The sequence below is a fragment of the Pseudomonas sp. St316 genome (assembly GCF_018325905.1).
GTDB lineage: Bacteria > Pseudomonadota > Gammaproteobacteria > Pseudomonadales > Pseudomonadaceae > Aquipseudomonas.
Window position 1 is genome coordinate 3,080,023 of the sequence record NZ_AP021901.1, and the last position, 57,671, is coordinate 3,137,693.

General features: G+C 61.6%; 44 protein-coding genes and 1 pseudogene (2 of these 45 only partly in view). 30 read left to right on the forward strand and 15 right to left on the reverse strand.

Annotated features, from left to right (window positions below; translation table 11 throughout):
- The 3 genes in view from hpaE to KI237_RS13935 are tightly spaced (at most 5 nt apart) and all read right to left on the reverse strand, a layout consistent with a single transcriptional unit that may run on beyond the window.
- Positions 1-1,419: the 5' portion of a 5-carboxymethyl-2-hydroxymuconate semialdehyde dehydrogenase gene (gene hpaE, locus KI237_RS13925; protein ID WP_212800307.1), read on the reverse strand. The gene continues 42 nt to the left of window position 1, outside the view; only the first 1,419 of its 1,461 coding nucleotides appear in the window; its start codon is at positions 1,417-1,419; its stop codon lies beyond the left edge, outside the window.
- 5 nt (positions 1,420-1,424) lie between these two features.
- On the reverse strand, positions 1,425-2,195 hold the full coding sequence (locus tag KI237_RS13930) for a fumarylacetoacetate hydrolase family protein (RefSeq protein WP_212800308.1): 771 nt from the start codon (positions 2,193-2,195) through the stop codon (positions 1,425-1,427).
- Complete coding sequence (locus KI237_RS13935; protein ID WP_212800309.1) at positions 2,192-2,869, reverse strand: fumarylacetoacetate hydrolase family protein; 678 nt, start codon at positions 2,867-2,869, stop codon at positions 2,192-2,194. The genes KI237_RS13930 and KI237_RS13935 overlap by 4 nt, the downstream gene beginning before the upstream one ends.
- A gap of 186 nt (positions 2,870-3,055) precedes the next feature.
- On the opposite strand from KI237_RS13935, the gene hpaA reads away from it, so the two are divergent.
- Together hpaA and hpaR are read left to right on the forward strand one after the other, a co-directional pair.
- Positions 3,056-3,961, forward strand: coding sequence for a 4-hydroxyphenylacetate catabolism regulatory protein HpaA (gene hpaA / locus KI237_RS13940; RefSeq protein ID WP_018613304.1), 906 nt, complete (start codon positions 3,056-3,058; stop codon positions 3,959-3,961).
- An 87-nt stretch (positions 3,962-4,048) separates the two neighbouring features.
- Positions 4,049-4,471: a homoprotocatechuate degradation operon regulator HpaR gene (hpaR, locus tag KI237_RS13945; RefSeq protein WP_212800310.1), complete on the forward strand. Its 423-nt coding sequence runs from the start codon at positions 4,049-4,051 to the stop codon at positions 4,469-4,471.
- 138 nt (positions 4,472-4,609) lie between these two features.
- Here hpaR and KI237_RS13950 read toward each other — a convergent pair whose 3' ends face one another.
- The 6 genes and pseudogenes from KI237_RS13950 to wecB form a co-directional block, all read right to left on the reverse strand.
- Entirely contained in the window at positions 4,610-5,023 is a 414-nt protein-coding gene (locus KI237_RS13950; protein ID WP_212800311.1) for a hypothetical protein, read from the reverse strand.
- A 199-nt stretch (positions 5,024-5,222) separates the two neighbouring features.
- The gene (locus KI237_RS13955) at positions 5,223-6,002 is read right to left on the reverse strand and encodes an alpha-amylase family protein (protein ID WP_249410752.1); all 780 of its coding nucleotides are present in this window, start codon (positions 6,000-6,002) and stop codon (positions 5,223-5,225) included.
- 180 nt (positions 6,003-6,182) lie between these two features.
- Positions 6,183-8,729: an NfrA family protein gene (locus KI237_RS13960; RefSeq protein WP_212800313.1), complete on the reverse strand. Its 2,547-nt coding sequence runs from the start codon at positions 8,727-8,729 to the stop codon at positions 6,183-6,185.
- Positions 8,726-10,840, reverse strand: coding sequence for a glycosyl transferase family protein (locus KI237_RS13965; RefSeq protein ID WP_212800314.1), 2,115 nt, complete (start codon positions 10,838-10,840; stop codon positions 8,726-8,728). Before KI237_RS13965 ends, KI237_RS13960 begins: the two co-directional genes overlap by 4 nt.
- A 12-nt stretch (positions 10,841-10,852) precedes the next feature.
- A pseudogene (locus KI237_RS13970) lies at positions 10,853-13,065 on the reverse strand (hypothetical protein).
- 38 nt (positions 13,066-13,103) lie between these two features.
- Positions 13,104-14,330: a non-hydrolyzing UDP-N-acetylglucosamine 2-epimerase gene (gene wecB, locus KI237_RS13975; RefSeq protein ID WP_212800315.1), complete on the reverse strand. Its 1,227-nt coding sequence runs from the start codon at positions 14,328-14,330 to the stop codon at positions 13,104-13,106.
- A gap of 928 nt (positions 14,331-15,258) precedes the next feature.
- Here wecB and KI237_RS13980 point away from each other — a divergent pair.
- The 3 genes from KI237_RS13980 to KI237_RS13990 are packed head-to-tail and all read left to right on the forward strand — an operon-like array spanning position 15,259 to position 18,171.
- Complete coding sequence (locus KI237_RS13980) at positions 15,259-15,819, forward strand: TRAP transporter small permease (RefSeq protein ID WP_212800316.1); 561 nt, start codon at positions 15,259-15,261, stop codon at positions 15,817-15,819.
- Positions 15,816-17,096 carry a TRAP transporter large permease subunit gene (locus tag KI237_RS13985; RefSeq protein WP_212800317.1) on the forward strand — a complete coding sequence of 427 codons (1,281 nt, stop codon included), beginning with the start codon at positions 15,816-15,818 and terminating at the stop codon, positions 17,094-17,096. Before KI237_RS13980 ends, KI237_RS13985 begins: the two co-directional genes overlap by 4 nt.
- Positions 17,097-17,151: 55 nt before the next feature.
- Entirely contained in the window at positions 17,152-18,171 is a 1,020-nt protein-coding gene (locus KI237_RS13990) for a TRAP transporter substrate-binding protein (protein WP_212800318.1), read from the forward strand.
- Between the two features lie 150 nt (positions 18,172-18,321).
- On the opposite strand, the gene KI237_RS13995 is transcribed toward KI237_RS13990, so the two are convergent.
- Positions 18,322-19,113, reverse strand: a complete 792-nt coding sequence (locus KI237_RS13995; protein WP_212800319.1) for a transporter substrate-binding domain-containing protein — start codon at positions 19,111-19,113, stop codon at positions 18,322-18,324.
- Between the two features lie 92 nt (positions 19,114-19,205).
- The gene (locus tag KI237_RS14000; protein ID WP_212800320.1) at positions 19,206-19,859 is read right to left on the reverse strand and encodes a TetR/AcrR family transcriptional regulator; all 654 of its coding nucleotides are present in this window, start codon (positions 19,857-19,859) and stop codon (positions 19,206-19,208) included.
- 141 nt (positions 19,860-20,000) lie between these two features.
- Between KI237_RS14000 and KI237_RS14005 the strand changes: the two genes are divergently transcribed.
- Together KI237_RS14005 and KI237_RS14010 are read left to right on the forward strand one after the other, a co-directional pair.
- On the forward strand, positions 20,001-21,230 hold the full coding sequence (locus KI237_RS14005; protein ID WP_212800321.1) for an arabinose transporter: 1,230 nt from the start codon (positions 20,001-20,003) through the stop codon (positions 21,228-21,230).
- 57 nt (positions 21,231-21,287) lie between these two features.
- Positions 21,288-22,157 carry an SDR family oxidoreductase gene (locus KI237_RS14010; RefSeq protein ID WP_212800322.1) on the forward strand — a complete coding sequence of 290 codons (870 nt, stop codon included), beginning with the start codon at positions 21,288-21,290 and terminating at the stop codon, positions 22,155-22,157.
- A 116-nt stretch (positions 22,158-22,273) separates the two neighbouring features.
- Here KI237_RS14010 and KI237_RS14015 read toward each other — a convergent pair whose 3' ends face one another.
- Together KI237_RS14015 and KI237_RS14020 are read right to left on the reverse strand one after the other, a co-directional pair.
- Positions 22,274-22,900: a response regulator gene (locus tag KI237_RS14015; RefSeq protein ID WP_212800323.1), complete on the reverse strand. Its 627-nt coding sequence runs from the start codon at positions 22,898-22,900 to the stop codon at positions 22,274-22,276.
- Between the two features lie 31 nt (positions 22,901-22,931).
- Positions 22,932-24,293, reverse strand: coding sequence for a cache domain-containing protein (locus KI237_RS14020; RefSeq protein ID WP_212800324.1), 1,362 nt, complete (start codon positions 24,291-24,293; stop codon positions 22,932-22,934).
- A 314-nt stretch (positions 24,294-24,607) separates the two neighbouring features.
- On the opposite strand from KI237_RS14020, the gene KI237_RS14025 reads away from it, so the two are divergent.
- Both KI237_RS14025 and KI237_RS14030 read left to right on the forward strand, forming a co-directional pair.
- Complete coding sequence (locus KI237_RS14025; RefSeq protein WP_212800325.1) at positions 24,608-26,668, forward strand: carbon starvation CstA family protein; 2,061 nt, start codon at positions 24,608-24,610, stop codon at positions 26,666-26,668.
- A gap of 16 nt (positions 26,669-26,684) precedes the next feature.
- Entirely contained in the window at positions 26,685-26,882 is a 198-nt protein-coding gene (locus KI237_RS14030; protein ID WP_003201656.1) for a YbdD/YjiX family protein, read from the forward strand.
- A 645-nt stretch (positions 26,883-27,527) separates the two neighbouring features.
- Here KI237_RS14030 and KI237_RS14035 read toward each other — a convergent pair.
- The gene (locus tag KI237_RS14035) at positions 27,528-29,324 is read right to left on the reverse strand and encodes a methyl-accepting chemotaxis protein (RefSeq protein WP_212800326.1); all 1,797 of its coding nucleotides are present in this window, start codon (positions 29,322-29,324) and stop codon (positions 27,528-27,530) included.
- A gap of 329 nt (positions 29,325-29,653) precedes the next feature.
- Between KI237_RS14035 and KI237_RS14040 the strand changes: the two genes are divergently transcribed.
- Positions 29,654-31,741: a TonB-dependent siderophore receptor gene (locus KI237_RS14040; protein WP_502937117.1), complete on the forward strand. Its 2,088-nt coding sequence runs from the start codon at positions 29,654-29,656 to the stop codon at positions 31,739-31,741.
- 68 nt (positions 31,742-31,809) lie between these two features.
- Here KI237_RS14040 and KI237_RS14045 read toward each other — a convergent pair whose 3' ends face one another.
- Entirely contained in the window at positions 31,810-32,805 is a 996-nt protein-coding gene (locus KI237_RS14045) for an acyltransferase family protein (protein WP_349305795.1), read from the reverse strand.
- Positions 32,806-33,099: 294 nt separating this feature from the next.
- Between KI237_RS14045 and KI237_RS14050 the strand changes: the two genes are divergently transcribed.
- The 20 genes from KI237_RS14050 to KI237_RS14145 form a co-directional block, all read left to right on the forward strand.
- Complete coding sequence (locus KI237_RS14050) at positions 33,100-34,587, forward strand: hypothetical protein (protein ID WP_212800329.1); 1,488 nt, start codon at positions 33,100-33,102, stop codon at positions 34,585-34,587.
- A 499-nt stretch (positions 34,588-35,086) separates the two neighbouring features.
- Positions 35,087-36,496, forward strand: a complete 1,410-nt coding sequence (locus KI237_RS14055; protein WP_212800330.1) for a circularly permuted type 2 ATP-grasp protein — start codon at positions 35,087-35,089, stop codon at positions 36,494-36,496.
- A 3-nt stretch (positions 36,497-36,499) separates the two neighbouring features.
- Positions 36,500-37,450: an alpha-E domain-containing protein gene (locus tag KI237_RS14060; RefSeq protein ID WP_003201699.1), complete on the forward strand. Its 951-nt coding sequence runs from the start codon at positions 36,500-36,502 to the stop codon at positions 37,448-37,450.
- Positions 37,447-38,244 carry a transglutaminase family protein gene (locus KI237_RS14065; protein ID WP_072405718.1) on the forward strand — a complete coding sequence of 266 codons (798 nt, stop codon included), beginning with the start codon at positions 37,447-37,449 and terminating at the stop codon, positions 38,242-38,244. The genes KI237_RS14060 and KI237_RS14065 overlap by 4 nt, the downstream gene beginning before the upstream one ends.
- A gap of 1,283 nt (positions 38,245-39,527) precedes the next feature.
- Positions 39,528-40,130 (forward strand): transposase, encoded by a 603-nt coding sequence (locus tag KI237_RS30985; RefSeq protein ID WP_212800603.1) that lies wholly within the window; start codon positions 39,528-39,530, stop codon positions 40,128-40,130.
- Between the two features lie 68 nt (positions 40,131-40,198).
- On the forward strand, positions 40,199-41,761 hold the full coding sequence (locus KI237_RS14075) for a ShlB/FhaC/HecB family hemolysin secretion/activation protein (RefSeq protein WP_502937119.1): 1,563 nt from the start codon (positions 40,199-40,201) through the stop codon (positions 41,759-41,761).
- Between the two features lie 17 nt (positions 41,762-41,778).
- Positions 41,779-43,578, forward strand: a complete 1,800-nt coding sequence (locus tag KI237_RS14080; protein WP_212800331.1) for a DUF2341 domain-containing protein — start codon at positions 41,779-41,781, stop codon at positions 43,576-43,578.
- Between the two features lie 10 nt (positions 43,579-43,588).
- The gene (locus KI237_RS14085) at positions 43,589-44,014 is read left to right on the forward strand and encodes an ExbD/TolR family protein (protein ID WP_092348164.1); all 426 of its coding nucleotides are present in this window, start codon (positions 43,589-43,591) and stop codon (positions 44,012-44,014) included.
- 2 nt (positions 44,015-44,016) lie between these two features.
- Entirely contained in the window at positions 44,017-44,721 is a 705-nt protein-coding gene (locus tag KI237_RS14090; RefSeq protein WP_212800332.1) for an energy transducer TonB family protein, read from the forward strand.
- 39 nt (positions 44,722-44,760) lie between these two features.
- Positions 44,761-46,452, forward strand: coding sequence for a putative porin (locus tag KI237_RS14095; protein ID WP_212800333.1), 1,692 nt, complete (start codon positions 44,761-44,763; stop codon positions 46,450-46,452).
- A 15-nt stretch (positions 46,453-46,467) separates the two neighbouring features.
- Positions 46,468-47,115, forward strand: a complete 648-nt coding sequence (locus tag KI237_RS14100) for a DNA repair protein (RefSeq protein ID WP_212800334.1) — start codon at positions 46,468-46,470, stop codon at positions 47,113-47,115.
- Positions 47,116-47,137: 22 nt separating this feature from the next.
- Positions 47,138-47,617 (forward strand): YbjN domain-containing protein, encoded by a 480-nt coding sequence (locus tag KI237_RS14105; RefSeq protein ID WP_212800335.1) that lies wholly within the window; start codon positions 47,138-47,140, stop codon positions 47,615-47,617.
- Positions 47,614-48,558 carry a peptidylprolyl isomerase gene (locus KI237_RS14110; RefSeq protein ID WP_212800336.1) on the forward strand — a complete coding sequence of 315 codons (945 nt, stop codon included), beginning with the start codon at positions 47,614-47,616 and terminating at the stop codon, positions 48,556-48,558. Before KI237_RS14105 ends, KI237_RS14110 begins: the two co-directional genes overlap by 4 nt.
- A gap of 214 nt (positions 48,559-48,772) precedes the next feature.
- Positions 48,773-49,753, forward strand: a complete 981-nt coding sequence (locus KI237_RS14115; RefSeq protein WP_212800337.1) for a LysR substrate-binding domain-containing protein — start codon at positions 48,773-48,775, stop codon at positions 49,751-49,753.
- Positions 49,754-50,039: 286 nt separating this feature from the next.
- The gene (locus KI237_RS14120; RefSeq protein ID WP_212800338.1) at positions 50,040-50,537 is read left to right on the forward strand and encodes a GNAT family N-acetyltransferase; all 498 of its coding nucleotides are present in this window, start codon (positions 50,040-50,042) and stop codon (positions 50,535-50,537) included.
- A 99-nt stretch (positions 50,538-50,636) separates the two neighbouring features.
- The gene (locus KI237_RS14125; protein ID WP_212800339.1) at positions 50,637-51,308 is read left to right on the forward strand and encodes a DUF3313 domain-containing protein; all 672 of its coding nucleotides are present in this window, start codon (positions 50,637-50,639) and stop codon (positions 51,306-51,308) included.
- Positions 51,309-51,423: 115 nt separating this feature from the next.
- Positions 51,424-51,924: a thiol peroxidase gene (tpx, locus tag KI237_RS14130; protein ID WP_212800340.1), complete on the forward strand. Its 501-nt coding sequence runs from the start codon at positions 51,424-51,426 to the stop codon at positions 51,922-51,924.
- A gap of 192 nt (positions 51,925-52,116) precedes the next feature.
- Positions 52,117-53,433, forward strand: a complete 1,317-nt coding sequence (locus KI237_RS14135; RefSeq protein ID WP_212800341.1) for an MdtA/MuxA family multidrug efflux RND transporter periplasmic adaptor subunit — start codon at positions 52,117-52,119, stop codon at positions 53,431-53,433.
- Complete coding sequence (locus KI237_RS14140) at positions 53,430-56,525, forward strand: MdtB/MuxB family multidrug efflux RND transporter permease subunit (RefSeq protein WP_212800342.1); 3,096 nt, start codon at positions 53,430-53,432, stop codon at positions 56,523-56,525. The genes KI237_RS14135 and KI237_RS14140 overlap by 4 nt, the downstream gene beginning before the upstream one ends.
- Before the next feature lie 160 nt (positions 56,526-56,685).
- Positions 56,686-57,671 carry the 5' portion of an efflux RND transporter permease subunit gene (locus KI237_RS14145; RefSeq protein ID WP_212800343.1) on the forward strand. 2,119 nt of this gene lie beyond the right edge of the window, so 986 of the gene's 3,105 nt are visible here — the first part of the coding sequence; the start codon lies at positions 56,686-56,688; the stop codon falls past the right edge of the window.

Here is a 57,671-nt window from a genome sequence, read left to right on the forward strand (position 1 = left end):
GCAAACGTTCTTGATCTCGGCAAACACTTCAAAGCTGTACTGTCCGCCTTCGCGGCCGGTTCCGGAACCCTTCACGCCGCCGAACGGCTGGCGCAGGTCGCGCACGTTCTGGCTGTTGATGAACACCATGCCGGCTTCGATGCCGTGGGCCAGGCGATGGGCCTTGCCGATGTCCTGGGTCCAGATGTACGAGGCCAGGCCGTATTCGGTGTCGTTGGCCAATTGCAGGGCTTGGGCCTCGTCCTTGAACGGGATCAGGCACACCACCGGGCCGAAGATTTCTTCCTGGGCGATGCGCATGCTGTTGTTCACGTCGGCGAACACCGTCGGCTGGATGAACTGGCCGCGGCTCAAGTGCGCCGGCAAATTGGCCGGACGCTCCAGGCCGCCAGCCAGGAGGGTGGCGCCTTCTTCGAGGCCGATCTTGATGTAGCCGGTGACCTTGTCGTAGTGGGCTTGGGTAATCATCGAGCCGACCTGGGTTTTCGGGTCCTGCGGATCACCCACGATCAGGCGCTTGGCGCGGGCGGCGAACTCGGCGACGAACTGCGGGTAGACGCTTTCTTGAATGAAGATCCTGCTGCCGGCGGTGCAGCGTTCACCGTTGAGCGAGAAAATGGTGAACAGCGCCGCATCAAGGGCCCGCTCAAGGTCGGCGTCTTCGAAAATCAGCACGGGCGACTTGCCGCCCAGTTCCATCGAATACTTCTTCAACCCGGCGGTCTGCATGATTTTCTTGCCGGTGGCGGTGCCGCCGGTGAAGGAGATCGCCCGCACATCCGGGTGGCGCACCAGCGCATCGCCGGCGGTTGCGCCGTAACCCTGGATCACGTTCAACACGCCATTGGGCAGGCCAGCCTCGACCGCCAGGCGACCCAGCTCGTTGGCGGTCAGCGGCGACAGCTCGGACATCTTCAGCACGGCCGTGTTGCCCAGCGCCAGGCACGGTGCGGTCTTCCAGGTCGCGGTCATGAACGGCACGTTCCAGGGCGAGACCAGCGCGCAGACACCCACCGGTTGATACAGGGTGTAGTTGAGCATTTGATCGTCGACCGGATAGGTATGGCCATCCATCCGCGTACAAACTTCGGCAAAGAAATCGAAGTTGTGGGAGGCGCGTGGGATCAGCACGTTCTTGGTCTGGTGGATCGGCAAACCGGTGTCGAGGGTTTCCAGTTCGGCCAGCTTCGGCACGTTCTGCTCGATCAGTTCACCGAGCTTGCGCATCAACCGGGCGCGTTCCTTGGCGGGCGTATTGGCCCATTTCGGGAAGGCCTCCTTGGCCGCGGCCACGGCCTGGGCGACTTCCTCGGCACCACCGCTGGCGACTTCACCAATGGCTTCGCCGGTGGCTGGGTTGTAGTTGACGAAGACGTCTTTGCTTTCGACCTCACGGCCGTTGATCCAGTGTTTGATCATGCTGCTCAAGCCTCTTTACGGGATGCGAAGAACTCGGCTTCGCTGACAATTCGATTGACCAGACGGCCGACGCCTTCCACTTCCACCACCACTTTATCACCGGGCACCACGTCCGCCAGGCCTTCCGGCGTGCCGGTGGCGATCATGTCGCCGGGTTGCAAGGTCATGAAGCTGGACAGGTACTCGATCAGGTACGGGATATCGAAAATCATGTCGCGGGTCGAGCCTTCCTGGCGCAGCTCGCCATTGATCCAGGTGCGCAGCGTCAGGTCGCTCGGGTCTGGTACATCGGCCACATCGACGATCCAGGGGCCGACGGGCGTCGTCGCGTCACGGTTCTTCACCCGCAGGTTGGGGCGGTAGTAGTTTTCCAGGAAGTCGCGGATCGCGTAGTCGTTGCACACGGTGTAGCCGGCCAGGTAGCCCAGCGCATCCTCGCGCTTGACGTTGCGCGCGGCCTTGCCGATGACCGCCACCAGCTCGCACTCGTAATGCATGTAGGCGACGTTGTCGGGACGCCAGGTCACCTGGTTATGGCCGGTGTAGGTGCCGGGGGACTTGATGAACGCCAGGGGTTCGGTCGGTGGCTTGAACGCCAGTTCGGCGGCGTGATCGGCGTAGTTCAGCCCCAGGGCGAACATGCTGCCGGTGGCCGGTGGCAGCCACTGGACCTGGTCCTCGGCCAGCAGGCGGCCGTCGGCCAGGCGTACGGCATTGTGAGCTTCAACGGTGACGGCATGATCCTGGCCTTCAAAACGAATGCGCGCGTGTTTCATGAACCTGCTCCTGTTTCCTCGGCCACGACGATATTGACCAGACGGCCCAGGCCGCTGATGTCCACTTCAACACGGTCGCCGGGCAATACGTCGACCCGACCCTCAGGCGTACCGGTGATGAGAACATCGCCGGCATGCAGGGTCATGAACTCGCTGATCTCGGCAATCAGTTGGGCAATGTTGCGAACGAAGTTGGCCGTGCTGTTCTGCTGGCGAACCTCGCCGTTGACGTACAGGGTGATCACCAGGCTGTGAGGGTCGGCCACCTGAGTGATGGGCACCAGTTCCGGGCCGATGGCGCAGAACCCGTCCCGGCACTTGGCCTTGACGGCAGGGCGGTAATAGCTGTCTTCCGGGAGGCTGAATTCATTGACGATGGTGTAGCCGGCCACGTAGTCCAGGGCTTCGGCGGCGCTGACGCGACTGGCTGACTTGCCCATGACCACGCCAAGCGCCGGCCCTGGTTGCAGTCTTTCGCCGTGACCGGGGTGAATCACCTCGGCGCCGTGCCGGTTGCGGGTATTAGGGGTCTTGATGAACAACACCGGCTTGAGCGGCGGTTTCTGGTAGGGCGGCTGCTCGAACTCGGCGAGGCGCTGTTGCAGCACCCCCTGGTAGTTCAGCGCGACCCCAAACAGGGTGCCGGTCGCGACGTCATGCAGGGCACGGCTCATGCTTGTCTCCTGGCGATGCAGAGGGGTGAGGGCTCTGCGGTTATTGTTAATGTGTTAACAGTTATAATTAAGATGTTAACTATCGTCAAGCGTGACAGAATGAGCGTGCACTGGTTGCCTTGCCGGATTCGGTGCAGGATGGGGTGACAGGTGCCTGGACCAGAATAAGAAAACGAGTACTGCGTGATGACTGATCGTCAGCCGATCCCCAACATCAACATTGGTCAGGTGTACGACCAGCGCTACAGCGACGCCGAAGTGCATTACGACCGGCTTGCCAACCTGGCGGATTTTTTCGGTCGCAACATGCCGGTCCATCGTCACGACCGATTCTTCCAGGTGCACTACGTCAAGAGCGGCACCGTGCGTGTGTATCTCGATGACCAGCAGTACGTCGAATCCGGTCCGATGTTCTTCCTCACACCGCCGACCATTCCCCATTCCTTCGTGACCGAGGCCGACAGTGACGGGCATGTGCTGACGGTGCGCCAGCAACTGGTGTGGCAGTTGATCGATGCCGACCCAAGCCTGGCGCCGGCGGGTGTGCAAATGCCGGCAGCCTGCGTTGCGCTGGCGCAACTGGGGCCTGGGCAGGCGGGGGAGGTACGGCGGTTGGAATACCTGTTCGAGGAATTGAGCGAGGAGGTGACGGCCGGGCGCCCGGGGCGCAGCGCAACACTGGACGCTTTGACGCGGCTGATCATGATCAGCCTGCTACGGTTGTGTTCCAACTCCCTGGAGGCCAGGCCGGCGCGGCATGAAGACCTAAAGATCTTTCACCGCTTCAACGAGTTGATCGAGGCCCACTACCTGCAGCATTGGCCGTTGTCGCGCTACGCCGAAGGCATCGGCGTGACCGAGGCGCGCCTCAATGACGTGTGCCGACGCATCGCTGACCTGCCTTCCAAGCGGCTGATCATGGAACGGCTGATGCAGGAGGCCAAGCGCCTGTTGTTGTTCACCGGCAGCTCGGCCAATGAAATCTGCTACCAGCTCGGGTTCAAGGACCCGGCGTATTTCAGTCGGTTTTTCCAGCGTTACGCCCAGCTCACTCCGGGGGAGTATCGCCAGCGGCAATCTGGGTTGCGCTGAGCGCCACTACTGGTGGAGAGCACTTACTCTTGCAGCGCTGTGATAGCGACACTAAGCTGCCGACTCGCTCATCCATACAGTTCGAACATGGCCAACCCCAGACCCTCATTGACCCTGACGCTGTTGCAAGCCCGCGAAGCGGCGATGGCTTTTTTTCGACCGGCGCTGAACCAGCATGACCTCACGGAACAGCAATGGCGGGTGATCCGCATCCTGCATCAGCAAGGGGAACTGGAAAGCCATCAGCTCGCCCACCAGGCGTGCATCCTCAAACCGAGCATGACCGGTGTGCTCAGTCGCCTGGAGCGTGACGGCTTGGTGCGGCGGCAGAAGTCCAGCCAGGATCAGCGGCGGGTCTTTGTCGGGCTGACCGAGCGCGGCGAGCAGTGTTTCGTGTCCATGAGCGAGGGCATGGAAAGCAATTATCGACGGATCGAAGAGCAGTTCGGCGAGGAAAAGATGCAGCAACTGCTCGCGTTGCTCAATGAACTGAAGAACATCAAGCCCTGAACCGCCCTGTCAGGCACTCGCAGCGAGGCTGCGATCTTTCCACCGCTCATTGAGTCGAAAGCTCAAGAGCAAAAGATCGCAGGCTTCGCCAGCGCCTACAGAGTCATGCGAGAGTAAGCCCATCGCCACAAAATCGCTTCACACCGCGCTGCGTTCACGCAACTCCTGCAACCGATCAGCCCCGCCTTCGGCCACGCGATTTTCCAGCAAGCGATCAGACCCGCCTTCGGCTACTCGATTCTCGAGAAGGCGATCGGAACCACCTTCAGCCACGCGATTCTCGAGCAGGCGATCGGAACCACCTTCAGCCACGCGATTCTCGAGCAGGCGATCGGAACCGCCTTCGGCCACGCGATTTTCGAGCAAGCGATCGGAACCGCCTTCGGCCACACGATTTTCCAGCAAGCGATCAGACCCGCCTTCAGCCAGTTGTTGCACCTGGTTGTGAATCGATGCACTGGCTGCGGTGGCCGAGGCGACATTGGCCAGGCCGACACCGCCAACCAATGTCAGGGCGATAGCCAGGGACGATACTTTCGAGAAATTGAACATGGTGATTCTCCTTGCGCTTGATGAGTGTGTCCGTGGCAGCGAGTGTGTTGCTGTCCGGTGATCACAGTTAAACGCGCGGATGTATCGACGATGTGTGCCAGGAGAGGGCGCAATTCATTGTTTCGTATCAGTCCGCCTCTCAGATACAGACCGATACAAACTCAGTCAGCGAGGGTAAGCGGATGGCTCTAAGGCCCGGTCAAGGTTGGGCCAGGGCTTGTTTCAAGTGGTCCACCAAGGTTGGCGTCATGTAGTGCGGCCCGTCGAACAGGTACAGCGGATAGCCTGCATAGGCCGCCAGTTGTGGCTTGAGCTCGTCGACCGTGGCGGAGCGGAAGCCGCCGCCGTATTTGGGACGAAAGGCTTCGACGATGATTCGCACGCGATTCTTGCCAAGCCGGTCACGCAGGGCATCGGCGTAATTGCGGGCAACCGGGGCGGTACGGGCGTAGACGCCGACACCGTCCTGGAAAAACACGCCGATGTCGTTCGGCAACCATTGCTTGAGCCAGTCTGCGGTAGCGGCGGGGCCGATGTTGGCGCCGTCGTAGACGCTGATCCATAGCGGGCGTGGCAGCTTGGCCAGCAAGGCCGGCAGCTCCGTGGCGCCCGACCAACTGGGGTCGACCTCAGCCGGAAAGTACCAACCGGTGACATGCAATGGCGTCGGCAACCCGGCAATGCGCTCCGACAGCGCCGCCAGTTGCCCGATGTTTTCTCGTGAGCGGTTCTCGCTGAAATAGCCAGCCAGCCCGAGGATGACATCCTGGGCCCAGGGCGTCTTGGCGATGCGCGCCCAGTCCGGCAGTACCGGTACGCTGGGCAGGCCCGTCCCGGACACGAAGGCCTGGTCGTCCACCACCGTCCATTGCACCAGTAGCTCGTGTACGCCCAGTTTTTCCCAATTGCCGCTGATGCCGACGGTCTGGTTGTCCGGCTGCCAGACAATGCCGACGATGTTCGGTGTCGTGGTGGTCATTATGTAGTACGTCCCTGTACCTGCGCCGAGGAGCGCGGCCAGAAACAGCGCCGCGACGGTCTTGCGATTGACGAACTTTGCGAACCTATTCAAACAAGTCCCTTCTGGATGCAGTGTAGTCGCGGCTCAGCAAGGCGAGCCGCTTTTCGTACCGACGAATCCAATATCCCACCAGCACGCTCAATAGGAGTAGGTCAGGCGCGCGAACACGCCTTTGGCGCGATCCTCGCCAAACACCCTGGCCCGGTATTGCAGGGACAGGTCCACATAGGAGCGTGGTGCGTTGTAGGCGTCTTCCCTGAACCAGTAACGTACGTTGTTTCCTATCCCGATACCCCCGGCGTCGCCGGAAGAAAAGCCGCCGCCGGCTTCGCTCTTCATCTTGGAATCGTAGTCGATCGCCGCGACGACATGAGGGAAGGTCACCCAGCGCGAGCCGGTTCCGCCGATGGCGTAGCTGCGGCCCACTTGCCATTCGCTGTTGAAGTAGTCTCGCGAGTCGTTGATGTAGTGGCCGACCTCGGCGTACAGCTGCGAGGTCCACCAGCTCGGCACATCGACCCGCAGATCGGTGCCGATGCTCGAGCCATAGCCCAGTCGCACCAACCAGTCGCCGTCGACATTGGAAGAACCAAGCGGGAAGGTCCGTTCAAGGGCGGCCATGATGTTGACCGAACTGAAGGGCTTGACCCGCACGCCGAGGGCGCCTTGCAAGGCGTCCGCGCCCGTATCCGAATCGCTGTTCTTGCTCCACAGGGTGTCGGTGATACGTCCGTAGAGTTCGACAAAGCGGCCATTGCGATAGCCCAGCGGACGCCACGACAGCTCGGTGCTGTTTTGCAGCAGGTCATTGCTCTCACTGCCGCTGCTGCTGGAGCCCGGGGCGGCGCTCAGGCCACTGGAACTGCTGCCGCGATAGCTGGTGGTGCTGGTCAGGCCGAGTCTGCGCGATACATCGCCCACGGTGCGACGGGTATCGAATAGCTGTTGCGGGGAGAGGGGCGACTCAGCGGTTTTTTGCCCATCGATGACGCGTTTGAAGTACGCCACGGCTTCGTCGTCTTTGTGCAGGCGCATGGCGTTGTAGGCTACGTCCTGGGCCGCCGTCGGCGGCAGTGGCGCGCTGGCGTCGGCCTTGCGGAACGCCGCGTGGGCGGCTTCGTCATCGCCGGCCTGCATCGAGAGGTAGGCGACCTGCAGATCGCTCGCCGAGGCCAGCTCGCCCGTGGCCCGTGCCTCTTGCAGACGTTCGCGGGCGGTGCGGCGCTGGCCGATGGCGGCATACAGCCCGGCTTCTTCGTAGGCCGGCAGGCTGCCTAGCGCCAGGGCGCGGGTAAAGTCATCCCGGGCGCCGGCATCGTCCCCGGATTGCTGGCGCAGGCGTCCACGCATGACCAATAGCCGCGCGTCGTCGCCATGGGTTTGCAGGCCTTCACTGGCGGCGGCGATGGCTTGGGGCACGCGCTTTTGATCCGTCAGGGCGCTGACCAGCAGGTGTCGATACGCCGGGTTCTGCGGGGCGCGCGCCACGGCCTGGTTTGCCAGGGCGACGGCGGTCGCGGGGTCTTTGCGGGCGAGGGCGGCATAGGCCTGGGACGCCAGCGCAGTACCGGCATCGTGGGAACTGCCTGGCCAGATCGCGCAGGTCAGGCCGAAGGTGCTTTCCTGGCACTCCAGGGGCGGTGGTGGAAATTGGGCCAGGCGGTTCAGGCCTTTGTTTTTCTGGCGCAGCGCAGCGCGGGCCGCACCGCTGCGACGGGTCACCTCATCGCTGTCGTCGTTGCCCAACGCCTGTAACTGGTCCAGCGCGTGCTGAGGTTCACCACGAGCCAGGGCGGCGTCGACGGCAAAGAGACGGATGTCCCGGCGCTCGCTTGTCGACAAGCCGGGCAGGGACAGGGCATGGTTCAGATCGGCTTGGGCTGGCTGTAACTTGCCCTGGCGATCCCGGGCATAGCTGCGCAGGATCCATGGCGCGGCTTGGCGATCGTCCAGCGCCAGCGAGCCAGAGGCAGCCTGTTCGGCAGCGGGGTAATCCTTCGCCGCGAGCAGCGCACTGATGAGCAGTTGCTGGTTGGCAGCGATCTCTGGCGCCCAGGCCACGGCTTTGCGCGCCTGGTCCACGGCCAGGGCTGTGTTGCCTTGCTCCAGGGCGTGATAGCCCTGGGTCGCCAGCGGTATCGCGAGTTGGCGGCGAATGGCTTTGCGGCGCATCAACAACGTGTTGTCGTTGGCAAAGACACGAAGGGCATCGGTGGTGGCCCGATCGGCTTCTTCCACGTGTTGCTGGCGTTGCAAGGAATCGATCAGCAACAGGCGATATTCACGGCGCCGGGGTGCCTGGGCGACAGCCTTGCGGGCCGATTGCGCGGCCAGGCCGAATTGTTCGCGGTCATAGGCCTTGAACCCCTGGGACGCGGCGACGAAACCCGGTGCTGCGCTGGCGGGGCGAGACGCTGCCAGGGACTGGGGTTGGTCGCGCAGTTTCTTGTCGCGCTCGGCCAATTCAATCAGGGTGTTCAGGCGCGTCACGTCGGCCCGCTGGCGCAGGGCTTCGCGTGCCTTGGCGATGGCCAGGTCGTAGTCCTTGCGTTCGTAGGCGCTGTAGGCTTCGTTGGCGGCGGTATAGGCCGGACCAGACAATGGCAGCGGCAACGTTTCGGCAAGCGCAAACGCTGGTATCAGGCTCAGCCCCGTGGCCAAAAGGGTCAGGAAGGGGCGGTTCATGCCGGGAGCTCCGTTGGGTAGAGATTGTGCTGACGGGCCACCGCCTGTTCGATCGTCGCGCGTGGCAGCACGCCGCTGTCGACCAGGTAATCGCCGATGCGGCCGTGGTGCTGCGGCCGGTACTGGAGCATGACGCGACTGAATTCGTCGCGATCGAGCAGACCCATTTCGATCAGCAGGTCGCCCAGCAGCGGCGCCCGGGCATTGGGTACGGCATGACCGTTGCGCGCAGGCAGCTTGCGCAACAGCACGAGAATTTCGCTTTCCCGGGCGATCAGTTGCACCGGCTCGCTACCCAGTGCGGCGCTGACCTGTTGCAGGCCTTCGTCGGGCAAGGGGTTGGCAACGGCGATCTGTTCGCGGCCCTCACTGTTGGGGCCCAGGGACACGACTCGCCAACGCAAGGCAAACTCGGGACTCAACGGGGACGTCGAGGCAGCGGCTTTCTCGGCGACATCAAAGACCCGTGGCAGGTCATTCTGGAACGCGATGGCTTCGGCCAGGGTTTCATCATCCAGCCAGCCATTATTGAGCAGAATCCGCCCCAAAGGCACATTGCGCGACTGTTGTTCGTTGAGGGCGCTTTGCAGGGCCGTGTCGGTGATGGCCTGCCAGGACAGCAACACGCTGCCCAGGCGGCGCGGCGCAATGGCAACCAGATCGGTGGAAGGAAAATCGTGCATGGTCTTGTCCCAGACCAGCTTGCGATTCATCACCTTGCCCACCAGGAACATGCGCCAGGCCCGGGAGGCGGCCATGAAGTTGACGAAGTTGCCCACCAGCATGCGCGGCATGGACAGCAAGCCATGCTGCCAGCCGTACAACACGGTAGTGAAGTAATAGCGGTGCACGATTCGCCAGACCAGCGCGACGCCGTTGGCCAGCAACAGGTATTTGACCAGGCCGTTGCTTTCGAACGGCGTAGGGAAGGTGACGTCCCACAGGCCGCTATTGCGCAGGATGATCAAGCCCAGCAGCTGTACCAGAATAACGTAGGCAATGATGCTCACGAACGCCGTCACCACCCCCTTGCGATCGCGAAACAGCAGGTATCGGTTGGCCAGCGAGCCGTTCCAACCCATCTGCTCCCAGCCTTGCAAGCCGATGCCCAGGGTCCAGCGGGCCTTTTGCCGGAAGGCGGTGCGGAACGTGTCCGGGAAAAACTCGCGCACGCACAGCGGCATCGTCAGGGTCGATTCGTAGGGTTTGCGGAACCAGGATTTGCGCAGCACCCGGAACTGCACCGGAAAACGCACGAAGATCGCATTCATGCCCACCTTGGCCAAGCGTGCGCCAACGTCGTAGTCCTCGGTGAGGCTGTCGGTGTTGAACGGCTGGTTCTCGGTTTCACCGGCCAGCACCCGCAAGGCACGGTGGGAAAAACAGGTGCCGACGCCGGCCGAGGGCACGGTGTCGGTCATGCTTTCGCGCACCACCAGGTCCTTGCCATGCCATTCGGCGAACTCGTCCATGTAGACGCCCGCGACCCATTCGTACCAGTTGCGCTCCAGCGACACCACGGGCAACTGGATCATGTCCTTGCGCGGCAACAGGTAGTTGAACAGACGCAGTTCCAGCGGATGCAGCACGTCCTCGCTGTCGTGCAGGACGACGCCAGCGAAGGTCATCCCATGGGTTTTCTCATGCAGGAAAATCGCCTGGATCACCCAGTTCAAGCAGTCGGCCTTGCAGGTCGGCCCGGCATGGGGCACTTCCACGCGGTGCAGTTGTTTGTAGCGCCTGCGCATCCGCTCGACTTCGTCGATGGTGCGCTGGTCGTTGATGTACGTACCGACGAAGACCACGTAGTTCTGGTAGTCGAGTGTCGACACCATGTTCTCGATCATCGGCGCGATGACGTCGTATTCCAGCCAGGCCGGCACCATGATCGCCAGGGGCTGTTCGTCCCGGGCCAACAATTGTTCGACGGTCAGCGGCCGGTAGCGGCGGTCCACGGTGAACTTGCGGTACAGGCGACGAGACCAGTACCACACGTCAACAATCAGATCGTCCAGGCTGGAGATCAGGATCAGTACCGCGACCACGATGGTCGCGATTTCCAGGTAGTTGTAGTAATGGGCCAGCCAATAGGGCCAATAAAGCGACGTCATCGAAGGGTACCGTTACTGGCGATTGCGACGGGCGCTACGGCCTGCCAGCAACAAGAGAAGGAACAGGATAATGCTGCCTGGGATCAGCCAGAGCAGCGAAGGTTTGCGCCAGGCATCCAGCCCCTTGGGTTCTTCGCGGCCGATCAGCAGGCTACCGCTTGGGTCTTGGGTATCGAAGATCGCCACGGCCCCGTTGTTGCCCAGAATCGCCACGTCGCCACGGGTCAGCACAATCGGTTTGGCCAGGCTTGGCGGCTGGTTGCCCAGGGCCCGGTAGACCAGGCCATGCTGGCCTGCGGTCTGCACCACTTGCAACGAGGCCAATTGGTTGAGGGGTTGTACGTCCAGCAACACCTGGTCCTTGTGGTTGATGCGCAGACGACCTTGCTCGTCGACCTGGACCGATTCCTGGCTGTCCTTGAGCGGCAACTCGAAGGCCAGGAAGGCTTTGTCCGGGCTGACGACGGCTTTGGGATCAGCGCTGACCTTGAGCTGCGCGCGCAGCGGCGATACACCGCTGGTATCGGCCACCGAAATGACCCGCGCCAGGCTGCTGGCCGGTTGATCGAGGTAGGCCTGGGGGACCAGGATCTGGGTGTCCACGGCGAAGCGTGCGGCCATGCCGGAGAAGTCGTCGTCCAGCGAGGTTTTTTCCAGGACGATATGACTGGTCGGCAGGACCGACACCGGGAAGGCTTGCGGCGTTTCCAGGCAGCGGTCGCTGACTGGTTGGCGCTGGAACGATACGCGCAAGGTGTTTTTCGAGCCCAGGGCGTAGCGCGGGATGTGGGCCTGGATGCGCTGTGGCTCACCATTGGTGGTCAGTTGCTGCGCGCCGATCAGGAAATCATTGAAAAACAGCGAGGCCACTGGAGCTGTAGCGGAAGCCCCCGGAGCTGCGGAGACATCCACCACGGCCGTGACGGGCAGGCGACCGTCATAAGCCACGCTGCCCAGAGGGAACGAAGTGCTCCAGTCGAATCGCGAGGCCACGTCAAAGTTGCCAGGGGCGCCGCCCAGTCGCGACAGGGCCACACGACCATCGTCGCTCAATGGTGTTTGCGCTTGGCTCACGGTCAATTGGCGACTTTTCGCCAGTTTGTTCCACGCCGAACCGAGCAGCGACAAGGCTTTGCCGGTGGATTGCGGGGCGATCATCAGGACCGGGCGCGTGCCCAGCAGCGCCAGGCTTACGTTGTCGGTGCCGGCGCTCGCCAGCGCTGCGTTGACGCGCTGTTCGCGCCATTGGGTCAGGGCGCTGGCTGCCGTTGTGTCGAGGCCCTGGACCTGGCTTTGCAAGGCGTCCAGGGATTGGTTGATGGCCTTGAGCAGTTCCGGGTCGTTGATCGCCAGGTCAGCCTTTACGTTCGGGGTCTGGCCCAACACCAGCAGTGCGCCGATTTCAGCCGGGTTGACCAAAGTGTGCGGGCCTTTGCCGTTGAGGCTGGCGAAGGCTGGAATGCTCAGTAACTCGGCAGGAATGCGCAGGCTGCTCAGGTCCACGCTGTCCTGGACGGCAGGGAAGGGCAGGATGCGACTGTGTTTGCCGATGCGCTCCAGGGCCACGCCCAGACGCCAGGCCGAATCGTAGCTGGCGGCGGACAGCGAGCCGGGGCCACGAGGATGCCGGGCTCGCCGGGCAGGGCCGCCCAGGCCGCACCGACGTCGCGCAACTGGCTGGCGTCATAGCTGTAGTTCAGGCGCGTCTCGGGTTGGATGCGCAGCACATTGCCGATGACCCGATCGTCTTCGCACAACGGTCGGGACACCACCGAGGACCAGGCAATGCCCAGGCGCACGAGGCCGTTGTCACGCGCGGCTTTGTCGACGCCAAGCGTGGCGCTGGCATCGCCTTGTGCCTCGCTGAGCCCTTCGGCGCGCACCGGGTAGCCGTCCAGGGACAGCAGCAGGGTGTTGCGGCCACCTTCACCATTGAGGTAGTTGGCATCCAGTTGCAAGCTGGCATCATCCAGCGCAACGCCAGCGGGTACCGGTAGGTAGAGCTCGCGGCGGGCGTCGCTGGCGCTGAGGAGGATCGGCGCAGTGATGCCCAGGTCGCTCAAGCGCACTTCACGTGTCTGGCGGGTATCGGCGTTGAGTCGATGAATGGCCTGGGTCAGCGGGCTGTCCGCAGCCAGGGCAAAGGTCGGCATGAGCGCGAGCAGGCTCAAGCCGCAGGCAAGGGCGCTGAGCGCACCCGTAGGGGTGGCAACGGAAGGCTTCATTCAGGCAAGTCTCGATCTGATAAGAGGAATAACAGTGGTCAGTTGAAATCGGCGAGCAACTCACGCGGCACCGACGATGATGGAGCGGTCAGCTGCTGTGCGGGCAGCGGGGCCACGACGAAGTCGTCGACCGGGCGTCCCATCAGGGTATCGACGATGCGTTGGCTGGCCTGGCCATCGCCATAGGGGTTGGCGGCCTGTGAGGCGCGGCGCCACAAGGCCTCGTCGTCGAACAGTGCATCCACTCCGGCGATGATCGAGGCCGGGGAAGTGCCCACCAGGCGCACAGTGCCTGCGGCTACGGCTTCGGGGCGTTCGGTGACGTCGCGCATCACCAGCACGGGCTTGCCCAGGGACGGCGCTTCTTCCTGCACGCCGCCAGAGTCGGTGAGGATGACGTGGGCGTGTTGCATCAGGCGCACAAAGGCCAGGTAATCCAGCGGCTTGATCAAGTGCACATTGAGCAGGTCGCCCAGCTGTTCGGTAACCGGCCTGAGCACGTTGGGGTTGAGGTGCACCGGGTAGACGATCTGGATATCCGGCCGCCGGGCCAGGTGACGCAAGGCCTTGCAGATGTCCAGGAAGCCCTCGCCGAAGTTTTCCCGGCGGTGGCCGGTCACCAGCAGCAGTTTGCGTCCGGTTTGCAGGTAAGGGAACTGTTGGTCCAGTTCGTCACGCAACCGGGCATCGTCATTGATGCGTCGGGCCGTCAGTTGCAGCGCGTCGATCACGGTGTTGCCGGTCACCAGGCAGCGGCCTTGCAGGCGTTCGCCCAGCAGGTTGTCGCGTGATTGTCCGGTGGGGGCAAACAGCAGGTCGGCGCTGAGATCGATGCACCGGCGGTTCATTTCTTCCGGCCAAGGGCTGTAGATGTCACCCGTGCGCAGGCCAGCTTCCACATGGCCGACGGGGATGCGTCGATGGAAGGCGGCCATCGACGCGACCATGGCCGAAGTGGTGTCGCCGTGGACCAACACCCGATCTGGCCGGGTCTGTTCCAGCACCGGGTCAATGGCTGCGTACAACGCGGCCGTCAGGGAGTTGAGTGTCTGGTGCGGCGTCATCACGTCGAGGGTGAAATCGGCCTTGAGGTCGAACAGATCCAGCACCTGCTTGAGCATGCTTTGATGCTGGCCGGTGACACAGATCAGCGACTCAATACCTGGTTCGGCGGCGAGGGCCTTGACCAAAGGTGCCATCTTGATGGCTTCCGGACGGGTGCCGAAGATCGAGAGGATCTTGATTCGTGGATGATTAGTTGCCATGACGCCCTTCCTCGCGCAGTTTGCTGCGCCGCACAACAGCTCGCCCGGATGCGACGAGGCATTCGAGCGGGCAAGCGATTTAGTTAAGTAGTGGCCCGTTGTCAGACAGCGGTTTGACGTACACAGGAAGTGACGCAGTGGCATCTTGAAAGTCGGGGCGGCAGATTAATAACATCAAAAATCATGAGCGCAAAGTTTTATATGTGGAGGCGTATTAATAATTTTTTAGAGGGTTGTTTGATGGGCAGGCTGAGGGGACTTGAAGGGGTGCTTTAACTTTTATTAATTGTTGAAATTAAAGGTTTTTTTGTCGTTATATGACGGGTTAATGGCCTCTTTAGGTTTGAGAGAGGTGCGCCGTGGTTTTTTTGGCGCCTAATTCCCTGCGCGGCCAGTGCGCGGTGTGTCATTCGAATGGCGCCTGTAAGTCGACTTAAAAACGGTCTTTATGTGATTAGTTTTAGAGGGCAGTTCGCTGTTTGGCGAAAAGTTCAATTTAATTTGAGCTTTTATACTAATAGTTCAGAGAAATGGTTTCTGCCGCAATGGCACTAGACGGAGCCGTTACTTGCAATAAGTTAGTTGCGTAGAACGACCCCGCTCACAGGCAAGAGCCGCTAAGTCGTGCACTCATTGCGGCCGATAATCGCACGCTTTGTGGGGTACGCCTACCGGGGTTATTGACCAAACTAACCGGGTGGTACATTTTATCGGCAATTGTCTTGCTCGACGTGACCAAGACCATAATAAAAATAGAGGAATACCCATGCCTATCCGTCTGCGAGCCCTCCATCTCCCCTTGATCCGTTGTTCCAGCCCTGGAGCATCTTCCAGCCTTTCAGGTTCGATCCGCTAGCGGCCCACGCTGTTTGTGGTCTTATCGCGCCAATGGGATGTCGGCGCTCGACAAGCCTCGGAGTTCTTCAAGATGACAAAGGTCGTCGATCTGTATTTCAAGCTGCTCAAGCTACTGATTGTGTTGTGCATGGTCGCGATGATCGTGCTGGTGTTCGGCAATGTGGTGCTGCGGTATGCCTTCAACTCTGGCATCAGTGTGTCGGAGGAGCTGTCGCGCTGGTTCTTCGTCTGGATGATTTTTCTCGGCGCCCTGGTGGCGCTCAAGGACCGTGCCCACCTGGGCATGGACAGCCTGGTCAAGCGCTTGCCGCCAGCCGGCAAGCGCGTCTGCCTGGTCATCAGTCACCTTTTGATGTTGTACATCTGCTGGCTGATCTTCAGTGGCAGTTGGCAACAGGCAGCGATCAACCTGAATGTCGTTGCCCCGGCGTCAGGTTTGTCCATGGCGTTGTTTTATGGTGCCGGCCTGGTGTTCGGCGCCAGTGCCACAGCGATCCTGCTCTACGAGCTCTACCTGGCGCTGTTCGGCAAGCTGGGGGATGACGAGCTGGTGATGATCAAGGACAACGACGCCGAGGTGATCACCCCGAACCCCATCACCCCGAACCCCATCAAGAGTACCCGCCCATGACACTGGTTATTTTCCTCGGGTCCTTGATTGGCAGCATGGCTCTGGGCATGCCCATCGCGTTTGCCTTGCTGGTAGTCAGCTTGGCGTTGATGTTCTACCTGGATCTGTTCGACGCGCAAATCATTGCCCAGAACCTGCTCAACGGCGCGGACAGCTTCCCGCTGATGGCCGTGCCGTTCTTCATGTTGGCCGGCGAAATCATGAACGTCGGCGGCCTGTCCAAACGTATCGTCAACATCGCCATGGCGCTGGTGGGGCACAAGCGCGGTGGTCTCGGTTACGTGGCGATCATCGCGTCCTGCCTGCTGGCGTCACTCTCCGGTTCGGCCGTGGCCGATGCGGCGGCACTGGCGGCCTTGTTGGTGCCGATGATGGTGTTGGCCGGGCACAACCGGGCGCGCTCGGCGGGTTTGATTGCTGCCGGCGGCATTATCGCGCCGGTCATTCCGCCGAGCATTGGCTTCATTGTCTTTGGCGTGGCGTCCGGGGTGTCGATTTCCAAGTTGTTCCTGGCCGGTATTGTGCCGGGGATCATGCTCGGAGCAGCGCTTGCCATTGCCTGGTGGTTCGTTTCCCGCAGCGAGAATGTCGAGACGCCACCCAAGCAATCCCGTGCCGAGGTCCTGCGGGCTTTGGTTGAGGGCAGCTGGGCCATGGGCTTGCCGATCATCATTATTTTTGGCCTCAAGTTCGGCATTTTCACCCCGACGGAAGCGGCAGTGGTGGCGGCCGTCTATTCGCTATTCGTCTCCCTGGTGATCTACCGGGAAATGAAAGTCAGCCAGTTGTACGAGGTAATCCTGTCCTCGGCCAAGACCACCTCGGTGGTGATGCTGCTGGTCGCCGCCGCCATGGTTTCTTCCTGGTTGGTGACCATTGCCGACTTGCCTGGCCAATTGGCGGCGGTGCTCGAGCCGTTCATGGATAGCCCGACGCTGCTGTTGGTGGTGATCATGCTGATGATCATCCTGGTCGGTACGGTCATGGACATGACGCCAAGCATCCTCATCCTTACACCGGTGCTGATGCCGGCGATCACCCAGGCGGGCATCGACCCCGTTTACTTTGGCGTGTTGTTCCTGATCAACACCGCCATCGGCCTGATTACCCCGCCGGTGGGCACTGTGCTCAACGTGGTGAGCGGGGTTTCCAAGCTCAATATCGAAGAAATCGTTCGTGGCGTGTGGCCGTTCCTGCTTGCGCAACTGGCGGTGCTGTTCCTGCTGGTCCTGTTCCCGCAATTGGTCTTGGGACCCCTGAAATTCTTCACCGGTTGAGGCCGGTGCAAGCTGTAGTAACTCGACTTAAAAACAATAATGATCGGAGAGTGACATGGGACAACTGATGAAAACCCTGTTGGCCGGGGCGTGCGCAACGGGACTGCTGCTGGGTAGCGTGGTCAGCCACGCAGATGAAATCCGCGAACGCACCCTGCGATTCGCCTTCCAGAACGTCAAGGAGCATCCGCAAGGGCAGGGCGCGCAGAAATTCGCCGACCTGCTCAGCGAAAAGAGCGGTGGCAAGATCAAGGTCCGCCTGTTCCCCGGCGGTACCTTGGGCGGCGACGTGCAAACGGTGTCGGCGTTACAGGGCGGCACGCTGGACATCACCGTGCTCAACTCGGGCATCCTGGCCGCCCAGGCGCCGGATTATGCCATGCTCGATTTCCCGTTCCTGTTCAACAACGTCGAGGAAGCCCATGCGGTCATCGATGGGCCGGTCGGGCAGAAACTGGCGGCGCAACTGGACAGCAAGGGGTTGGTAGGGCTGGGGTACTGGGACCTGGGCTTCCGTAACCTGACCAACAGCAAGCACCCGGTGACCAAGCTTGAGGACATGCAGGGTTTGAAAATTCGCGTCATCCAGTCGCCGATCTACCTGGAGACCTTCTCCGCCCTGGGCGCCAACCCGGTGCCGATGGCGTTCCCCGAGGTCTACACCGGCCTTGAGCAGCACACCATCGACGGCCAGGAAAACCCTTTCACGGTGATTGAGGGCAACAAGTTCTACGAGGTGCAGAAGTATCTCTCCGTCACGGGCCACATCTTCAACCCGCAGTCGTTGATCATCAGCCAGAAAACCTGGAACCGCCTCAACGACGATGAAAAAGCGATGATTCGTGCGGCCGCGGCCGAAGCGCAGACATTCCAGCGTGAAGTCACGGCGGCGGGCATGGACAAAGCCAAGGTGACGTTGGCCGGCGCGATGACCGTGAATGAAATTACCCCGACCGAGAAAGATCGCTTTCGCGAGCGAGTGAAACCGGTGATCGACAAGTTCGCCAAATCCCTGGATGGAGAGCTGGTGAAGATGATGTACGAGGAGATCGCCAAGGTGCGGGCGGCGCAGTGAGGTAAATCGGTCAGTCCTGAACAGACCCAACCCAGTGTGGGAGCGAGCTTGCTCGCGATAGCGGTGCGTCAGCCAACATCAATGCGGCAGACGTGACGTCATCGCGAGCAAGCTCGCTCCCACAGGCATATTGTTTTGTCAGCCAACGGTTTACTGGGCGGCCGGAACAGCCAACCACTGCCCAATCACTTTCTGGTAGCTGCCATTGGCCTTGCTCAGGTGCAGCCACTGATCGACGTACATCTTCCAGGTGTTGTCATCGCGAGGCAGCAGGTAGGCCTTCTCGCCATATTGCAGGTAGCGGGTCGGGTTGACCGCGCACAGGCCTGGCTTGAGTTTTTGCTGGTAGAGCGCTTCCGACGCGTCGGTAATCATCACGTCGGCTTTGTTGTCCAGCAGTTGCTGGAAGATGGTCACGTTGTCGTGGAAGCTGAGCTGGCCGTTGGGCAGGAACGCCCGGACGAAGGCTTCGTTGGTGCCGCCGGCCGGCTCGACAAGACGCACCGAAGGCTGGTTCATCTGTTCGAGGGTCTGGTAGCGCTCCTTGTCTTCGCAACGCACCAGCGGGATCTTGCCATCCACGTCCAGGATGTTACTGAAATAGGCTTTTTTCTGGCGCTCCAGTGTCACAGAGATCCCGCCCATGCCGATGTCGCATTGACCGGCAACCATATCCGGCATCAAGGTTTTCCAGGTGGTCTGCACCCATTGCACCTTGACCCCCAGGCTGGCGGCCAGCGAGCGCGCCATGTCGATGTCGATGCCTTCGTATTCGCCGGTTTCGGTTTTAAAGGTATAGGGCTTGTAGTCGCCGGTGGTGCAGACCTTCAGTTCGCCGCGTTGCAGGACCTGATCCAGCAGCGAGGGTGCCGGTTCGGCGAGGGCGCCGAATGAGAGCGCCAACAGGCCACAGAGCGTCATCGAGCTTGTTATGTTTTTCATAGTGATTGGACGTCTCGCAACGGAAGGGAACAAGACCGGGGAGTGTAGTGAAAGCGCCTGCTCGCTGTCACTGCGGTGTTGTTCGTGAACAGTCAGCCGGGCGTAGTCTCGCAGTTCTGTCGAGGCAGGCTTTCCAGGTAGGCGCAGAACATATCGGCCATGGCGTCGCTATAGAGCGCAACTTCCACAGGAGAGCGGGGCGCGAATGAAAATCGCTTGCCCACGGTACTCAGCGTCGTGAGCACCAGGTCACCTGCCAGGGCACGGGCTTGTGCCGGGACGGTTGGCAGTGCTTGCAGCATGAAGGCGTCCACCGACTGTTGTACCGACATCCGCGCGGCCTGGTGCTCGGGGGCGTCGCGGTAGAGCGGCGCGGCGTCGTTGAGCGCAACGCGTATCTGGGCCTCGTCGCATTCGGACTGGATAAACGCCCGCACGAGGCTGCGCAGCCGCTCGAAGGGTGGCTTGCGGTTGTCCTCAAGAATCTCGCGCAGCATATCGCTGGTTTGTCGCCATTCATCACTTTGCAGGCGGAACAGGATCGCCGCTTTGTTCGGGAAGTACTGATACACCGAGCCGACGCTGACGCCGGCTCGCTCGGCAACCCGGGCAACAGTGAAACGTGTTGCGCCCTGGGTTGCCAGAACCTGAACAGCTGCTTCCAGAACGGCGGCGACGAGCTCGGTGGAACGTGCCTGTTTCGGCTGTTTACGCGAGGAAATCTGCGGGCTTGAGCGTTCGGACATACGGGCATGATCCTGGGAAGGGAATGCGAATAGGAAATGCGACGGATTGTTCGTATCTTGAATGCGACGAATTGATCGCATTCTAGTCGGCTCCACAGACAACGTTCAACGTCACATCGCATCCTTTCTGTGAGTAGGGTTATGACTCAAAAAAACGTTCAACAGGGCGCCTCCTTGGCGCCTCAGGCAACTGCTGACATCAAGCCGGTGCTCAAGCTGTTGCCACTCACGCTGACGGTATTCATCGGTTTTCTCACCCTGGGCATGCAGTTGCCTGTGTTGCCCCTTCATTTGCATGACACGCTGGGCATGGGCACGCTGGTCATTGGCCTGGTGGTCGGCGCACAGTTTGCCGCGGCGCTGTTGTCCCGGGCTTGGGCCGGCAACTTTGCGGACATGCGCGGTGGCAAGCGCGCCGTCATGGTCGGCTTGGTGACAGCGGCGGTCTCGGGGTTGGTTTATCTGGTTTCCCTGGCGTTCGTTGCCGAGCCTGTCACTTCGGTCTGGCTCTTGCTGGGCGGTCGTGTCCTGTTGGCCCTGGGTGAAAGCCTGATCGTCACCGGTGCGTTGGGGTGGGGCATCGGCCTGGTCGGTGCGCAGCATGCCGGCAAGGTCATGGCCTGGAATGGCATCGCCATGTACGGCGCGTATGCCCTGGGCGCTCCGCTCGGCGTGGCGCTCAATAGCGGCTGGGGGTTCACCGGCATTGCCGTCGCGACGATTTTCATCCCGCTGCTGGCGCTGGCGATTGTCGCGGGTGTCCGGGCGGTCGCCCCTACGGCGACCCGGCGGACACCGTTCTACAAGGTGATGGGCGCCGTGTGGGTGCCCGGCATGGGGTTGGCGTTTTGCAGCGTTGGCTTCGGTGTCATCACGGCTTTTATCGCGCTGTTGTTTGCGGCGAGGGATTGGGGCAACGCTTCCTTGGCGTTTACGGCGTTCGGTGTGGCTTTCATCACTGCGCGCCTGCTTTTGGGGCACCTTCCGGACCAGATTGGCGGCGCCCGCGTCGCGCTGGTCTGCGTATTGATCGAAGCCGTTGGGCTGCTGCTGATCTGGAGCGCCGACACCGCGACCATGGCCTATTTGGGCACTGCATTCGCCGGCTTCGGTTACTCCTTGGCGTTTCCCGGTTTCGGCGTGGAGGCGGTGCGGCGTGCGCCACCGCAGGCACGCGGTCTCGCCATGGGCGCCTACGTCGCGTTTCTGGATATTTCCCTGGGCATCACCAGCCCGCTGGCCGGTTTGTTGGCCAGTGGCTGGGGGATCGGTGCGGTTTACCTGGGCGGCGCCATGGCCGTTGCGCTGTCCTTCGTGGTGGCCCTGATGCTGCTGGGAGGACGGGAAGTACACGTTCAATACAAATCCTGAGCCCTTGATGGGTTATAGAAGATTTTCGGTCTCGTTTTTTGAATAGGAGCGTTGCACATGCACGTATTCGTTACCGGTGCCACGGGCTGGGTTGGCGCGGCCGTGGTACAGGATCTGATCGACGCCGGGCATCGGGTCACCGGCCTGGCCCGATGCGAAGAAAAGGGCGCCACACTGGCTGCGACCGGCGCGAAGGTGATCCGAGGCACTCTGGATGATCTCGATATCCTGCACAACGCCGCCTCGGCGGCGGACGCGGTGATTCACACGGCGTTCAATCATGACTTCTCACGGTTTGCCGAGAACGCTGAGCAGGACCGTCACGTAATCGAAGTATTGGGCAGCGCGCTGCAAGGAACCGAACGGCCGTTACTGGTGACGTCCGGCTTGTTGGGTTTGACCCAGGGGGCGAGCGAGCTGGAGGTTCCAAGCCCGGCCTCGCCGCGTAAATCCGAAACGGCGGCCCGGGCGCTGGTCGAGCGCGGGGTGCGGGTCGCGACGGTGCGGCTGGCGCCCTCGGTCCATGGCTTGGGCGATCATGGGTTCGTTCCTGTCCTGATTCGCCTGGCCCGGGAGACGGGCGTCTCGGCCTATCTCGGGGATGGCAGCCACTGCTGGTCGGGCGTGCATCGGCTGGACGCCGCACGGGTCTATCGGCTTGCGCTGGAGCAGGGCGTGACGCAGTCGGTCTACCACGCCGTCGCCGACGAGGCTGTGCCGTTCAAGGACATTGCCCAGGCAATCGGTCGTGGCCTGGGGTTGCCGGTGGAATCCCGGGAGCGTGAGCATTTCGGCTGGTTTGCCCACATGGCGGGCGCGAACATGGCCGTGTCCAGCGCCTACACCCGCGCCTTGCTGGGCTGGATGCCAAGCGGCCCGAGTCTGTTGGCCGATCTTGACCAACCAGGCTATTACCACGCCGATTGAAATGAACGATCTGTGGCGAGGGAGCTTGCTCCCGCTCGGTTGCGCAGCGACCGTAAAATATCGGGGTCGCTGCGCAACCCAACGGGAGCAAGCTCCCTCGCCACAAGGGCCTAGCGCTAGATGATCCCGTGGTCGATCGCGTATTTCACCAGGGCTGCGGGTTTGTCGATGCTCAGCTTGCGGCGGATGCTCAGGCGATGGGTCTCGACGGTGCGTACGCTGATGTCCAGTTCACGGGCCATTTCCTTGTTGTTCAGGCCCTGGACCATTTTGGACAACACCTGGCTCTCCCGTGGTGTCAGCTCGTTATCGGTGTGTGGGTCGGTGGCGAGCCGCTGGGCGATCTCTGCACTGTAGAACGTGCCACCGCTGATGATGGCTTCGATGGCTGCGATGATTTCCCGCGACGGCGCGTTCTTGAGCACGTAGCCGCTGGCGCCGGAGCGCACGGACTCGCTCACGTACTCGTAATTGTCGTACATGCTGAGGATGAGGATCTTGAGGCTGGGGTGTTGCTTGCCCAGCAGCCGGGTCAACTCCAGCCCGTTCATGTCCTTGAGGCTGATGTCCATCAGCAGCAGGTCAGGTTGGCTGCGAGCGACCATTTCAATCGCCTGCGCCCCGTTCTCGGCTTCGCCCACCACGTCCAGTCCGGGCATGACGGACAGCAGGGCCTTGATACCGTCGCGGACCAGGGAGTGATCATCGACCAGCGCGACGCGAATCACGGGAGGCAGGTTCATCGGCAGGTGCTCTTGTTAGCAGGGGCGCGCATCAGCTTTGCGTGACCGAGAGATTCATGGGCAGCAGGATGTCCAGTTCGCTTCGTCCCGGTGCCGAGGTCACTTCCAGGCGTCCGCCGAAATGCTCGACCCGTTCGCGGATATTGCGCAGGCCGATGCCGGTGTGGCCGCGCTCTACTTGCGGGACGTTGAAGCCCATCCCGTCATCCACCACCGTCAGGCGCAAGGACTGGCTGGAGCCGAACAGGGTGATACCGACACTTTTCGCCCCGGCATGGCGCTCGATATTGGTCAGGGCTTCCTGGGCAATGCGGAACAGCGAGACAGGGGCGCCATTTTCCAGGCGGCAATCGAATTCGTTGCTTCGGTAAGACACTTCAAGCCCGCTGCGCTGTTGGAACTCGCTCGCAAGCTGGCCGATGGCGGCGGGCAGGCCCAGGGTGTCGAGCAGGGAGGAGCGCAAATCGTGGGAGATGCTACGGATCTCGCCGATGGCTTCGCCCAGCCGGTCGGTCGCATTCTTCAGGATGCCCAGGCCGTTTTCCTGGCCGTTTTCCAACACATGGCTGGCCAGTTCGAACTGGAATTTTATCGACACCAGCAGTTGGCTGATGCCGTCGTGCAGCTCGCGAGAGACCCGCGAACGTTCTTCTTCCTGCAAGCTGACAATGCGCTGGTTCAGCCGCTGCAGCTTTTTGTCGGCCAGGCGATGTTCGCTGACGTTGAGTGTCATGCCGCCGGCAAATACCAGCAGGACCGCCACCAAGGCGATCGCGGCGATGGCTTGCATGGTGCTGTGGATGCCATGGGCAACTTCGTCGCGGGCTTGTTGGGTTGCGCGCTCGACATCCTCCAGGTAGATCCCGGTGCCGAGCATCCAGCCCCATTGATCGAGCATCACGACATAGGCCAACTTGTCGGTCACCTGGCCGGAGGAGGGCTTGTTCCAGGCGTAGCGCTGGAACCCTTCGCCTGACTCGGCGCTTTTGAGCAATGCCTGGATGACCGGCAGGCCGTGGGGGTCCTTCATGTCCCAGAGGTACTGGCCCACCAGTTCCGACTGGCGGGCGTGCATGAGGCTGCGGCCCTGGCGGTCGTAAACGAAAAAGTAACCGTTGATGCCGAAGCTGAGCTTGCGCAGTTCTTCCAGAACCTGCTGCTGCGCGCGCTCGTCTCCCCGGCCGTTGTCATACAGCGGGGCGATCAGGCTCTGCGCCATCTCGACATAGTTCTTCAGCTCGGCACGCTTGCTCGCCAGGATGCTGTCTTCGATCAGTTGCGCCTGTTGATCGCCCAACTGGCGATTGAGCGAGATCACCAGTGCGCAGATGACCGCGATAGCCAGGACCAGCGGCAAAATTCCGAGGGCGACGATTTTGTGTTTGAGCAGCATGTGTACTCCTGTCCGGACTCGGCGGAGAGGCCAATGGCGGCATCATAAGCCAAACCCATGGGGGAGGCATAAAACCTGTGGAGCCAGACATGTGGGAGCAAAGCTTGCTCGCGATGCAGGCGCCGCGGTTTATAAAAGACCGTATTGACTCTATCGCGGGCAAGCCTTGCTCCCACAAGCGTAATCAAAGGCCTACGTAGTACTACGGATTTATTTTTTGACGACTTGCAGGGATATTGGGCCGGCTCCGAATAGCCGGGGCACACTATAAAAACAATCGCCGCAATCCCCTGGATATCGGCAGGAGACACGCAATGACAACCCGTCTGGTTAAACACCTCGCCTGGTTTGCCGTGGCTGTTCTTGGAGCCTGTGCGTTGAGTGTCGTGGCCTTGCGCCGCGGCGAACCCATCAACGCCCTCTGGATCGTCGTCGCAGCCGTGGCCATCTACCTGGTCGCCTACCGCTACTACAGCCTCTTCATCGCCAACAACGTGATGCAACTCGATGCGCGCCGGGCCACCCCTGCCGTGCTCAACAACGATGGCCTGGACTACGTCCCGACCAACAAACACATTCTCTTCGGCCACCACTTCGCAGCCATTGCCGGCGCGGGGCCGCTGGTCGGGCCGGTGCTGGCGGCGCAAATGGGCTACCTGCCCGGCACGCTCTGGCTGATTGCCGGCGTGGTGCTGGCAGGGGCGGTGCAGGACTTCATGATCCTGTTCCTGTCCACCCGCCGCAACGGTCGCTCCCTGGGCGACATGGTGCGCGAGGAAATGGGCCGCATCCCCGGCACCATCGCGCTGTTCGGCTGCTTCCTGATCATGATCATCATCCTCGCGGTGCTGGCGCTGATCGTGGTCAAGGCCCTGGCCGAGAGCCCATGGGGCATCTTCACGGTGATGGCGACCATCCCGATCGCGATGTTCATGGGCATCTACATGCGCTACATCCGCCCGGGCCGCATCGGTGAGATCTCGCTCATCGGCGTGCTGTTGCTGCTGGGCTCGATCTGGCTGGGCGGGCAGATCGCCGCCGACCCGGTCTGGGCCAAGGCCTTTTCCTTCACCGGGATCCAGATCACCTGGATGCTGATCGGCTATGGTTTTGTCGCGGCGGTGCTGCCGGTGTGGCTGATCCTGGCCCCGCGCGACTACCTGTCGACCTTCCTCAAGATCGGCACCATCGTCGCCCTGGCCATCGGTATCCTGGTGACCATGCCCGAGCTGAAAATGCCGGCGCTGACCCAGTTCACCAACGGCTTGGGGCCGGTATGGAAGGGCGGGTTGTTCCCGTTCCTGTTCATCACCATCGCCTGCGGCGCGGTCTCGGGTTTCCACGCGCTGATCGCCTCGGGTACCACGCCCAAGCTGCTGGATAACGAAACCAACGCCCGCTACATCGGTTACGGCGGCATGCTGATGGAGTCCTTCGTGGCGATCATGGCGATGGTTGCCGCTTCGGTGATCGAGCCAGGCGTGTACTTCGCCATGAACAGCCCGGCGGCGATCGTCGGCGGTGACGTGGTGGCCGTGGCCCAGACCGTTAGCAGTTGGGGTTTTGCAATCACCCCCGAGGCGCTGCAAGCGGTGGCCAAGGACATCGGCGAGACTACCGTGCTGGCCCGTGCCGGCGGTGCGCCGACCCTGGCGGTCGGGATCGCGCAGATCCTGCACTCGGTGCTGCCGGGTGAGAACACCATGGCGTTCTGGTACCACTTCGCGATCCTGTTCGAAGCGCTGTTCATCCTCACCGCCGTGGACGCCGGCACCCGTGCCGGGCGGTTCATGCTGCAGGATTTGCTGGGTTCGTTCGTGCCTTCGCTCAAGCGCACCGAATCCTGGACCGCCAACCTGATCGCCACCGCCGGTTGCGTGGCACTGTGGGGCTACCTGCTGTACCAGGGCGTGATCGATCCGCTGGGTGGCATCAACACCTTGTGGCCGCTGTTCGGCATCTCCAACCAGATGCTGGCCGGCATTGCCCTGATGCTCGCCACCGTGGTGCTGATCAAGATGAAGCGCCAGCGCTACGTCTGGGTGACCATGCTGCCAGCGGCCTGGCTGCTGATCTGCACCACTACGGCGGGCCTGATCAAGCTGTTCGACGCCAACCCGGCGATCGGCTTTCTGGCCCTGGCCCGCAAATACAACGAGGCCCTGGCCGCGGGGCAAGTCCTGGCCCCGGCCAAGAACATCGACCAGATGCAGCACGTGGTGCTCAACGCCTACACCAACGCGACGCTGACGGCGCTGTTCCTGTTCGTGGTCTTAAGCATCCTGTTCTACGCGCTCAAGGTCGGCATCGCCGCCTGGGGCACAAAAGAACGCACGGATAAAGAAGCGCCATTCCAGGCCCTGCCGGACGCTTGAAGCGAGGATTGCAACGATGTTCAATGACTTGAGTCGCCTGGGTAAATACCTCGGTCAGGCCGCCCGCCTGATGGTCGGCATGCCCGACTACGACAACTACGTCGAGCACATGCAAACCAAACACCCGGACAAACCGTTGATGGACTACGAGGCGTTCTTTCGCGAACGCCAGGAGGCCCGTTACGGTGGCAAGGGTGGGCCCAAGTGCTGTTGAAGCACCGCTTGGGTTGAGGTAATCCCCTTGTGGGAGCGAGCTTGCTCGCGATGCGACGGATCAGCTGCATTGATGTTGACTGACCCACCGCTATCGCGAGCAGGCTCGCTCCCACAGTTGTTTTTGGGTAATCTCAGGATTTGCAGACACCACAGATCCCCTGTGGGAGCGAGCTTGCTCGCGATAGCGGAGTGTCAGTTAGTGATGATGTTGGCTGATCCAACGCTATCGCGAGCAAGCTCGCTCCCACAGTTGTTTTTGGGTAATCTCAGGATTTGCAGACACCACAGATCCCCTGTGGGAGCGAGCCTGCTCGCGATGGCGGTATGTCAGTTAACGATGGTGTTGGCTGACCCGGCGCTATCGCGAGCAAGCTCGCTCCCACAGTTGTTTTTGGGGGCTCTCAGGATTTGCAGACACCACAGATTCCCTGTGGGAGCGAGCCTGCTCGCGATGGCGGTATGTCAGTTAACGATGGTGTTGGCTGATCCAACGCTATCGCGAGCAAGCTCGCTCCCACAGTTGTTTTTGGGGGCTCTCAGGATTTGCGTACACCAGAGATCCCCTGTGGGAGCGAGCTTGCTCGCGATGGCGGTATATCGGCTACGATGACGTCGACTGGCTCGCCACACCCACCCACCAACATCAATCCGCCAACAACACCGCCGCATCGAAGCCCACCCGCAAGTTGCCCCAATGGCGGCCGTCGAAGAAGAACGGTACGTCGATCTCGGTCATGATTTCCCCGGTATCGCGCAGGTACGTCTGGAGCAGGAAGCGTTGGACGTTACCCGCCGCGCGCAGGCCGATCGGGTCGTTGAAGATCCGCTTGTTGCGGCACACCGGTAAATCCACCGCCCGGTCGCCGGTCGGCGGCTTTGAGACCCAGCTGTTGTTCACCGGGCAATAGCCCTTGCTGTCGACAATGAACGAAACCTTGCCACCCGGCGTGCTGCGGGTGAGTTTGTCGCATTCTTCCTGGCATATCTGGGCAAAGCGTTCGGTATAGCTGGCCATGTACTGCTTGGGATCGGTGCCGGGAATCAATTGGTAATTCTGATCGAACAGGTTCAGGCCTTCGCGTTGCAGCGCTTCCAGGCGGACCTGGAGGGTGTCGCGGCACTCGCTGGCGCGGGTGATGGCGGCGTCCAGCTTGCCGTGGCCGAGCACGAAGCGACCCAGCAGCGCCTGGACCTTTTCGGCCACGCCGGACAGGTCGCGGGTGGCCGTCGCCGAATGCTGCATGCGCTGGTCGATCAACTGGCTGTCGGCGTGGATCTGGGTGACCCGGTCGTTGATCCCGGTGTTGCTGTCGGCGAACTGCTGGATATGGGTGGCGATGTCCGCCAGCTTGCCGTTGGTGGATTCGAAGTCGCCGATCATGCTTTCAAAATGGCCGGAGGCGCGCTCCACCACTTTCTGGGTTTCCCGGGCGCTGTGGCTGATCTGGGTGGTTTGCTCGTGGGTGGAGCTGACTTCGTCGAGCATGGCGTCGATGTTGCGCGAGATATCATCGGTGGCCCGGCTGACGTTTTGTGCCAAGGTCCGCACTTCATCGGCCACCACCGCGAAGCCACGGCCGCTTTCGCCGGCCCGGGCGGCTTCGATGGCGGCATTGAGAGCCAGCAGGTTGGTCTGGGCAGAGATCTGCTGGATCAACCCGACAATCGACTTGATGCTTGAGGACCGCTGGTTCAAGGCGCTCACCAGCGTGGCGAATTCACCGAGGCTGCTGGAGATTTCGCTGATATTGCCGGTCACTTCCAATAGCTCGGCGTAGGAGTCGCGGGCCATGCTCAGGTTCTGGGCGGTGGTGCTGGAGATGCCCTGGGTCTGGCGCGAGACCTCTTCGATGCGGCCCACGGCGGTGTTGCTCTGGTCCATCACTTCCTTGGCGAAGCGAGCCTGGTGGGTGGCACTGTCGCTGGAGTCGCTGATGTTCTTCAACGAGCGCGCCGATTCGACGGCGATGTGCACGGTCAGCGCCTGGACGTTGCTGATGATCTCCCGCTGCTTGGCCAGGAAACGGTTGCAGGTGCCGGCCAGCACGCGGATCTCGTCGTGAGTTACCAGCGGCAGGTCCTTGGACAAGTCGCCTTCGCCGTTGGCGATCTCTTCCAGGGCCTTGGTCATGGCGGTGACGGGACGCACGATGAGGTGGCGGAAATACCAGACCATGAAGCTGATCATGGCCAGTGTCAGGAACGCGCCGAAGAGCAGGGCATGGGTGAGGCTATCGAGCCGGCCTTCGATCTGTCCCAGCAAGGCACTGTCCAACTGTGCGTTGCGCAATTGCAGCACGATCTCGGCGCGGGCGCTGAGGGCCACCCAGTACAGCAAGCCGCTGACCAGCACCAGCAGGAAAAGGCTCGACAGTTTTTTGGTGAGGGTATCGAAAAATTGCATTTCGATAGACTCGTACAAGGCCTTCAACGTCTGCATGCCGCTGCTCCTGGGCAAAAAAATCGCTTAATGGAATACATTCGACCGCGAACGTAAAAGCTTTAGGGCGGTAGGGCGATTTGATATCACTGTTCGCGAAACCTGTGGGAGCGAGCTTGCTCGCGATAGCGGCGATACGTCCAACATCAATGCAACAGACCCACCGCTATCGCGAGCAAGCTCGCTCCCACAGGGGTTCGGGGGGATCATCATTTGATACAAAAGATTTACTGGGAATGATTCTCAAAGTATATTTGCTCTCATTAACGTCCCTTCTATGAGTGCGCGTCTTGAATCGTTCCACCCCCCTCGCCAATCGCAATGTCTTCATCAAGTGTGTATTGCCAACGTTGTCTTGCTGCCTCATTGCAAGCCCACTGTGGGCGCAGGACACGCTCGAACTGCCCGCCACGGACATCCAGGGCAGTCGCGTCACCCAGGATGAGGGCTATACGACGTCGCAAGCCAGCACGGCGAGCAAGAGCGATGTACCGATCAAGGAAGAAGCGCAGTCGATCAACGTGGTCACCCAGCAGACCTTGGCGGACTACCAGGTGCGCTCGCTGAACGACGCGATGAAATTCGTCAGCGGCGTCAGCCAGGGCAACACCCTGGGCGGCTCGCGGGACTCGCTGGTCAAGCGCGGGTTCGGCACCAACGACGACGGCTCGATCCTGCGCGACGGCGTGCGTTCGAACCTGGGGCACAACTTCAGCGCCACCACCGAACGGGTCGAAGTGCTCAAGGGCCCGGCCTCGATGCTCTACGGCGCGCTGGAGCCCGGCGGCCTGGTCAACATCATCAGCAAGAAACCGGAATATACCCAAAGCACCACGCTGAGCGGCTCGGCCTACAGCGAAGGCGGCGGCACCATGGCCCTGGACACCACCGGGCCATTGGGTGACACGGGCCTGGCCTATCGCTTGATTGCCGAGCGTGGGCATGAAGACTACTGGCGCAACTACGGCGTCAACGAGAGCACGCTGGTGGCGCCGTCCCTGGCTTGGACGGGGGAGCGGGCCTCGTTGAACCTGAGTTATGAGTACAACGAGTATTCCAATCCGTTTGATCGTGGGACGATATTCACTGATGGTCATCCAGCAGACATTGACTACAACAAGCGCCTGGATGAGCCGTGGGCCAAGAGCGTCGGCATTCGCGAAACGGCGACGGCGCGGTTCGAGTATGAGCTGAGTGAGGCGTGGAAGACCCGCGTGACCTACGGTTGGAACAATGATCGATACAGTCTTGCGATTGCGCAGCCTGTTACCCTGACTGGAAATATGTTGAGACGAAGGGCCAATGGCGCTCATTACGATGATGAAACCCGTTATGCCAGCTGGGATTTCATGGGTAAGCAGGAACTGTTCGGCCAGCGTCATGACCTGCTGGTTGGCGTTGATAATCAGGTGTCCGATCAGTTCCGGGGTAAGACTTATCGTGGAAAAGTTCAGCCTGGTTTCGATGTCACTTCGCCGGTCTATGGCAACCTGCCAGAGCCAAGCCTGGTCAGCTCTACCGACAGTGATCTGCGCAACCAGTTGAATTCCAGTTCGATCTATTTGAAGGATAACTGGCATTTGGATGACCGTTGGATCCTGGTGCTCGGAGGTCGTTATCAACATTACGACCAGTACAGCGATCAAGGTGTAGGCAAGGACTACGACGTCAATCGTGATGATAATGGTGACGCCTTCGTGCCATTCCTGGGGGTGGTCTACAAAGCCACTGAGACTTTGTCGCTGTACGGTAACTACAGTCGGTCGTTCAAGCCAAATGACACGGTGGATGATGCCGGCAATACCTTCGATCCAGAAGAGGGTCGCAGCTATGAAATCGGCGCCAAGTACGATCCGCTGCCGGGCTTGAATATCAACCTTGCGCTGTTCGACATCGTGAAGAAAAATGTCGTGACTTCTACCACCGTCAACGCTGTGACTCTTTCGGAAGCCGCCGGCAAAGTCGGCTCCCAAGGCCTGGAGCTCGACATCACCGGTCGCCTGGCCGAGCGCTGGGACCTGATCGGCACCTACGCCTACACCCACACGGAAATCCTCGACGACCCGGATGACGAAGGTCATCGCTTGGCCGACGCCCCCAAGCACACCGCCAGCCTCTACCTGACCCACCACCTGAACGTGCCGGCTGAATTCGGTGCCTGGCACGCCGGCGCCGGCGCACGTTATGTCGGCGAACGCGCCGCCAACAACGCCAACGATTTCTGGCTCAGCAGCTACACCGTCGCCGACGCCTTCCTGCGTTGGGAGTCGCCGGTGTTCGGGTACAAGACGTCGTTGCAACTGAACGTCGACAACCTGTTCGACAAGCAGTACTACCCGTCCTCTACCGGCAGCCAGTTGCAGGTCAACGTCGGCGAGCCGCGTACGGCCAAGCTGAGCGCCAGTGTGACGTTCTGATCCTGCTGCACTGAAATGCAAATGCCCGGGACCTGGTTCCGGGCATTTTTTTGTGTCGCTGTCGGCAACTAGGCCACCGTGCCGCCGATGGGAGCTTGCGCACGGTATTTCGCGCCTGCCCTCAGCGCATGGCGAAGCTTCAGCGCCGGTCGTTCGACTCCGTAGTACGACACGCCACTCAAGGCGAATGACAGCACCAGTACCGCGGTGAGGATCAGGGCGTTGTACTCCACCGGCCAGAGTGCCCGCAACGCGTACATCACCACAAAGTGGTTGAGGAACACGCCGTAGCTGATATTGCCCAGGAATTCATCGAGCCGGTGATGCTTCAGTCTGCCGAGCAGAAGCACCGCTGGCAGGCCCAGGGCGATGCCCAGGGTCACCTCGGCGTTGAAAGGTCGACGGGGAATGATCCCCACGACAATGGCCAGGAACATCAAGACGGCAACGAGCAGGGTGATGGACACGATCCACAGCCCCTTGGCCTGTGCCTGATACAGGTAGCTGCCGCAGAGGAAAATGAACAGCACACCGGGCAGCAGGCGGTAGCCATAGATGTCGGTGTTGAGGTAGCCCAGCGAGGCGACCATGAACACCGCCACGGACACCGCAAAGGCGATGCCTCGCGCCTTGTAGAGGATCAGGAACGGGATCAGCAGGTAAAAGCACATTTCCAGGCCCAGGGACCAGCCGGGTGGCAGGATCTCGGGCACGGTGATGCCGAACATGTAGAAGCCCAACGGCATGATCGGCAGGCTGGTGGCGATATTTTCGAGCGTCAGGGCGGCTGCCTGGGGTGTTCCCGGCAGCAGGAAATGGATCACCGCGCAGGACAAGACGAAGTACACCAGGAACTGCGGGTACAGCCTCAGCAGTCGATCCGCGTAGAACAGGCCGATTTGGCCCGGGGTGTTGTAGTTCCTCTCGATCAGCGAGGTCATCACGAAACCGCTGATGATCAGGAAGGACACCACGGCAACGACGCCGGGGTTAAACCCCATGAATGTCACGCCCATATGAGAAACCGCCACCAACATGGCCAGCAGCAACCGATAAACCCCCACGCGCATCATCCTTAATCAGAGTTGATCCGTTTGCGCGTTACGTTATGCGGCTTTGTGGGCCGTTAATAGTGGTTTGCGAGGCGGCGGCGGGGTAGTGGGGTCAATTGTCACATTTGACACATATGTTTCAGTTGGATGGCTCGGGGGCCTGGTGTATGCAACATCGGGCTGCGGCAAAAGCCCTGTGGGAGCCTGCTCGCGATTGGGCCAGTACCTCCCCAATCTGGTCTACGCTTGGTGCGCGGACACGCGATTATTTTGGATAACCTTGCAACGTGTCCCGACGGAGGAAGGATGCCCTTCGAAATCCTCAATACATCAATCACCGCCTGGTCATTGATGAGCCCAACCTACGTGACGCTCAAACCCCACGAGGCCCTCCTCAAGCGTTTCCTGGGAAGCGATCTGCAGGTTCGTTTTCCAACGATTCCGGCAGCCGTCCAAGCCCTGGCGCAGCCCGCTCAAGCGTTTCCCCTCGAGTGGCGGGTGGGGACCGATCCGTTGGTCCAGGCCAATCAAAGCCTCAACCAGTGCCTGGATGCACTGGCGTTGTATTTACGGGGTCAGGACAAACGCAAATACCAGGAAATGTTGGACGATGCGAATACCACGGGTGGCTCGCTGTTCACCGATGCGCGGAAAAACACACCGGCGCAATTCGTCGCCCAGAAGTGCACCTATTACTATCAAGGCGCGTATATGTCGGGCGATCAGTTCGCTGTCGGCGCGGCGTTGAGCCATGACCTCAACTCACGACTGATCCTGCTCTACGCGGCCGCTGACGAGACGGCGGCCAAGCGGCTGGTCAAGTTCTACGGCTCCTCCTGTGGCGTAAAGGCCGCTCGTTTGCTGCCGGTGTTGGTCACCGATGCCAAGGCGGCCTGCGAAACCTGTCGTCTGGTGGTCGACGCCAGGATCAGTAAAACTGCATTGCCGCCCTTCACCGACGTGGCCCTGGGATTCCTGGCCAGTGTCGCCAATGGTGCGAAACTGTGCCCGGTGGGCGGTGCTACCACGGATGTCGCCGCGTCGGTGCTCAGTGGCGACGGCAAGGGCAGCATCGCCAAGTGGGACAATGTCGATCCCAATACCAATCGCTATTGGGCGTATCGCCTCGACAAGTTCCTGGGGCTCAAAGGGGTGGTAAAGGGCCAGAGCTACGTCATCGTCTGGACCCGTTTCAGCGGCAAGGACGGTGGTGCCCATCCGGAACTGGACGACAGTTGGACCGGGTTGGGGCAGGTGTGTCACCGACTGTTGAAGAAAGGTCGGAACGTCATCGTGGTCGGACGCCCGAGGACCAACCGCGACCTCAATGCGAAGCTGACGGGCCATCTGGCTCAACTCGATCAAGCTGATGGCCCGGTATCCCGGGACAATCTTCATATTTGGGGTGAGTATTGGAAGCTGGAGAACGGCAACCCCAACCAGAAAATCATCGGGCCGAACCGGGCTGCCGAATATGCCATTTTCCTGCGCATGAAAGGTACCGAATGGAACTGCAAATTGGTGCACCTGGGCATGCGCAGCGGTGCGATGGATGCCGCGGCGTTGCTGGGCATGCGCACTCGATTCATTGAAAACGCTGGCAACGATCAGATCGGACGGACGACCAAGTGGACCGGGCCGACCAATGCCAATCTGCTTTACCAACGTATCCCGGTGTCCGAACTGTCTACCTGGAGGGCGCGAAACTATAACGAGAACCTGGAGGTCAAGCGAGGTTACCTGCCAGCAGACCTGGAGATGATCGTCGCCAGTGTCGAGGCGGCGTTTACCTGAGGGAACGGCCGTGCTGCTTCAAGGTGGGGCGAGGGGTATGAATCCGTGCATTTTCCTGCGACGTTGCAGTGCGTTCAGGTTTTCGTTGCCAGGGGTGGGGCACGGGCGGTCATGGATGAATGGGTAAAAACTTCCCTCTTGGGGCGCAACCGTTCCATTCCAGTCGCCCAGAGCCCTCCAATCCAGTGTTCGAGCTCGCATTCGAGGCAACGGACACCCACATTAATGTCTACGCATGTCGCCATATCGAAAAATAATTTCGCCTTTTAGTGTTTTTGCAATGCTTTTTCTATCCTGGGCATGATGCCGTGACGCTTAGGCACACCCTTTGCTAAGCATTGAAACCTGGCCTGCGGGCCTCGGCACACCCTCCATGAAGAAAACACAGGGGTAATCCAGGACTTCACTCGATAAAGCAGGGCTTAAAGCAAGGCAAGGCCGAACCGTCGAACGACGAAGTGATAAGAAATGCCGTGTAGAACGCGGCTGGGAGTTGGCTATGCCCCACGCTTTTTTTAATGAAATGTATGACGCCAAGGGTGACTGCCGCCCGCATTACCAAGCTTTCTCGCGCTGGCTGGCGGATACGCCGCTTGAGCTGCTTGAACAACGCCGTCGCGAAGCCGACCTGCTGTTCCATCGAGCCGGTATCACCTTCACCCTCTACGGGGACGAGCAGGGCACCGAGCGGTTGATTCCGTTCGATATCATCCCGCGCAGCATCAAGGCCAGCGAATGGCAGATGGTCGAGCGTGGCTGCATTCAGCGGGTCCAGGCCCTGAACATGTTCCTGGCCGACATCTACCATGGGCAACACATCCTCAAGGAAGGCATCATTCCTGCCGAACAGGTGCTCGCCAACGAGGGTTATCAGATTGCGATGCAGGGCCTGAACCTGCACCGGGGCATTTACGCCCATATCGCTGGTGTCGACCTGGTTCGCGACGGTGACGGCAGCTACTACGTGCTGGAGGACAACCTGCGTACCCCCAGCGGCGTGAGCTACATGCTCGAAGACCGCAAGATGATGATGCGCCTCTTCCCCGAACTCTTCGCCGCCCAGCGCGTGGCCCCCATCGATCATTACCCGAACCTGTTGCTCGACACCCTCAAGAGCTCAAGCCCCCTCGAGAACCCCACCGCCGTGGTGCTGACCCCGGGGCGCTTCAACAGTGCCTATTTCGAGCACGCGTTCCTGGCCCGTGAAATGGGCGTGGAGCTGGTGGAGGGAGCCGACCTGTTCGTGCGTGACGACCACGTCTACATGCGCACCACCGCCGGTCCACGGCAGGTGGACGTGATTTATCGTCGCCTTGACGATGCCTATCTCGACCCGCTGTCGTTCAACCCTGATTCGATGTTGGGCGTGCCCGGGCTGATCGCCGTATACCGCGCAGGCAATGTGGTGCTGGCGAATGCGGTCGGCACCGGCGTGGCCGATGACAAGTCGATCTACCCCTATGTTGACGAGATGATCCGCTTTTACCTCACCGAAGAACCGATCCTGAAGAACGTGCCCACCTGGCAGTGTCGCAAGCCCCAGGACCTGTCCCATGTGCTGGCCAACCTGCCGGATCTGGTGGTCAAGGAAACCCAGGGTTCCGGCGGCTACGGCATGCTGGTCGGACCTGCCGCCAGCGCGGCGGAGATCGAGGATTTCCGTGCACGCCTCAAGGCCCGTCCCGAAGCCTACATCGCCCAGCCAACCTTGAGCCTGTCCACGTGCCCGACCTTTGTCGAGAGCGGCATCGCGCCGCGTCACATCGACCTGCGTCCGTTCGTGCTGTCGGGCAAGGAAACGCGCCTGGTGCCTGGCGGGCTGACCCGCGTGGCGCTGCGCGAAGGCTCGCTGGTGGTGAATTCGTCCCAGGGCGGTGGCACCAAAGACACTTGGGTCGTGGAGGACTAAGACATGCTTTCAAGAACGGCTTCGGACCTCTATTGGATGTCCCGCTACCTGGAGCGCGCCGAGAACCTGGCGCGCATGCTCGAAGTCAGCTATTCGCTGTCGCTGATGCCCCAAGCCGGGCGCAGCGATGGTCATGCGGAGCTGGCGATGTCGCTGCTGGCGGCTGGCACGCTGGACGACTACAACGCCCGTTATGACGCGCTCAACACCGAGCGCATGCTGCATTTCTTCGCGCTGGATGAAACCAACCCCGGCAGTATCTACAGCTGCCTGCGTGCCGCGCGGACCAATGCCCATGCCGTGCGCGGGCGTATCACCGCCGACATGTGGGAGAACATCAACGCCACCTGGCTGGAAATGCGCAACATTGCCAGCAACGGCCTGGGGCGCTACGGCATCAGCCACTTCTGCGAATGGGTCAAGGAGCGCTCGCACCTGTTCCGTGGCGCGACGTCGGGCACCATCATGCGCAACGATGCCTACTGCTTCATTCGCTTGGGCACCTTTATCGAGCGGGCGGATAACACGCTGCGCCTGCTGGACGCCCGTTATGAAATGTTCGGCGAGGAATCGGAGGAGGTCAGCGACAACTCGGCCCGTGGTTATTACCAGTGGAGTGCCTTGTTGCGCGCGTTGTCTTCGTTCGAGGCGTTCAACGAGATCTACCGCAATGCGCCGAACGCCGAGCAGGTTTCCGAGATGTTGCTGTTGCGTGCTGACGTCCCGCGCTCGCTGCATGCCTGTATCGAGGAGCTGGACCACATTCTCGCGAGCTTGCCAGGCAACAACGGCCGGCCGGCGCAACGCCTGGCCGCCGAGCTGAATGCGCGCCTGCGTTATTCGGGGATCGATGAGATCCTGGCGTCGGGCCTGCATCAATGGTTGACCGACTTGATTGGACAGATCCGCCACTTGGGCCAGACCGTCCATGAGTCTTACCTGGAGGTCGTATGAAACTATCCATACGCCACGACACCACCTACAGCTACGCCGATGAAGTCTGCACCAGCATCCAGTTCCTACGCCTGACGCCCCGGGACACTCAGCGCCAGCGCATTCTGGAATGGCACCTGGAGCTGCCGCGACTGGTGCGCAGTCAGATCGATCCCTATGGCAACATTTTGCATGTGATGACCATGGACGAGCCCCACGGTGCCTTGGTACTGACGGCTTATGGCGAGGTGGAAATCCATCAGTCCATCGCGATGGAGCCGGACAGCCAGTCGCCGCTGCCTTTTTTGCGCACCAGTCGCCTGACCCAAGCGGATGAGACCCTCAGCGCCTTCGCCGTCGAGCAATGTGCCGGCCGGCGCGATCGTTCGGCCTTGACCGATTTGATGAATGGTTTGGCGGCGCGGATGCCCTACAGCCCCGGCACGACGGCGGTCAACAGCACCGCTGCCGAGGCGTTTGCCGGTGGGACGGGGGTTTGCCAGGATCATACTCACGCATTCCTGGCCTGCGCCCGCAGCCTGGGCATTCCTGCGCGCTATGTTTCCGGCTATTTGTGCACCGAAGATGAAAGCCACCTGGCGAGCCACGCCTGGGCGGAAGCCTGGCTGGATGATGGCTGGTACAGCTTCGATGTGACCAACCGCCTGACCCTTCCAGACCGCCACCTGAAACTGGCGATCGGCCTGGACTACCTCGACGCCTGCCCGGTACGCGGCATGCGCCGGGGCGGCGGAGCGGAGCAGATGCAGGCAAGGGTGCAGGTGAGCTCGATGGTGCAGGTGCAGCACCAATAAAGGCAGGCTTTATCGCCAACAGCCGATCCCACATGGAATCGGTGGCGGACAGCAAGCTTTGTATCCACCCGAGAACCCCAGTGGGAGCGAGCCTGCTCGCGAAGGCGCCGGCACATCCAGCATCGCCACAAGCAGACCCACCGCTATCGCGAGCAGGCTCGCTCCCACAAGGGGACTGGCGGCGCCACAACAATCGAGGGCCACCACAGATCAAACTGTGGGAGCTGAGCTTGCTCGCGATGACGGCGGCACATTCAGCATCAATGCAAGCTGACCCACCGCCATCGCGAGCAAGCTCGCTCCCACAAGGGATTGCGGGTGCCCAAAGCATCCGGACTCAACACCCAACCCTGTGGGAGCGAGCCTGCTCGCGAAGACGGCAGCACATTCAGCATCAATGCAAGCTGATCCACCACCATCGCGAGCAAGCTCGCTCCCACAAGGGATTGCGGGTGCCCAAAGCATCCGGACTCAACACCCAACCCTGTGGGAGCGAGCCTGCTCGCGAAGACGGCAGCACAGCCAACATCACTGCCAGCAGACCTACCGCTATCGCGAGCAGGCTCGCTCCCACAAGGGGACTGGCGGCACCACAAAAATCGAGGACCACCACAGATCAAACTGTGGGAGCTGAGCTTGCTCGCGATGACGGCGGCACATTCAGCATCAATGCAAGCTGATCCACCACCATCGCGAGCAAGCTCGCTCCCACAAGGGGACTGGCGGCGCCACAACAATCGAGGGCCACCACAGATCAAACTGTGGGAGCTGAGCTTGCTCGCGATGACGGCGGCACATTCAGCATCAATGCAAGCTGATCCACCGCCATCGCGAGCAGGCTCGCTCCCACAAGGGGACTGGCGGCGCCACAACAATCGAGGGCCACCACAGATCAAACTGTGGGAGCTGAGCTTGCTCGCGATGACGGCGGCACATTCAGCATCCATGCAAGCTGATCCACCGCCATCGCGAGCAAGCTCGCTCCCACAAGGGGACTGGCGGCACCACAAAAATCGAGGACCACCACAGATCAAACTGTGGGAGCTGAGCTTGCTCGCGATGACGGCGGCACATTCAGCATCAATGCAAGCTGATCCACCGCCATCACGAGCAGGCTCGCTCCCACAAAATCTCACTCCCTCAATATCTCAAAAATGAAGCTTTCATGACAAAAGTTCGGTAGCACATCGCCATTCCCGTCATGCCTGTGTGACGTGCTCAAGGGGGCCTGCTAGGTCGTTTTGGAGCCGGGGCGCGAAGCCGGGAGTGAGGCGATGGGGACTATGGAACGTTATTCGAAAGTGGGCATGCAGGAGCTTGACCAGCGGCTGTCGAAGATCGTCGAGGCGGCGCGCAAGCAGCCGGTCTCGGTGTATCGCTACGGCGCGCCGTGGGTCTGGATCGTTTCCCAGGATGACTGGCAGGGCGCGCTCAAGGAAGTGTCCAGCTACATTCCGCAAGGCCATTCACTGGTTTTGCTGCGTCCGCAGATCGACGACCTGCTGGATGACCATCGTGATGTGCTGCAAGGGCTCAACGCCGGTGCCCAGATGCTGATCGCACCGCAAACCGCCATGCATATCCTCCTGCTGCAGCTGCTCTATTCGGTGCCCAGCGAGCAGCAACTCTACGAACAACTCAACTACAACCTGCTGTTCCGCTGGTTCGTCGGCCTGGATCTGAACCAGAAGGTCTGGAGCTTCAACGTCCTGAGCAAAGACCTCGCCACACTGTTGGGCGACGCGCGGGCAGTGCGGCTCATCCAGAAAATCATCGGTGAAGTGTTCTGTGGCGCCTTGCTGCAAATGCCGGAGTTCTCCTTGAACTTCGCGCTGCTGCACACCTGGCTGGCCCGGCACGCCACGCCATCGACCGCACGCAATTGAGCCGTATCTTGAATTCAGGGGGTGGTGTGGAGCATTTCTTCAAATCGCGGCCGGCGCTGTGGGGCTGGTTGCTGCTGGCGGTCGGGGGGCCGTCGGCATTCGCCGCAGAAGGAGGGCAGGAGGCCGAAGCCGCGCCTACTCGCCTGGTGGACGTGAACGAGTATTTCGTGCGGGGCAACACCGTGCTCGATGCCCGGGCCATCGAGGAAGCGGTGTACCCGTTCCTCGGCCCGCAAAAGGCCTTGAGCGACATCGAAGGCGCCCGGGAAGCGCTGCAAAAGGCCTATCAGGCGCGCGGTTATCAGTCGGTGTTCGTCGAACTGCCAGAGCAAAAAGTCGAAGACGGCATCGTCTACCTGCAAGTCAGCGAGACCAAGATTGGCCGGGTACGGGTGGTGGGGGCCAAGCATTATTCGCCCGTTGAAATCCGTGATGATGTGCCGGCGCTCAAGGAAGGCGAGGTACCCGATTTCGCCCAGGTCCAAACAGAGCTGGCGCAGTTGAACAAGACCCCGGGACGCCAGGTCATGCCGCTGGTGCGCGAAGGCCAGCGACCCGGAACCATGGATGTCGATTTGCAAGTCGAAGACCAGAACCCCTGGCAAGCCAGCCTGGGGCTGAACAACGACTACAGCGCCGACACCGAAAAGCTGCGCACGGTCGCCAGCCTGGGCTACAACAACCTTTGGCAACTGGGCCACAGCGTTTCGCTGACCTTCTTCACCGCGCCCCAGGACACCGAAAACGCCAAGGTCTGGTCGGGCTCCTATACGGCGCCGTTGAGCGAGCGTTGGAGCGTACAGTTCTCCGGCTACCAGTCCGACAGCAACGTGGCGACCGTGGGCGGCAGCAACGTGCTGGGCAAGGGCCATTCCTACGGCGTCTCGGCGATCTACAGCCTGCCGTCGAGCGCTGCCTGGGCCAACACATTCTCCGTTGGCGTGGACTTCAAGGATTTCGATGAAGAGCTGAACCTGGGCGGCGCGAGCGACAAGGCGCCGCTCAAGTACGCGCCATTCACCTTTGCCTATAACGGCCTGCGCTACACCGAAAGCAGCCAGCTGGGGCTCGGCCTGAGTCTGGTGGCGGGTACGCGCAGCCTGCTGGGCTATGGCAGCAGCGACGAAGAATTCGACTACAAGCGCTATCGCGCCAGCCCCAGCTTTGCCGTGCTCAAGGGCGACGGCAATTACACCTTCACCTTCGCCAACGATTGGCAGACCGCCTCCAAGGCCGCCTTCCAACTGGCCTCCGGGCCGCTGGTTTCCAACGAGCAATTCTCTGCCGGTGGCGCCACTTCGGTGCGCGGCTACCTGGCTGCCGAACGTACCGGCGATGACGGCTACCTGCTGTCCCAGGAGTTGCGCACCCCGTCCCTGGCCAAGTTCCTCGGCAGCTATGTCCAGGAGTGGCGCTTCTACGCCTTCGCCGAAGGCGCGCAGTTGTACCTGCGCGACGAACTGCCCGATCAGGAAGCCGATTACAGCCTCGCCAGCGTCGGCCTCGGCACCCGCGCAAGCCTGAGCAAATGGCTGTCCGGCAGTCTCGATTGGGGCTATCCGCTGCTCGAAGGGCCGAACACCTCGAAACAGGAATCGCGCCTGCACTTCAACCTGCAAGCGACGTTTTGAACCCAGGAGTCATGTCCATGCAACGTTTATTGTTATCCCTGTTTATCTGCCTGGGGCTGGTGCTTCCGGCGACCGCCAACGCCTGGTGGCAGGACGACTGGCACTATCGCAAACAGATTTCCGTGGACACCACGCCCCAGGGCGCCGCCATCGCCCAGGCTTTGGGCCGTACAGCGTTGCTGGTGCGCCTGCACACCGGCAACTTCACCTTCGACGGCGTCAAGGATGACGGCTCGGACCTGCGCTTCGTCAGTGCCGACGACAAGACGGTGCTCAACCACCAGATCGAAAGCTTCGACCCGCTGATGGGTATGGCGCTGATCTGGGTCGATGTGCCGAACGTTGAGGGCGGTCAGCGTCAGGACGTGTGGATGTATTACGGCAACCAGAAGGCGCCGGCCACAGGCAGTGGCCAGTTGACCTTCGACCCGGACTACACCGGCCTATACCACTTCGACGGCGCCACTGGCATACCGCCCAAGGACACCACGGCCTATGGCAACAATGCCCAGGGCGCAACCGGAGTGAGCATCGACGGCGTGATCGGGCGGGCCTTGCAGTTCAACGGCCAGCCGCTACTGTTGCCCGCCAGCCCGTCGCTGCAACACAGTCCCGGCGCGGCGTTCACCTTCAGCACTTGGCTGCGCCAGGACCAGGCCAGTGGCGAGCAAATCATCCTGGCCCGTCGTGAAGGCGCCAGCCATCTGCTGATTGGCGTAAACCAGGGTGTGCCGTTCGTAGCGATCAATGATCAGCGTGCGGTCTCGACCCAGCCGCTGAACCCCGGCCAGTGGCAGCACTTGGCGTTGACCGCCTCGGGCGACCGGGTCGTGCTGTACGTCAATGGGCGTGAAACCGCGAGCCTGGCGTTGGCGATGCCAGCGTTCAATTCGCCGATTGCCTTGGGCGCTGACGCTTCCGCCGGTGTTCTCGCGCCCTTCAGTGGGGCCATGGATGAAGCGCGCCTGTCCAAGGTTGCCCGCCCGGCGCCACAGCTGTTGGCCGACGCCAATGCCCAGGGCGCTGAATCGAAACTGGTCGCCTATGGGGTCGATGAAGAGCAATCGGGTTTCGGTTTTGGCAGCCTGGGTTTCTTGCTCAAGGCCGTGCCGCTGGACGCTTGGGTGATCATCGGGGTACTGGTGCTGATGATGTTCCAGTCGTGGATCATCATGATCCGCAAGAACCGCATGGTCAGCCGTCTCAGCGCGGCCAACGAAGCGTTTCGCGAGCAGTTCGCCAGGATTGGCACGCGCCTGGAAATGTTCGCCGACGATCAGGACCTCGCCCAGCGCCTGCAACACTCGTCGCTGTGGCGCCTGTACCTGGTGGCCGTCAAGGAGATTCGCACCCGCCGTGAGCAGGGCGCCGATACCTCGTCGGTGTCGGCGGCCACCATTGAAGCGATCCGTTGCTCGATGGACGGCGTGCGCACCCGGGAAAACCAGCAACTGAGTTCGAAGCTATCGACCCTCTCCAACGCCATCGCCGGCGGTCCGTACATTGGTCTGCTCGGCACAGTGCTGGGGATCATGGTGGTGTTCCTCGGCACGGCCATGGCCGGTGACGTGAACATCAACGCCATCGCCCCGGGCATGGCGGCGGCATTGCTCGCCACCGCCATGGGCCTGTTCGTCGCGATCCCTGCGCTGTTTGGCTACAACCGCCTGATCACCCGTAACAAGGAAGTCAGTGCCGACATGCGGGTATTCGTCGACGAGTTCATCACCCGCCTGGCGGAGATGCACGGCGAAGGCCAGTCCGGTGAAGCGGCGCATCGCCGCGCTCATCACGTCCAATCGTCCGTACCGGCCTGAGGAGGTCGCCATGGCTAGCGTAAACGCGTCACACGATGACGACGATGATGCCGCAGTCGATAGCATCAACATCACGCCGCTGGTGGATGTGCTCATGGTGGTGCTGGTGATGTTCATCCTCACCGCCACGGCCCAGGTGTCGGGTATCCAGATCAACCTGCCCAAGGCCAGCGCCTCGGTGTCGTTGTCCGAAGCCAAGACCAAGGCGATTTCGGTGAATGACGGCGGCCAGGTGTTCCTCGACGCCTACCCGGTGACCCTGGCCGAGCTGGAAGAGCGCCTGCGCATCGAGAAAGCCCAGAATCCGGACTTCCCGATCATCGTGCGCGGCGACGCGACGGTGCAGTACCAAAAAGTCATTGAGGTGCTGGACCTGTTGCGGCGCCTGGAATTGTCCCAGGTCGGCCTTGTGACCGGCAAACCGAGCCAGGGCTGACCATGACCGCCAGACTTCCCATCGATCCGCCTCCCGTGAAGACCTCGCCGTTGCGCCTGCTCAAGTGGGCTGCCGGCCTGCTGCTCGGCGCCGTGGCGGCTTGGCTGCTGTGGCAGTGGGCCAACGACATGAGTGGCGTACGTCGCGAAGCGCCGAAAGTGCCGACCATCATCCCGCTGCCGCCTCCGCCCCCACCACCGCCGGAAAAACCCAAGGAGCCGGAACCCCAGGTCGAGGAAAAGGTGGTCGAGCCAGAGCCGACCCCGGAACCCGAAGAGGTCAAGCCCGAGGAAGAAGCGCCGCCGTCACCGGTGGATGACCTGGCGAACCCGATGCAGATGGACGGCGACGCCCAGTCTGGCAACGACGCGTTCAACATCGGCGCGGGCAAGGGTGGCGGCATGGCGGGAGCGGGCGGTGGCCGGCTGGGAAATGGCACCTACAGCCAGTTCCTGGCCTTCACCTTCCAGCGCTTGCTGCGGGAGAACCCTGACCTGCGCAGCCTGGCGTTCTCGCTGCAGGCCGACGTCTGGCTCAGTGCCGTGGGCGAAATCACCCGGGTCGAGCTGATCAAGTCCAGTGGCAACCCGCAAGTGGATGAGCAAGTGATTTCCGCCCTGCGTGCCGCGCCCCATTTGAGTGAACGGCCACCGGCCTCTCTGACTTTGCCCGTGCGCCTGTCCTTGCAGGGACGGCGTCCGGGTTAACCGACTATTTGAAAGTTCGCCAACAGGAGTTGTGTGCAGATGATTTCCAATGTGAATCGATTGTCGTGGGCGATCGGCCTGGTGGTCCTGGGCCTGGCCGGGCACGCGGTCGCCGCCGCGGCGCCTTCGGAAAACGCCACGATCAATCTGATCCGCCTGCTGGTGCAGCAGGGCGTATTGAAGCAGGACCAGGCCGATGGTTTGATCGCCCAGGCCGAGCGGGAAGCCGTGCAGGCCCGTCAGGCGGCCACGGCGGTGGCCGCAACGCCGGCCGGTGCGCCGGGGGACGTGCGGGTGCAATACGTGCCGAACATCGTGCGTGAGCAGATTCGCGACCAGGTCAAGGCCGAAGTCATGGCCACCGCCAAGCAGGAAAACTGGGCCCAGCCCAACACCTTCCCGGATTGGGTCTCGCGCATCAGTTTCGATGGCGACATTCGCCTGCGGGATGAGTCGCGCTATTACTCGGGCACCAACAGCAACGAAATCGTCGACTTCGCCCGGCTCAATGATAAAGGCCCCTACGACGTCAACCCCAACAGCAGCTCCAGCCTGCCGCCGTTGCTCAACACCCGTGAAGACCGCGAGAACCTGTTCCGTCTGCGCGCACGCCTGGGCATGAAGGCCGTGATTGCCCCGCAATGGACGGCGGGCATTCGCATTGGCACCGGCTCGGACAACAACCCGGTGTCCACCACCCAGACCCTCGGTGGCGGCTTTGGCAAAAAAGACATCTGGCTCGACCAGGGCTACCTGACCTGGAAGCCCTCGGACGAATTGACCCTGACCGGTGGGCGTTTCGCCAACCCGTTTTTCTCCACCGACCTGTTGTACTCCGGTGACCTGAACTTCGATGGCGTGGCGGCGAATTTCAACCACAAGCTCAATCAGGACTGGGGCGTGTTCGGCACCGTCGGTGCGTTCCCGGTGGAGTACACCAACGACACCAGCACCAGCAATGGCAGCGACAAGGAAGAGAGCGACAACAAGTGGTTGTACGGTGCGCAACTGGGGGCCAACTGGGCCATCAACGACAGCAACCGGATCAAGGGGGCCATGGCCTATTACCGCTTCGACGACATTGAAGGCCAGCGCTCTTCGCCGTGCCAGCCTTGGGCCGGTGACCCAGGCTGCGACAGCGACGGTTCGCGGGTGGCGTTCATGCAAAAGGGCAACACCGTGTTCCTGCTGCGCGACATCGCGCCCAATCCGCTCAACCCATCCACCACGCCACAGCCGCAATACGTCGGCCTGGCTTCGCAATTCAACCTGCTGGACCTGAACCTGGCCTGGGACACCGATCTGCCCCAGGACCTGAAGCTGCGCAGCCAGGCCCACTACGTCCACAACCTGGGCTACGACGAGGGCGAGATGCGCAAGCGCTCCGCAGGGCAATTTGCCAACAACCTGAACGGCGATGGCGAGGTGGAAAGCGGCGCCAACGCCTGGATGCTCCAGTTCACCCTGGGCAACTCCCTGGAGCTCAAGCGCGAGGGCGACTGGAACCTGTTCGCCGGCTACAAGTACATCCAGCCGGACGCCTTGCCGGACGGCTTCAACGATTCGTCATTCCACCTGGGGGGCACCAACGCCAAGGGTTATTTCCTGGGCGGCAACTACGGCCTGGCGAGCAACGTCTTTGCCACCGGTCGCTGGTTGAGTTCCGAAGCGGTGTACGGCGCGCCGTACGACATTGATGTCTTGCAGCTTGAAATCAACACGCGCTTCTAAGCGCAGGGAGGCCTCATGAAAAGGCGAGCCAAATACCCATGCCCGGCTGCGTTGCTGATGCTGGGCGTGCTGCTCAGCGGCATGGCGCACGGCGAAGGCCTGGAAGAGCGGCTGCGGGCACAACTGCGCAGCACCACCGCCCAGTTGCAGGCCCTGCAAAGCGAGCAGGCCCAGGCCAGCGCCGCGCGTCAGGCTGCCGAGAGCCAGGCCAAAGAAGCCCAGGCGCAGATCAAGCAGTTGACCGCGCAGTTGGCCAAGGCCCAGGCCCTGGCCGAACAACTGGCCGGGCACCAGCAAAACCTGCAAAACCAGGCCCAGGCCCAGGTGGCGGCCAGCAACGAGCAGGTCGACAAGTTCAAGAAAGCCTACGAAGAACTGTTGGCCTTGGCCCGTGGCAAAGAGACCGAGCGCGCCCGCCTGGCGGTGCAATTGACCGAGCGTGACACACAAGTGCAGCAATGTTCGGTCAAGAATCAGCAAATGTACGAAGTCGCCAAGACGTTGCTGCATGCCTACGAAACCATCGATGTGACCGACATCATGAAAATCCGCCAACCGTTCGCGGCCAAGGCCCGGGTGCGTTTCGAAGAGCTGGCGCAAGGCTTTGGCGATGATCTCTACAAGAACCGTTTCGATGCGCCCCAGGCCTCGATCACTCACTGAACAGCACAAGGAAGCAGCGAGCATGACCTCAATGATTGAATACGTCGGTGCAAAATCCCTGACCGAGTGGTTGCAGGCCGCGGGCTATCGGGTCAACGAAACCGAGCAGAACGGCATCGTGCAACTGCTTAGCGCCAGCCAGGGCATCGGCTTTGCGGTGCGTTTGGGCAATCCTGCGCCGACAGCGGGCCAATACCTGGACTTCACCTTCAGCTGTGCCTTGCGGGTACAGGGCGAGTTGCCAGCTGGTTTGGTGGCGTTGTGGAACGCTTCACGTCGCTTCGCCCGGTTGTCGCTGCAGGGTGAATTCCTGGTGATGGAAATGGACGTGGTGGTCGCGGCAGGCGTGAGCGCCGATCATTTGCGCAGCCACCTGGAACTGTGGGATCGCCTGCTGCAGGAGTTCATTGTCTACCTGCGTGAGTACAGCCAGAACGCAGCGCGCCTGCAAACCCCTGGCGAGCCCGTCGAGGTGCCATCGGAGGAGGCCGTTGCATCGTGAAAAAGCCGACCTTCGTCATCAGCGCCGCAGCGCTGGGCCTACTCGCCGTGGCGCTGGTGCTGGGCCTGCGCCCGGGAAGCAATCCGGTCGCGGCGGTACAGACTGTCAGCGTCGTTTCAGCCGATTCGCCGAGCCTGGCCCAGTTGGGCAACCAGCACGTCAGTCCCGAAGAACTGAAGACATTGCTGGCCGCACTGGCCCCCGAGGTTCGTCAGCAAATGCGCAGCAATCGGGCTGCGCTGGAAGGCTGGATCCGTGCCCGCCTGGCGGAAAAAGCCGTGTTGGAGCAGGCCGACGCCCAGGGCTGGCGCCAGCGCCCGGAGGTGGAGCGCCAGATGCGGGCGGCGGCGGAGCAGATTGTGTTTCGCGACTACTTGCAGTCGGTCAGCCAGGTGCCGGCCGGGTATCCCAGTGAAGACGAGTTGAAGCAGGCTTACGACGCCGGAAAAGCCAACTGGACCGCGCCGGCGTTGTACCGTGTCAGCCAGATTTTCCTGGCCGCCACCGAACCGCAAACCGTGGAGGCGGTGCGCCGGCAAGCGCTGGAACTGAGTAAAAAGGCCCAGGCGTCACCCGCTGAATTTGCCGCCCTGGCCAGCCGTTTTTCCCAAGATCGCAGCAGTGCCGAGCGTGGCGGTGACAGCGGTTTCCAGCCGTTGCAGCAACTGGTCCCGCCGGTGCGTGAGGCGGTGGCACGTCTGAAGATTGGCGCGGTGTCGGACCCGGTGCAGAGCCCGGCGGGGTTCCATGTCATCAAGCTCACCGAACAACAGCCGTCTCGGGAAGCGACCCTGGACGAAGTCCGCGAACGCCTGACCCAGGCGCTGCGCGCCCAGCGCCAGGAGCAGATCGCCAAAGCCTACCTGGACGGCATGCTCGACACGGCCACGTTGAGCATCGATGGCGCGCAGTTGAGCAAGGTGCTGGAGGAGGGGCTTTAAGCAGGTCCACACCCAACCCGTGGCGAGGGAGCTTGCTCCCGCTGGCTGCGTAGCAGCCCTCACGAATTGACCGCAGTTCTTCAGTGAGAACCCGGTAGAAGTTTTGGGGTTGCTGCGCAACCCAGCGGGAGCAAGCTCCCTCGCCACAGGGCGCAGCGTTGTCTGGAAGACTCGCGCAGCCCTACGTATTCGTAAAACCGACAGGGAGTCACCCATGAGTTTCACCGAGCCCGCAGGACGCCAGGCTGTCACCGCATACCGCACGCCGTTGCATGTCCCTGATCCCTGGCTGACATTGGCCGGCGTTATTGAACCGCAGGTGGCGCAGTGTTTCCTGGTCAGTGCCCGTTGCGGCTGCTTCATGCAAGCGGCCCGTAGCCTCAACGTCAAGGCGACCTGGCTGCGCAAGCAGTTGGCGCAGCTGGAGGCGCGGTTGCAACGCTCGCTGTTCAGCTTCCAGGGCAGCGCCTTGACCCTCACCCGGGAGGGCCGGCAGTTGCAGGCTCGATTGATCACTCTGGCCCACGAAAGCGCGCCGCCGCTGAACGATCAACCCTTGATTCGCCTCGCCGTGGCCGAGTCGATTCTGCATGACATCCTGGGACGCGACCTGATCGCATTGCTGCGGCGCAATGCCAGCGTGCGACTGCAGATCATCACCCTTGACAGTGAACTGGCACTGCAAGCCGTCAGCGCCGACCTTGTGCTCTGGTTGAGTGACGCCCATGCGTCGGCGCCAGGGCCAAGCTTCGCCACGTTGTCAGCGGATCGACTGGCGCGGCTGGACTATGTGCCGCACATCGCCAAGCGCTACTCGCGACCGGCCACGCGCCCGGATTGCCTGGACGATCTGAACGACTACATGTTGGTGCAATGGCAGGCGGACCGACGCGTGGATGGCTTCGCCCCGTGGAACGCCCTGATAGAACAACGCCGGGCCGGTGTGGTGCAGGTGCAATCCTACGAATTGATGCTGGAAATGATTCGCTGCAGCGCCTGCATCGGCCTGTTGCCGCAGTACATGAGCCGTTTCGACCGAGGCTTGGTGGCATTGCCGCAAGTGTTCGGCATGCCGATGCAGCGGCACCTATGGATGGCCGTCAATGCCCAGGCCGAAGGTGCGCCAGAGGTACGGATGCTCGTCGAGCTGATCCATCACGCACTGGATGAACGCCGGGACTGGTTCCAGACCTAACCGAAACAGGGCGTAACCCCCGTGGGAGTCAGCTTGCTCGCGATAGCGGTCGTTCATTCAACATCAAATGCCGACTGAAAGGGCCTCATCGCGAGCAAGCTCGCTCCCACCCTGGATCTTCAGTGGAGATAAATCACGTGTTCGGTACAAGGCTCATTGTGGGAGTGAGCTTGCTCGCGATGAGGCCGGCACATCCGGTATCACCGCAACTGACCCACAGGTTTCCCCCGCAGCCTGACGCGGCTTATAGTGCTCGGCCTTGTCGCGCCTCCAGGAAGGAGCCCTCATGACCGAGTCTTCGATCACCCTCGAACGTTTCTCTGAAGCCCACGTCGCCGGTGTCACCGCGCTCTACAACGATCCGGCGGTGACGCGCCAAGTGCTGCAGATGCCTTTCCAGTCCACCGAAATCTGGCGCAAGCGCCTGGCGATGGATGATGAACGCTTGTTGAAACTGGTGGCCCTGCACGAGGGTGAAGTTATCGGCAACCTGGGGCTGGAGCAGTTTTCCCGCGTGCGTCGTGCCCATTGCGGCAGTCTCGGCATGGGTGTGGCTGTCGCCTGGCAGGGCAAGGGCGTGGGCTCGATGCTGCTGGCTGCGGCGCTGGATGTCGCGGACAACTGGATGAATCTGCGGCGGGTCGAGTTGACGGTCTACGCCGACAACGAAGCGGCCATCGGGCTGTACCGCAAGTTTGGCTTCGAAACCGAAGGCCTGATGCGCGACTATGCCGTGCGTGACGGTCGCTGGGTGGACACGCTGGCGATGGCGCGGTTGCGCTGAAGGGCCCAGCGCGCGGGCAAATCAGAACAGGCAAAAACCTGTCCATTGTCTATACCTGTAGTTCCGGCCCCGCCGCGTGTGGCTTACAGGAGTGACAGCATGAAGTTTTTGTCGACGATCGGCACGGTTTGCATCGCCTCGCTCGCTTTGGCGGGTTGCTCCAGCAAAGTCACCCAGCCGGATGAGTACTCCGGGTTCCTGGGTGATTACAGCCGGCTCAAGGAAGAGAAGTCGCCGTCGGGGGCCGAGGTGATGCGTTGGGTCGACCCGAAGATCGACCCGGGCAAGTACACCAGTCTCTATATCGAGCCGACACAGCTTTACCCCAAAGCGCAGCCCACCGTGAAGATCCCTCAGGCTACGCTGTCGGGTATCACCGGTTATTACGATCAGGCCCTCAAGCGGGAAGCGGGAAAATCCTTGCCCCTGGCGACAGCTCCAGGGCCGGGTGTATTGGTGATGCGGGCGGCCATCACGGCTGTCGGCAGCAAGACCGAAGGCTTGAAACCTTATGAGGTGATCCCGATTGCGCTGGTGGCGGCCGCAGTCAGCACGGCCAGCGGCATTCGCGACCAGGAAACCACCTTGGGCACCGAAGCGGTTTTTCTCGACGGAGGCAACAACGCAGTGGTCGCCCAGGTGGTGCGCAAAGGCACGGGCAAACCGTTGTCCAGCGAGTCCCAAGTCATGAAACCCGATGACGTCAAAGGGGTCATCGATGGCTGGGCGTCGGATTTGCATCAGTCGTTTCTGAAGTTCAAGGCTAAATAGCCACGGATGTCTCCTGTGGACGTCATGTCTTTTTATGTCCGGGCATAGGTCGCAGCCCCATTTCATGGTTAACTCCGGCCTTCATCTTTTCAAACCTGTCAGAAGGAATCCGTTCATGGCTACAGTCACCCTCAAAGGCAACCCGGTCCAAGTCAACGGCCAGTTGCCACAAGCCGGCTCCAAGGCGCCAGCCTTTTCCCTGGTTGCCGGCAATCTGTCGGACGTTTCCCTGAAAGACTTCGCCGGCAAGCGCAAAGTGCTGAACATTTTCCCAAGTGTCGACACGCCGACCTGCGCCACCTCCGTGCGCAAGTTCAATGCCCAGGCCAACGGCCTGACCAACACTGTGGTGCTGTGCATCTCCGCCGACCTGCCATTTGCCCAGGCGCGTTTCTGCGGCGCCGAAGGCCTGGAAAACGTTCAGAACCTGTCGACCCTGCGCGGTGCCGAGTTCATCCAGGACTACGGCGTGGCAATCGCTGATGGCCCGCTGAAAGGCCTGACCGCCCGTGCCGTGGTGGTGCTGGACGAAAACGACACCGTGCTGCACAGCGAGCTGGTCAAGGAAATCGGTGAAGAGCCGAACTACGACGCTGCCCTGGCTGTTCTGAAATAAGTGGAATGAAATAAGGTATTTATTACAATTGTTAACGGCCTGGCTTTGTCCAGGCCGTTTTCTTTTGTGCTTCAAGGCCTTAGTCGACTATCCGAAAGGTAAGCCCAACGTAAATTGCCGGTAAAGGCGCTTTGCTAAATACCTGACAGTGCTTATCGTTCAGCCTCCCGTAAAAAGAAGTCCACGCGCCCAATGGTTGATCACTCCATGCAATCCTCTGTTTCCCGCAATTCCCGCCGCTGGCTGTTCGGCCTGTTCATCGTATTGGTCGTCGCGGCGCTGGCCTGGAAGTTCTGGCCCAGTGGCTCGGCGCAGAAGCCTGGGGCAGGGGATAAAGCCGCGGCGGGGCACGTGGGGCGCTCGGGTGGCATGCGGCCAGGGTTCGGTGGGGCGACGGGGCCGATTCCGGTACGGGTGGCGCCGGCGGTGACCGGGGATTTCCCGCTGTACTTCAAGGCGCTGGGCACGGTCACGGCCCTCAATACCATCAACGTGCGCAGCCGCGTGGGCGGCGAACTGGTCAAGATCGCCTTCGAAGAGGGGCAGATGGTCAAGGCCGGGGACTTGTTGGCCGAGATCGACCCGCGCCCGTACCAGAATGCCTTGCTCCAGGCCGAAGGCACGCTGTTGCAGAACCAGGCCCAGTTGAAAAATGCCCAGGTAGACTTTGAGCGGTATCGCGGTCTGTACGCCGAAGACAGTATTGCCAAGCAGACCCTCGACACCGCCGCTGCGCTGGTCGGCCAGTACCAGGGCACGGTCAAGACCAACCAAGCGGCAGTCAACGACGCCAAGCTCAACCTCGAATTCACCAAGATCCGCGCGCCGATTACCGGTCGCGTAGGCTTGCGGCAACTGGATATCGGCAATCTGGTGGCGGCCAACGACACCACGGCCCTGGCAGTCATCACCCAGACCCAACCCATCAACGTCGTGTTCACCTTGCCGGAAAACAACCTCGACACGGTACTCGCCCGTTACCGCAGCGGGGCGAAACTGCCCGTCGAGGCCTGGGACCGGGGCGATGTGAAGCTGCAGGCCAGCGGTGTGCTGCAAAGCCTGGACAACCAGATCGATGTCACCACTGGCACCTTGAAGTTCAAGGCCCGCTACGAGAACCGCGACCAGTCGCTGTTCCCCAACCAGTTCGTCAATGTCCGCCTGCTGGCCGACACCCTCAAAGGCGTGACCCTGGCACCGACGGCGGCCATTCAGTTCGGCACCAATGGCACCTTCGTCTATGCCCTGGATGGCGACAAGAAGGTCACCCTCAAAAAGCTGAAGATCGGCGCCAGCGACGGTGCCAATACCGTGGTCACCGAAGGCCTGGCCGCCGGCGACCGGGTGGTGCTCGAAGGCACCGATCGCTTGAAGGAAGGCAGCGAAGTGGAAGTGGTCAGCGACAGCCAGGAAGTGCCCACCACGCCGACCGAGCACCTGCAGGGCAAGTCCGCAGCGGCCCCCACTGAGCCGGCTGCGGCCGACAAGGCGAAAAAGGGCGGCGCATGAATCTCTCGCGGCTGTTCATCCTTCGCCCGGTCGCCACCACCCTGAGCATGCTGGCGATCATCCTGGCCGGCTTGATCGCCTATCGGCTGCTGCCGGTGTCGGCGCTGCCCCAGGTCGATTACCCGACCATCCGCGTGATGACCCTGTACCCGGGCGCCAGTCCCGACGTGATGACCAGCGCCGTCACCGCGCCCCTGGAGCGCCAGTTCGGGCAGATGCCAGGCCTGACGCAAATGGCCTCCACCAGTTCCGGTGGCGCGTCGGTGATTACCCTGCGCTTCAACCTCGACATCAACATGGACGTCGCCGAGCAGCAGGTGCAGGCCGCGATCAACGCGGCCACCAACCTGCTGCCCAAGGACCTGCCTGCGCCGCCGGTGTACAACAAGGTCAATCCGGCCGACACCCCGGTGTTGACCCTGGCCATCACCTCCAAGACCATGCTGCTGCCCAAGCTCAACGACTTGGTGGACACCCGCATGGCGCAGAAAATCGCCCAGATCAGCGGCGTCGGCATGGTCACCATCGCCGGCGGCCAGCGCCAGGCCGTGCGAATCAAGGTCAATCCCGAGGCCTTGGCGGCCAACGGCCTGAACCTGGCCGATGTGCGCACATTGATCGGCGCTTCCAACGTCAACCAGCCCAAGGGCAATTTCGACGGCCCGACACGAGTCTCGATGCTCGACGCCAACGACCAGTTGACCTCGCCCAAGGACTACGCCGAACTGATCCTGGCCTACGCCAACGGCGCGCCGTTGCGGCTCAAGGACGTGGCACAGATCGTTGACGGCGCCGAAAACGAACGCCTTGCCGCCTGGGCCAACGAAAACCAGGCCGTGCTGCTGAACATCCAGCGCCAGCCGGGGGCCAATGTCATCGAGGTGGTGGACCGGATCAAGGCCCTTCTGCCGAGCATTACCGACAACCTGCCGGCCGGCCTGGATGTCACCGTGCTGACCGACCGCACCCAGACCATCCGCGCTTCGGTCACCGACGTGCAGCATGAATTGCTGATCGCCATCGTCCTGGTGGTCATGGTGACGTTCCTGTTCCTGCGCCGGGTCAGTGCCACGATCATCCCGTCGGTGGCCGTGCCGTTGTCGCTGATCGGCACCTTTGGCGTGATGTACCTGGCCGGTTTCTCCATCAACAACCTGACCCTGATGGCCTTGACCATCGCCACCGGTTTCGTGGTGGACGATGCCATTGTCATGCTGGAGAACATCGCCCGCTTCATCGAGGAGGGCGACAGCCCGCTGCAGGCCGCGCTCAAGGGCGCGAAGCAGATCGGCTTCACGTTGATTTCCCTGACGCTGTCGCTGATCGCGGTGCTGATTCCGCTGCTGTTCATGGCTGACGTCGTGGGGCGGTTGTTTCGTGAGTTCGCCATTACCCTGGCGGTGGCGATCCTGATTTCCCTGGTGGTGTCCCTGACCTTGACGCCGATGATGTGCGCGCGGTTGCTCAAGCGCGAGCCTAAGGAAGAAGAGCAGGGGCGTTTCTACCGCGCCAGCGGCGCCTGGATCGACTGGTTGATCGCCGCCTACGGTCGCAAGTTGCAGTGGGTGCTCAAGCATCAGCCGCTGACCCTGCTGGTGGCGGTGGGTAGCCTGGTGCTGACGGTGGTGCTGTACCTGGCCGTGCCCAAGGGGTTCTTCCCGGTGCAGGACACCGGCGTGATCCAGGGCATCTCCGAGGCACCGCAATCGATCTCCTTTGCCGCCATGAGCGAGCGCCAGCAGCAACTGGCGAAAGTGATCCTCGCCGACCCGGCGGTGGAGAGCTTGTCGTCCTATATCGGTGTGGACGGCGACAATGCCACGCTCAACAGCGGTCGCCTGCTGATCAACCTCAAGCCCCACAGCGAACGGGACGACAGCGCCACCCAGATCATTGCCCGCTTGCAACCGCAGTTGGACCGATTGGTGGGCATTCGCCTGTTCATGCAACCGGTGCAGGACCTGACCATCGAGGATCGGGTCAGTCGTACCCAGTACCAGTTCAGCCTGTCGTCGCCGGACGCCGAGTTGCTCAGCCTCTGGAGCGGTCGGCTGGTCGAGGCCCTGGCCCGGCAGCCGGAACTGACCGATGTGGCCAGCGACCTGCAGGACAAGGGTTTGCAGGTTTACCTGGTCATCGACCGCGACGCTGCCTCGCGCCTGGGCGTCTCGGTGTCGAACATCACCGATGCGCTGTATGACGCTTTCGGCCAGCGGCAGATTTCCACCATCTACACCCAGGCCAGCCAGTACCGCGTGGTGTTGCAAGCCCAGGCCGGGGAGCGGATCGGGCCGCAGGCGCTGGACCAGGTTCACGTCAAGACCACCGAGGGCGGACAGGTGCGGCTATCGAGCCTGGCCCGGGTCGAAGAACGCCAGGCGCAACTGGCGATTGCCCACATCGGCCAGTTTCCAGCGGTCATGATGTCGTTCAACCTCGCGCCGGGCGTGGCCCTGGGGCATGCGGTGGATGTGATCGAGAAGGTCCAGCAGGACATCGGCATGCCGTTGGGTGTGCAGACCGAGTTCCAGGGCGCGGCCCAGGCGTTCCAGGCCTCGCTGTCGAGTACTTTGCTGCTGATCCTGGCGGCGGTGGTGACCATGTACATCGTCCTGGGCGTGCTGTACGAAAGCTATATCCACCCGATCACCATTCTTTCCACCTTGCCCTCGGCGGCCATTGGCGCCTTGCTGGCCTTGATCCTCAGCGGCAATGACCTGGGCATGATCGCGATCATCGGCATCATCCTGCTGATCGGCATCGTCAAGAAGAACGCGATCATGATGATCGACTTCGCCCTCGACGCTGAACGCAACCAGGGCGTCGACCCGCAGACGGCGATCTACCAGGCTGCGCTGCTGCGCTTCCGGCCGATTCTGATGACCACCCTGGCGGCCTTGTTCGGTGCCATACCGCTGATGTTCGCCACCGGCTCCGGCGCCGAACTGCGCCAGCCCCTGGGCTTGGTGATGGTGGGTGGGTTGTTGGTGAGCCAGGTATTGACGTTGTTCACCACGCCGGTGATCTACCTGTATTTCGATCGACTGGGACGCCGGTTCGCCCGACCGGAAGCGAAAGAGGTCCAGGTATGATGGCCGCGTCCGGAATCCTGGGACATGGAGGCTTTTTGTGGCGAGGGAGCTTGCTCCCGCTGGGCTGCGTAGCGGCCCCTTTTGTGAGTGCTGCGCACTCAAGCGGGAGCAAGCTCCCTCGCCACGACAGCCGCGCGCCTGAAGCACGGAGCGGCAGCCAATGAACCTCTCCGGCCCGTTCATCAGGCGCCCGGTGGCGACCATGCTCCTGAGCTTCGCCATCGTGCTGCTCGGTGGCGTGTGCTTCGGCCTTTTGCCGGTTTCGCCGCTGCCGCAAATGGATTTCCCGGTGATCGTGGTCCAGGCCAACCTGCCAGGGGCCAGCCCCGAGGTGATGGCTTCGACGGTGGCTACGCCCCTGGAACGCTCCTTCGGCGCCATCGCCGGGGTCAACACCATGAGCAGCCGTTCCAGCCAGGGCTCTACCCGCGTCATCCTGCAATTCGACCTGGACCGTGACATCAACGGTGCCGCCCGGGAAGTGCAGGCGGCCATCAATGCGTCGCGCAACCTGTTGCCCAGCGGCATGCGCAGTATGCCGACCTATAAGAAGGTCAACCCGTCCCAGGCGCCGATCATGGTGTTGTCGCTGACCTCGGATGTGTTGAAAAAAGGCCAGCTCTACGACCTGGCGTCGACCATCCTGTCCCAGAGCCTGTCGCAGGTATCGGGCGTCGGCGAGGTACAGATTGGCGGCAGCTCGTTGCCGGCGGTGCGCATCGAACTGGAGCCGCATCTGCTCAACCAGTACGGCGTGGCCCTCGATGACGTGCGCACCGCGGTTGCCGATAGCAACGTGCGCCGGCCCAAGGGGTCGGTGGAGGACGATCAGCGAATGTGGCAGGTCCAGGCCAACGATCAGTTGGAGAAGGCCAAGGACTACGAAACGCTGGTCATCCGTTACCAGGATGGTTCGGTATTGCGGCTCAAGGACGTGGCGAAAGTTACCGACAGCGTCGAGGATCGCTACAACAGCGGCTTCTTCAACAACGATGCCGCCGTGTTGCTGGTGATCAACCGCCAGGCCGGGGCCAACATCATCGAGACGGTCAATGAAATCAAGGCGCAGTTGCCGGCGTTGCAGGCCGTGCTGCCGGCCAACGTCAAGCTGAACCTGGCCATGGACCGCTCGCCCGTGATCAAGGC

Coding starts and splice junctions, on each gene's coding strand:
- KI237_RS14100 (WP_212800334.1), top strand. CDS start 46,468: ATGAAAAGGCGAGCCAAATACCCATGCCCGGCTGCGTTGCTGATGCTG.
- KI237_RS14105 (WP_212800335.1), top strand. CDS start 47,138: ATGACCTCAATGATTGAATACGTCGGTGCAAAATCCCTGACCGAGTGG.
- KI237_RS14010 (WP_212800322.1), top strand. CDS start 21,288: ATGCACGTATTCGTTACCGGTGCCACGGGCTGGGTTGGCGCGGCCGTG.
- KI237_RS13980 (WP_212800316.1), top strand. CDS start 15,259: ATGACAAAGGTCGTCGATCTGTATTTCAAGCTGCTCAAGCTACTGATT.
- KI237_RS13955 (WP_249410752.1), bottom strand. CDS start 6,002: ATGACCACCACGACACCGAACATCGTCGGCATTGTCTGGCAGCCGGAC.
- KI237_RS14025 (WP_212800325.1), top strand. CDS start 24,608: ATGACAACCCGTCTGGTTAAACACCTCGCCTGGTTTGCCGTGGCTGTT.
- hpaA (WP_018613304.1), top strand. CDS start 3,056: ATGACTGATCGTCAGCCGATCCCCAACATCAACATTGGTCAGGTGTAC.
- KI237_RS13965 (WP_212800314.1), bottom strand. CDS start 10,840: ATGACGTCGCTTTATTGGCCCTATTGGCTGGCCCATTACTACAACTAC.
- KI237_RS14035 (WP_212800326.1), bottom strand. CDS start 29,324: ATGCAGACGTTGAAGGCCTTGTACGAGTCTATCGAAATGCAATTTTTC.
- KI237_RS13995 (WP_212800319.1), bottom strand. CDS start 19,113: ATGAAAAACATAACAAGCTCGATGACGCTCTGTGGCCTGTTGGCGCTC.
- KI237_RS14140 (WP_212800342.1), top strand. CDS start 53,430: ATGAATCTCTCGCGGCTGTTCATCCTTCGCCCGGTCGCCACCACCCTG.
- tpx (WP_212800340.1), top strand. CDS start 51,424: ATGGCTACAGTCACCCTCAAAGGCAACCCGGTCCAAGTCAACGGCCAG.
- KI237_RS14055 (WP_212800330.1), top strand. CDS start 35,087: ATGCCCCACGCTTTTTTTAATGAAATGTATGACGCCAAGGGTGACTGC.
- KI237_RS13930 (WP_212800308.1), bottom strand. CDS start 2,195: ATGAAACACGCGCGCATTCGTTTTGAAGGCCAGGATCATGCCGTCACC.
- wecB (WP_212800315.1), bottom strand. CDS start 14,330: ATGGCAACTAATCATCCACGAATCAAGATCCTCTCGATCTTCGGCACC.
- KI237_RS14065 (WP_072405718.1), top strand. CDS start 37,447: ATGAAACTATCCATACGCCACGACACCACCTACAGCTACGCCGATGAA.
- KI237_RS13960 (WP_212800313.1), bottom strand. CDS start 8,729: ATGAACCGCCCCTTCCTGACCCTTTTGGCCACGGGGCTGAGCCTGATA.
- KI237_RS14095 (WP_212800333.1), top strand. CDS start 44,761: ATGATTTCCAATGTGAATCGATTGTCGTGGGCGATCGGCCTGGTGGTC.
- KI237_RS14115 (WP_212800337.1), top strand. CDS start 48,773: ATGAGTTTCACCGAGCCCGCAGGACGCCAGGCTGTCACCGCATACCGC.
- KI237_RS14030 (WP_003201656.1), top strand. CDS start 26,685: ATGTTCAATGACTTGAGTCGCCTGGGTAAATACCTCGGTCAGGCCGCC.
- KI237_RS13985 (WP_212800317.1), top strand. CDS start 15,816: ATGACACTGGTTATTTTCCTCGGGTCCTTGATTGGCAGCATGGCTCTG.
- KI237_RS14015 (WP_212800323.1), bottom strand. CDS start 22,900: ATGAACCTGCCTCCCGTGATTCGCGTCGCGCTGGTCGATGATCACTCC.
- KI237_RS14085 (WP_092348164.1), top strand. CDS start 43,589: ATGGCTAGCGTAAACGCGTCACACGATGACGACGATGATGCCGCAGTC.
- KI237_RS14125 (WP_212800339.1), top strand. CDS start 50,637: ATGAAGTTTTTGTCGACGATCGGCACGGTTTGCATCGCCTCGCTCGCT.
- KI237_RS14060 (WP_003201699.1), top strand. CDS start 36,500: ATGCTTTCAAGAACGGCTTCGGACCTCTATTGGATGTCCCGCTACCTG.
- KI237_RS14000 (WP_212800320.1), bottom strand. CDS start 19,859: ATGTCCGAACGCTCAAGCCCGCAGATTTCCTCGCGTAAACAGCCGAAA.
- KI237_RS13950 (WP_212800311.1), bottom strand. CDS start 5,023: ATGTTCAATTTCTCGAAAGTATCGTCCCTGGCTATCGCCCTGACATTG.
- KI237_RS14050 (WP_212800329.1), top strand. CDS start 33,100: ATGCCCTTCGAAATCCTCAATACATCAATCACCGCCTGGTCATTGATG.
- KI237_RS14080 (WP_212800331.1), top strand. CDS start 41,779: ATGCAACGTTTATTGTTATCCCTGTTTATCTGCCTGGGGCTGGTGCTT.
- KI237_RS14090 (WP_212800332.1), top strand. CDS start 44,017: ATGACCGCCAGACTTCCCATCGATCCGCCTCCCGTGAAGACCTCGCCG.
- hpaR (WP_212800310.1), top strand. CDS start 4,049: ATGGCCAACCCCAGACCCTCATTGACCCTGACGCTGTTGCAAGCCCGC.
- KI237_RS14020 (WP_212800324.1), bottom strand. CDS start 24,293: ATGCTGCTCAAACACAAAATCGTCGCCCTCGGAATTTTGCCGCTGGTC.
- KI237_RS30985 (WP_212800603.1), top strand. CDS start 39,528: ATGGAACGTTATTCGAAAGTGGGCATGCAGGAGCTTGACCAGCGGCTG.
- KI237_RS14120 (WP_212800338.1), top strand. CDS start 50,040: ATGACCGAGTCTTCGATCACCCTCGAACGTTTCTCTGAAGCCCACGTC.
- KI237_RS14005 (WP_212800321.1), top strand. CDS start 20,001: ATGACTCAAAAAAACGTTCAACAGGGCGCCTCCTTGGCGCCTCAGGCA.
- KI237_RS13990 (WP_212800318.1), top strand. CDS start 17,152: ATGGGACAACTGATGAAAACCCTGTTGGCCGGGGCGTGCGCAACGGGA.
- KI237_RS13935 (WP_212800309.1), bottom strand. CDS start 2,869: ATGAGCCGTGCCCTGCATGACGTCGCGACCGGCACCCTGTTTGGGGTC.
- KI237_RS14135 (WP_212800341.1), top strand. CDS start 52,117: ATGGTTGATCACTCCATGCAATCCTCTGTTTCCCGCAATTCCCGCCGC.